Source organism: Bacillus sp. DE0042 (assembly GCF_007680225.1).
In the GTDB taxonomy this organism is placed as follows: Bacteria; Bacillota; Bacilli; order Bacillales; family Bacillaceae_G; genus Bacillus_A; species Bacillus_A wiedmannii.
In genome coordinates, this window is sequence record NZ_VEJP01000003.1 from 111109 (window position 1) to 168779 (window position 57671).

The 57671-nt window shown below is 34.8% G+C and carries 67 protein-coding genes and 4 pseudogenes (1 of these 71 running past the window's edge); 13 read left to right on the top strand and 58 right to left on the bottom strand.

All coding sequences use genetic code 11. The features are described 5' to 3' along the window. The 5 genes from FS802_RS31080 to FS802_RS31545 form a co-directional block, all read left to right on the top strand. Positions 1–276, top strand: a 276-nt coding sequence (locus FS802_RS31080) for an excalibur calcium-binding domain-containing protein (RefSeq protein ID WP_186367214.1), incomplete at its 5' end; no start/stop codon positions are given. Positions 277–1073: 797 nt separating this feature from the next. Next, positions 1074–1349 (top strand): TIGR04197 family type VII secretion effector, encoded by a 276-nt coding sequence (locus FS802_RS14525; RefSeq protein WP_048563294.1) that lies wholly within the window; start codon positions 1074–1076, stop codon positions 1347–1349. 41 nt (positions 1350–1390) lie between these two features. Next, positions 1391–1747, top strand: coding sequence for a DUF3958 family protein (locus FS802_RS14530; RefSeq protein ID WP_048563293.1), 357 nt, complete (start codon positions 1391–1393; stop codon positions 1745–1747). Positions 1748–1750: 3 nt separating this feature from the next. Continuing rightward, complete coding sequence (locus FS802_RS14535) at positions 1751–3418, top strand: EndoU domain-containing protein (protein WP_098707608.1); 1668 nt, start codon at positions 1751–1753, stop codon at positions 3416–3418. Between the two features lie 25 nt (positions 3419–3443). Beyond that, entirely contained in the window at positions 3444–3776 is a 333-nt protein-coding gene (locus tag FS802_RS31545) for a hypothetical protein (protein ID WP_141545924.1), read from the top strand. A gap of 225 nt (positions 3777–4001) precedes the next feature. Here the strand turns inward: FS802_RS31545 and FS802_RS14545 are convergent. Further along, a pseudogene (locus tag FS802_RS14545) lies at positions 4002–4331 on the bottom strand (N-acetylmuramoyl-L-alanine amidase); the annotation flags it as partial. Between the two features lie 365 nt (positions 4332–4696). On the opposite strand from FS802_RS14545, the gene FS802_RS14550 reads away from it, so the two are divergent. Next, positions 4697–5206, top strand: a complete 510-nt coding sequence (locus FS802_RS14550) for a hypothetical protein (RefSeq protein ID WP_098878862.1) — start codon at positions 4697–4699, stop codon at positions 5204–5206. Between the two features lie 151 nt (positions 5207–5357). Here FS802_RS14550 and FS802_RS14555 read toward each other — a convergent pair whose 3' ends face one another. The 33 genes from FS802_RS14555 to FS802_RS14715 all read right to left on the bottom strand — a co-directional run bounded on the left by FS802_RS14555 (position 5358) and on the right by FS802_RS14715 (position 34317). After that, positions 5358–6416 (bottom strand): N-acetylmuramoyl-L-alanine amidase, encoded by a 1059-nt coding sequence (locus tag FS802_RS14555; protein ID WP_098878863.1) that lies wholly within the window; start codon positions 6414–6416, stop codon positions 5358–5360. A gap of 77 nt (positions 6417–6493) precedes the next feature. Continuing rightward, positions 6494–6991, bottom strand: a complete 498-nt coding sequence (locus FS802_RS14560; RefSeq protein WP_098707612.1) for a phage holin family protein — start codon at positions 6989–6991, stop codon at positions 6494–6496. A gap of 68 nt (positions 6992–7059) precedes the next feature. After that, positions 7060–7239, bottom strand: a complete 180-nt coding sequence (locus FS802_RS14565) for a hypothetical protein (RefSeq protein WP_098707613.1) — start codon at positions 7237–7239, stop codon at positions 7060–7062. Positions 7240–7241: 2 nt separating this feature from the next. Next, positions 7242–8186: a hypothetical protein gene (locus tag FS802_RS14570; RefSeq protein ID WP_098707614.1), complete on the bottom strand. Its 945-nt coding sequence runs from the start codon at positions 8184–8186 to the stop codon at positions 7242–7244. Positions 8187–8199: 13 nt separating this feature from the next. Continuing rightward, positions 8200–8580, bottom strand: a complete 381-nt coding sequence (locus FS802_RS14575) for a hypothetical protein (protein WP_098707615.1) — start codon at positions 8578–8580, stop codon at positions 8200–8202. An 11-nt stretch (positions 8581–8591) separates the two neighbouring features. Next, positions 8592–9656 (bottom strand): cell adhesion protein, encoded by a 1065-nt coding sequence (locus FS802_RS14580; RefSeq protein WP_098707616.1) that lies wholly within the window; start codon positions 9654–9656, stop codon positions 8592–8594. Positions 9657–9666: 10 nt separating this feature from the next. Continuing rightward, positions 9667–11901: a hypothetical protein gene (locus FS802_RS14585; RefSeq protein WP_098878865.1), complete on the bottom strand. Its 2235-nt coding sequence runs from the start codon at positions 11899–11901 to the stop codon at positions 9667–9669. 23 nt (positions 11902–11924) lie between these two features. Next, the gene (locus tag FS802_RS14590; RefSeq protein WP_144525120.1) at positions 11925–13652 is read right to left on the bottom strand and encodes a hypothetical protein; all 1728 of its coding nucleotides are present in this window, start codon (positions 13650–13652) and stop codon (positions 11925–11927) included. A gap of 16 nt (positions 13653–13668) precedes the next feature. Further along, a complete protein-coding gene (locus FS802_RS14595) occupies positions 13669–15027 on the bottom strand; it encodes a hypothetical protein (RefSeq protein WP_144525122.1) in 1359 nt (452 codons plus the stop codon). Positions 15028–15040: 13 nt separating this feature from the next. Next, entirely contained in the window at positions 15041–15418 is a 378-nt protein-coding gene (locus tag FS802_RS14600) for a Low copy number virion structural protein (protein ID WP_144525124.1), read from the bottom strand. A 12-nt stretch (positions 15419–15430) separates the two neighbouring features. Further along, positions 15431–15805, bottom strand: a complete 375-nt coding sequence (locus FS802_RS14605) for a Low copy number virion structural protein (RefSeq protein WP_144525126.1) — start codon at positions 15803–15805, stop codon at positions 15431–15433. Between the two features lie 44 nt (positions 15806–15849). Beyond that, entirely contained in the window at positions 15850–16233 is a 384-nt protein-coding gene (locus FS802_RS14610; RefSeq protein WP_144525128.1) for a hypothetical protein, read from the bottom strand. Between the two features lie 10 nt (positions 16234–16243). Then, positions 16244–17788 carry a hypothetical protein gene (locus FS802_RS14615; RefSeq protein WP_144525130.1) on the bottom strand — a complete coding sequence of 515 codons (1545 nt, stop codon included), beginning with the start codon at positions 17786–17788 and terminating at the stop codon, positions 16244–16246. Then, entirely contained in the window at positions 17785–18468 is a 684-nt protein-coding gene (locus FS802_RS14620; RefSeq protein ID WP_144525132.1) for a hypothetical protein, read from the bottom strand. The genes FS802_RS14615 and FS802_RS14620 overlap by 4 nt, the downstream gene beginning before the upstream one ends. Further along, complete coding sequence (locus tag FS802_RS14625) at positions 18465–21488, bottom strand: phage tail tape measure protein (protein WP_144525134.1); 3024 nt, start codon at positions 21486–21488, stop codon at positions 18465–18467. The genes FS802_RS14620 and FS802_RS14625 overlap by 4 nt, the downstream gene beginning before the upstream one ends. Positions 21489–21522: 34 nt before the next feature. Then, positions 21523–21957 carry a hypothetical protein gene (locus tag FS802_RS14630; RefSeq protein ID WP_144525136.1) on the bottom strand — a complete coding sequence of 145 codons (435 nt, stop codon included), beginning with the start codon at positions 21955–21957 and terminating at the stop codon, positions 21523–21525. Beyond that, a complete protein-coding gene (locus FS802_RS14635) occupies positions 21909–22439 on the bottom strand; it encodes a hypothetical protein (RefSeq protein WP_144525138.1) in 531 nt (176 codons plus the stop codon). The genes FS802_RS14630 and FS802_RS14635 overlap by 49 nt, the downstream gene beginning before the upstream one ends. A gap of 57 nt (positions 22440–22496) precedes the next feature. Further along, positions 22497–23099: a hypothetical protein gene (locus FS802_RS14640; RefSeq protein WP_144525140.1), complete on the bottom strand. Its 603-nt coding sequence runs from the start codon at positions 23097–23099 to the stop codon at positions 22497–22499. Positions 23100–23111: 12 nt separating this feature from the next. Then, positions 23112–23534 (bottom strand): hypothetical protein, encoded by a 423-nt coding sequence (locus tag FS802_RS14645; RefSeq protein WP_098707628.1) that lies wholly within the window; start codon positions 23532–23534, stop codon positions 23112–23114. A gap of 4 nt (positions 23535–23538) precedes the next feature. Further along, complete coding sequence (locus FS802_RS14650) at positions 23539–23949, bottom strand: phage virion morphogenesis protein (protein WP_000099343.1); 411 nt, start codon at positions 23947–23949, stop codon at positions 23539–23541. A 6-nt stretch (positions 23950–23955) separates the two neighbouring features. Then, on the bottom strand, positions 23956–24324 hold the full coding sequence (locus FS802_RS14655; protein WP_098251989.1) for a hypothetical protein: 369 nt from the start codon (positions 24322–24324) through the stop codon (positions 23956–23958). Continuing rightward, on the bottom strand, positions 24321–24857 hold the full coding sequence (locus FS802_RS14660; RefSeq protein WP_098707629.1) for a hypothetical protein: 537 nt from the start codon (positions 24855–24857) through the stop codon (positions 24321–24323). The genes FS802_RS14655 and FS802_RS14660 overlap by 4 nt, the downstream gene beginning before the upstream one ends. Next, a complete protein-coding gene (locus FS802_RS14665; protein ID WP_000869887.1) occupies positions 24857–25021 on the bottom strand; it encodes a YqbF domain-containing protein in 165 nt (54 codons plus the stop codon). The genes FS802_RS14660 and FS802_RS14665 overlap by 1 nt, the downstream gene beginning before the upstream one ends. A 167-nt stretch (positions 25022–25188) precedes the next feature. Next, positions 25189–25668, bottom strand: coding sequence for a CPBP family glutamic-type intramembrane protease (locus FS802_RS14670; protein ID WP_098707630.1), 480 nt, complete (start codon positions 25666–25668; stop codon positions 25189–25191). A 577-nt stretch (positions 25669–26245) separates the two neighbouring features. Continuing rightward, complete coding sequence (locus FS802_RS14675) at positions 26246–27235, bottom strand: major capsid protein (RefSeq protein WP_098707631.1); 990 nt, start codon at positions 27233–27235, stop codon at positions 26246–26248. 20 nt (positions 27236–27255) lie between these two features. Then, positions 27256–28467 (bottom strand): XkdF-like putative serine protease domain-containing protein, encoded by a 1212-nt coding sequence (locus FS802_RS14680; protein ID WP_098707632.1) that lies wholly within the window; start codon positions 28465–28467, stop codon positions 27256–27258. A gap of 113 nt (positions 28468–28580) precedes the next feature. Beyond that, on the bottom strand, positions 28581–29099 hold the full coding sequence (locus FS802_RS14685) for a phage head morphogenesis protein (RefSeq protein WP_078186933.1): 519 nt from the start codon (positions 29097–29099) through the stop codon (positions 28581–28583). 113 nt (positions 29100–29212) lie between these two features. After that, entirely contained in the window at positions 29213–30691 is a 1479-nt protein-coding gene (locus FS802_RS14690) for a phage portal protein (RefSeq protein ID WP_098707633.1), read from the bottom strand. Between the two features lie 69 nt (positions 30692–30760). Further along, a complete protein-coding gene (locus FS802_RS14695) occupies positions 30761–32167 on the bottom strand; it encodes a DEAD/DEAH box helicase family protein (protein ID WP_144525142.1) in 1407 nt (468 codons plus the stop codon). Further along, entirely contained in the window at positions 32160–33008 is an 849-nt protein-coding gene (terS, locus tag FS802_RS14700) for a phage terminase small subunit (protein ID WP_098878870.1), read from the bottom strand. Before terS ends, FS802_RS14695 begins: the two co-directional genes overlap by 8 nt. Before the next feature lie 21 nt (positions 33009–33029). Then, on the bottom strand, positions 33030–33209 hold the full coding sequence (locus tag FS802_RS14705; RefSeq protein WP_098521356.1) for a hypothetical protein: 180 nt from the start codon (positions 33207–33209) through the stop codon (positions 33030–33032). 160 nt (positions 33210–33369) lie between these two features. After that, a complete protein-coding gene (locus tag FS802_RS14710; RefSeq protein ID WP_098707472.1) occupies positions 33370–33942 on the bottom strand; it encodes a recombinase family protein in 573 nt (190 codons plus the stop codon). 159 nt (positions 33943–34101) lie between these two features. Next, positions 34102–34317, bottom strand: a complete 216-nt coding sequence (locus FS802_RS14715; protein WP_144525143.1) for a hypothetical protein — start codon at positions 34315–34317, stop codon at positions 34102–34104. Between the two features lie 56 nt (positions 34318–34373). Here FS802_RS14715 and FS802_RS14720 point away from each other — a divergent pair. Next, positions 34374–34475: pseudogene (locus FS802_RS14720) on the top strand (DUF3956 family protein); the annotation flags it as partial. A gap of 395 nt (positions 34476–34870) precedes the next feature. Here FS802_RS14720 and FS802_RS14725 read toward each other — a convergent pair. After that, positions 34871–35155 carry a hypothetical protein gene (locus tag FS802_RS14725; protein WP_098673247.1) on the bottom strand — a complete coding sequence of 95 codons (285 nt, stop codon included), beginning with the start codon at positions 35153–35155 and terminating at the stop codon, positions 34871–34873. Between the two features lie 384 nt (positions 35156–35539). Between FS802_RS14725 and FS802_RS14730 the strand changes: the two genes are divergently transcribed. After that, positions 35540–36013, top strand: coding sequence for a hypothetical protein (locus tag FS802_RS14730; protein WP_098878871.1), 474 nt, complete (start codon positions 35540–35542; stop codon positions 36011–36013). Between the two features lie 305 nt (positions 36014–36318). Here FS802_RS14730 and FS802_RS14735 read toward each other — a convergent pair whose 3' ends face one another. After that, positions 36319–36861, bottom strand: coding sequence for a site-specific integrase (locus tag FS802_RS14735; protein WP_098650345.1), 543 nt, complete (start codon positions 36859–36861; stop codon positions 36319–36321). Then, complete coding sequence (locus FS802_RS14740; protein ID WP_098650346.1) at positions 36861–37340, bottom strand: ArpU family phage packaging/lysis transcriptional regulator; 480 nt, start codon at positions 37338–37340, stop codon at positions 36861–36863. Before FS802_RS14740 ends, FS802_RS14735 begins: the two co-directional genes overlap by 1 nt. A gap of 311 nt (positions 37341–37651) precedes the next feature. Between FS802_RS14740 and FS802_RS31550 the strand changes: the two genes are divergently transcribed. Then, positions 37652–38242 (top strand): excalibur calcium-binding domain-containing protein, encoded by a 591-nt coding sequence (locus FS802_RS31550; RefSeq protein ID WP_255291321.1) that lies wholly within the window; start codon positions 37652–37654, stop codon positions 38240–38242. 705 nt (positions 38243–38947) lie between these two features. Here the strand turns inward: FS802_RS31550 and FS802_RS32060 are convergent. The 12 genes and pseudogenes from FS802_RS32060 to FS802_RS14795 all read right to left on the bottom strand — a co-directional run bounded on the left by FS802_RS32060 (position 38948) and on the right by FS802_RS14795 (position 45282). Continuing rightward, positions 38948–39178, bottom strand: a pseudogene (locus tag FS802_RS32060) (hypothetical protein). 76 nt (positions 39179–39254) lie between these two features. After that, a complete protein-coding gene (locus FS802_RS31085) occupies positions 39255–39416 on the bottom strand; it encodes a hypothetical protein (protein WP_176127034.1) in 162 nt (53 codons plus the stop codon). 36 nt (positions 39417–39452) lie between these two features. Next, positions 39453–39611 carry a hypothetical protein gene (locus FS802_RS31090; protein WP_002084049.1) on the bottom strand — a complete coding sequence of 53 codons (159 nt, stop codon included), beginning with the start codon at positions 39609–39611 and terminating at the stop codon, positions 39453–39455. A gap of 641 nt (positions 39612–40252) precedes the next feature. Beyond that, positions 40253–40444 carry a DUF3954 domain-containing protein gene (locus FS802_RS14755; RefSeq protein WP_098707475.1) on the bottom strand — a complete coding sequence of 64 codons (192 nt, stop codon included), beginning with the start codon at positions 40442–40444 and terminating at the stop codon, positions 40253–40255. 72 nt (positions 40445–40516) lie between these two features. Then, the gene (locus tag FS802_RS14760) at positions 40517–40879 is read right to left on the bottom strand and encodes a cell division protein SepF (protein WP_144525145.1); all 363 of its coding nucleotides are present in this window, start codon (positions 40877–40879) and stop codon (positions 40517–40519) included. A 2-nt stretch (positions 40880–40881) separates the two neighbouring features. After that, positions 40882–42204 carry a replicative DNA helicase gene (gene dnaB / locus FS802_RS14765; protein WP_144525147.1) on the bottom strand — a complete coding sequence of 441 codons (1323 nt, stop codon included), beginning with the start codon at positions 42202–42204 and terminating at the stop codon, positions 40882–40884. Continuing rightward, positions 42201–43151, bottom strand: a complete 951-nt coding sequence (locus FS802_RS14770) for a DnaD domain-containing protein (RefSeq protein ID WP_098707478.1) — start codon at positions 43149–43151, stop codon at positions 42201–42203. The genes dnaB and FS802_RS14770 overlap by 4 nt, the downstream gene beginning before the upstream one ends. Positions 43152–43429: 278 nt before the next feature. After that, complete coding sequence (locus tag FS802_RS14775) at positions 43430–43714, bottom strand: hypothetical protein (RefSeq protein ID WP_098878872.1); 285 nt, start codon at positions 43712–43714, stop codon at positions 43430–43432. Positions 43715–43894: 180 nt separating this feature from the next. After that, positions 43895–44116 (bottom strand): hypothetical protein, encoded by a 222-nt coding sequence (locus FS802_RS14780; RefSeq protein WP_033693368.1) that lies wholly within the window; start codon positions 44114–44116, stop codon positions 43895–43897. A 13-nt stretch (positions 44117–44129) separates the two neighbouring features. After that, positions 44130–44717 (bottom strand): sporulation sigma factor-processing peptidase, encoded by a 588-nt coding sequence (locus tag FS802_RS14785; protein ID WP_098878873.1) that lies wholly within the window; start codon positions 44715–44717, stop codon positions 44130–44132. Positions 44718–44807: 90 nt separating this feature from the next. Beyond that, positions 44808–45056, bottom strand: a complete 249-nt coding sequence (locus FS802_RS14790) for a hypothetical protein (protein WP_144525149.1) — start codon at positions 45054–45056, stop codon at positions 44808–44810. A 34-nt stretch (positions 45057–45090) separates the two neighbouring features. Further along, entirely contained in the window at positions 45091–45282 is a 192-nt protein-coding gene (locus FS802_RS14795; RefSeq protein WP_144525151.1) for a helix-turn-helix transcriptional regulator, read from the bottom strand. Between the two features lie 179 nt (positions 45283–45461). On the opposite strand from FS802_RS14795, the gene FS802_RS14800 reads away from it, so the two are divergent. The 3 genes from FS802_RS14800 to FS802_RS14810 all read left to right on the top strand — a co-directional run bounded on the left by FS802_RS14800 (position 45462) and on the right by FS802_RS14810 (position 48125). After that, positions 45462–45896, top strand: a complete 435-nt coding sequence (locus FS802_RS14800; RefSeq protein WP_098117520.1) for a helix-turn-helix domain-containing protein — start codon at positions 45462–45464, stop codon at positions 45894–45896. Positions 45897–45911: 15 nt separating this feature from the next. Further along, entirely contained in the window at positions 45912–46340 is a 429-nt protein-coding gene (locus FS802_RS14805) for an ImmA/IrrE family metallo-endopeptidase (protein ID WP_144525153.1), read from the top strand. Positions 46341–47126: 786 nt separating this feature from the next. Then, the gene (locus tag FS802_RS14810) at positions 47127–48125 is read left to right on the top strand and encodes a beta family protein (RefSeq protein ID WP_000967623.1); all 999 of its coding nucleotides are present in this window, start codon (positions 47127–47129) and stop codon (positions 48123–48125) included. Here the strand turns inward: FS802_RS14810 and FS802_RS14815 are convergent. Then, positions 48094–48666 (bottom strand): sce7726 family protein, encoded by a 573-nt coding sequence (locus FS802_RS14815; protein WP_000954482.1) that lies wholly within the window; start codon positions 48664–48666, stop codon positions 48094–48096. The genes FS802_RS14810 and FS802_RS14815 overlap by 32 nt on opposite strands. Before the next feature lie 243 nt (positions 48667–48909). Here FS802_RS14815 and FS802_RS14820 point away from each other — a divergent pair, with 243 nt between their 5' ends. Further along, a complete protein-coding gene (locus tag FS802_RS14820; RefSeq protein ID WP_144525155.1) occupies positions 48910–50457 on the top strand; it encodes a recombinase family protein in 1548 nt (515 codons plus the stop codon). 32 nt (positions 50458–50489) lie between these two features. Here the strand turns inward: FS802_RS14820 and dpaB are convergent. From dpaB to ribF, 8 genes and pseudogenes are all read right to left on the bottom strand, one after another. Further along, positions 50490–50915, bottom strand: a pseudogene (gene dpaB / locus FS802_RS14825) (dipicolinate synthase subunit B); the annotation flags it as partial. Continuing rightward, a complete protein-coding gene (gene dpaA / locus FS802_RS14830) occupies positions 50912–51814 on the bottom strand; it encodes a dipicolinic acid synthetase subunit A (RefSeq protein WP_000954740.1) in 903 nt (300 codons plus the stop codon). The gene dpaA and the pseudogene dpaB, both read right to left, overlap by 4 nt. A 274-nt stretch (positions 51815–52088) precedes the next feature. Continuing rightward, entirely contained in the window at positions 52089–52340 is a 252-nt protein-coding gene (locus FS802_RS14835; protein WP_098653385.1) for a YlmC/YmxH family sporulation protein, read from the bottom strand. Positions 52341–52469: 129 nt separating this feature from the next. Then, on the bottom strand, positions 52470–53711 hold the full coding sequence (locus FS802_RS14840; protein WP_000593005.1) for a M16 family metallopeptidase: 1242 nt from the start codon (positions 53709–53711) through the stop codon (positions 52470–52472). An 86-nt stretch (positions 53712–53797) separates the two neighbouring features. Beyond that, positions 53798–54697: a polysaccharide deacetylase family protein gene (locus tag FS802_RS14845; protein WP_098653384.1), complete on the bottom strand. Its 900-nt coding sequence runs from the start codon at positions 54695–54697 to the stop codon at positions 53798–53800. Between the two features lie 153 nt (positions 54698–54850). After that, positions 54851–56989 carry a polyribonucleotide nucleotidyltransferase gene (gene pnp, locus FS802_RS14850; protein ID WP_000076761.1) on the bottom strand — a complete coding sequence of 713 codons (2139 nt, stop codon included), beginning with the start codon at positions 56987–56989 and terminating at the stop codon, positions 54851–54853. 160 nt (positions 56990–57149) lie between these two features. Then, positions 57150–57419, bottom strand: coding sequence for a 30S ribosomal protein S15 (gene rpsO / locus FS802_RS14855; protein WP_001229392.1), 270 nt, complete (start codon positions 57417–57419; stop codon positions 57150–57152). A gap of 100 nt (positions 57420–57519) precedes the next feature. After that, positions 57520–57671, bottom strand: the end of a protein-coding gene (ribF, locus tag FS802_RS14860; protein WP_000766716.1) for a bifunctional riboflavin kinase/FAD synthetase. Its footprint extends 820 nt past the window's final position; only the last 152 of its 972 coding nucleotides appear in the window; its start codon lies beyond the right edge, outside the window; the stop codon is at positions 57520–57522.

Sequence of the window (57671 nt, forward strand, 5' to 3'; positions counted from 1 at the left end):
GAGGAACAACGTAAACTTGCGGAAGCTCAAAAACAAGAGGAACAACGTAAACTTGCGGAAGCTCAAAAACAAGAGGAACAACGTAAACTTGCGGAAGCTCAAAAACAAGAGGAATCAACTAATAAATCTACCATTAATAACAGCGGTGCTAGTGAAAGTTTCTCAAATTGTACAGAATTACGTAAAAAACATCCGGATGGAGTACCATCTTCTCATCCGGCATACAGCGCTAAGTTAGATCGTGATAAAGACGGATTTGCTTGCGAAAAAAAATAATCTAATACTATTATTCTCTATGATAGTTACTGCTATATCCAAAAGGTTTTGTTCGTGAGTTATTATACAATTGCATGGTTACAACAGATAGAGCAATTAAAGTAAGCTGAATCTGATTCTGCAAACAAATTAATCCTAATAAGAACTGGTACTAAATTCTACTGTGAAAATATAACTAGTATATAAAAAGTAGGTATTTAAATTAAAAAGAAATTCTACCTTTATGAAGGTCACTCATTCAATATTTAACGCATTTTGTTTGTGGAGTAAAATCATAAATCCAATATTAAAGGCATTATCTAAAAGTAAATTTAAATCTCATAAAAATAACAATCCCCTTCTGCATATGAATGCAAAAGGGGATCTTTTTCAATTTATTCTATTCGTTCTACAGACAGTACTCATAGATAAATAAGAAACGGTGTATATTTACCCTAACATTTATAAAGATGAAAATCAATATATAATTATCTACATATAAAACCAGATAATAATTTTTATTCATAAAACTATTCTTTTGAAAAATATCATTATAATTTAAAATATTAACATCAATTTATTACTTTCCCCTTAGTGTTTTACCTCTACGTTATACTACATTACCTATTGAAAACTATAACAAACACATATGTTGTAAAATACATTTTTTTGAGGAAACTTTAACCATTTATTGTTATAATTATATCCGCAATATTTTCCCAGGAGAGTTCCTATAAAGAACAATAGGATAATGGACATACATATTAGGCACTCCCCTTCTTTAATACGTTCATAGAAATATAGAAAGGGTTTATACGATGGGACAATTTCAAAGTAATTTTCAATCGGCACAACAAATCGCTACGCAGATGAGAGCAGCGTCGGATACCATCCAAAGTGCAACAAATCGTCCTATAACAAAGGCGACGCGTACAACACTATCTGTTAATTCCAAAGCACAAGAAGCGAATCAACAAATGTTAGATTTTACGAAACAATTTTCCACTGCCTTTCAACAAGCGGTCGATAATATTCATTCGGTAGCTAAAGAGTTTGAGAGAATGGATCACGAACTTCACAACACTTTTCGCTAATGTGACCACCTTCGTAAAAGTAAAACGGTAGGAGGAAAAAGATGAGTCAAGATATTGAAAAACAAATCAATCAATTGAATCAAAAATTACAAAGTGTATTCAAAGAACAGGATTGGAATCAATCTGCAATTCAAACTCAAGAACACGTGGAAGCAGATTTTCACGAATGGAGAAATCGAAGTAATCGTTTATTTAACCGAATTCTAGAAACTTGGCACGGCGATAGAGAATTATCTCATTTTTTTATGAATATGCGTCAAGAAGCACAACACATCGAACGAAAACTTACATTCGAATTGGAAAACCAAAAAGAAACATTGCTTAAAGAAAGACGAGACCTTAGTGATTTAGAAGACGACCTATCCTACCAGCAACAACAATTAGCAAGGGAGGCTTAATGCATGAGTTTAAATATGTATTTGGGAGAAGTACAAAGTCAAACTCAAAGCATGAACGCTGTATGTACCGCTACCATTCAAGGTATGGAACAAGCTATTCAGTCGATTGACGCTTTTGCAATTGATACTGTTCTACAAGGACAAACATATAGCAGTGCAAAATCATTTTTTGTACAAACTTTTCGTCCTTTAGCACAAGGAATCATTTATTTATGTGAAGAATTAATTCGTCAGAATGATGCTTTTCCAAGTCAATTTCAATCAAAGGTAGCTTCAACTGATGTTATCGAACAAGAAATAAGAGAACAAATACAGGAAATCAATCAATCGATTGCAAGTATAGAAGCGGTAGATGTAGCTATGCCAATGCCTGGAATAGACGCAATTGTTGCAGTCTTAGTTGCGATGAGAAAAAAACTTGAAGAAAAACTAGAGCATTTATATGAATTCAATTATACATCCAGTAATAACTACAGCACAGCCCTTCAACTAGCAGCTAGTATTGCTACTGGTCTTGCCGAAGTCCAAAGTGGAAAGGGCTTTAGTCCTGCAAGTGGTACATTTAGTACACAAGGGTTGAATATGGAGTGGACGACTTCTATCCAAGCGATTACAAAAGAAAAAAACCGTCATTCTGAAGAAAGCAGTATTATAAAAGGATCGTTGTTCGATAAATTTAAAGATACTGTTGGAAATAACGTAGAAGCGATGGATCAGTTGTACGAAAAGTTTATTCACCAGATAGAAAACACTCCCCTTATTGGGCAATATTACAACTACAAAAAAGGGCAAAATGAAGCGGTGTTAGATGAACTTAAAGGAATATTAAACACAATTTTACATCCAATAGATAGTGTTGAGGGTGCTGTGTATGCTCTTTCTCACATCGACGAAACATTTGCTGCTGTAGAACAAGCTATTTCTGATTCGTGGAATCAAGATGTTGTAAATGGAGATTGGAATAGCAGAGCTAAATGGTATGGAAATGTAGAGATGCAAGTTAAATTAGCAATCGCTGAATTATTTGTAGGAACAAAAGGTGTAGATAAAGTTTCAACGTTAGGCAAAACCTCAAAACTTAGTGAAAGTGTAAATTTTATACAAGGCACGAAAAACGTAATAACTTTAGATAAGTATAAGCAAAGCGTTGACATGTTGAATAATATTCTAATGCCAAAAAATCAATTTGCTTTTGCCGATACCAATGCACTTAATCTAAGATCATTTGATTACACTACTTTTAATAAAGCCAAAGATACTTTTTTATTCTTCGATAAATTTAAGTCTCACCCCAATTCCATTTATAAAAACAATGGTTCTGTTGAACATATATTTCATGGAAACGTGAATAGAAGAGGAGAAGCTGGTGGATTTCATCATGAAAGTATGCCATCTAAAGGGAAAATTCGCTCGATTACAGAAGAACCAAACGAACATGGGGTATACAAGGCTGAAGTTGAGGTTAATGGAATTCCTAAAGAGTTTGAATCCTCATTTTTTCCAAAAGATTGGAATAGAGTAGAAGTTTTACAGGCAGTTAAAGAAGCTTATAATAATAGGGAATATACGGGACGAGGTAATAGATACATTGGTAGAACGTCACATGGTATAGAAATTATGATGTTCATTGATTCAAGGAATCGCGTTATTTCGGCCTTTCCATTACGTTAACCATTGAAAGGATGATCTTTAATATATGAAATACACATATGAATTTTTTCAAGGACCTTTTAATCTTTTGATGATTAAACTTCCTGAAAATATATCGTTGGTAGGGGAATTTTTAGAAAATGATATTCAAAATAGTGACGGTGTGTTTTGGCTATCTCGTATAAATAAAGTATTGAACTGCGAAGTTGATTCTCTAGAATTAGGTGGAAATAGTTGTGATTTAGAAATACGTAATGACTTCACAAAAATTACCCATCGTTATATAGAAGATGAAAACTACTCTTGCAACATCGAAACCGATGAACTAAAAGAATTAATTTTAATATGGGTTAAAGAAAAAGAAAAACATAAAAAATAAGTTCGAATATTTTTGGGGTAGATGGTCGAAAAGATAAAACTTTCATAGTTAATAAGTATGATGAAGATGAAATCCCTCTTGAAATAGAAACTATTACTTTACGAAATCTAATAGACATTTGGTTAAATGAGCACACAAAATTGACCACCGAAAAAAATAACAAGTAAATAATGTTGCATACAGCACGAAAAAGACCGCCCGTAATAGGCGGCCTTTTTCGTTAAATTAACGCACATTCACATACGTATCACTAGCCGTAATATAGAAAACTTGCCAATGACTATTATGCACTTTATATTGATACGAACCATTTACAATTATCTTCGCATCAATTGTAAATCCTAATCCTCCCCCCACAGAACCAGCCACGTCTTTATCATGCCAAGATGGAGATTCATAGAAACGTAGATTATCAACTTTAGAAACAACACGCTTACCTACAATTGAAAAATCCACATTGCTTTTCTTACTAAACTTTACATATGATGGATTGTTCTTAACCCATTGTTCACCACCAAGATTTAACCAACCATCCTTTTCAACCCATACAGCATAATATAAATTATTAGCATCAATTTATTACTTTCCCATTTGTATTTCACCTCTACGTTATACTACATTACCTATTTAGAACTATAACAAACACATTTGTTGTAAAATACATTTTTTCCAAGGAAACTTTAACCATTTATTGTTATAATTATATCTGCAATATTTTCCCAGGAGGGGCCCTATGAAGAACAGTAAGATAATGGACATACATACTGGGCACTCCCCTTCCTTAATACGTTCATAGAAATAAGAACAAAAGGTATGTATCAAATTGAGGGAAAAGTAGATGGAATAACATATATTGTTGGATTTAAAAATGGCAGAATAGGACAATTATATCCTAAATAGAAATCCGAGGAGACGTTAATATGATTAGTGTAAAATCATATATAAAAAATGATAAAATAATAACTTCATTAGATAATATCGAAAGTAACTTTCTTGAATATTTCATACATTTTGATAACGCGAAATGTTTAGAACTAGTTATTGATTTTGATTATATGGAAGGTGCAATAATAATAAACTATTACGGAAATACTATTTTAGGATTTAAAGAATGGGATATGATTGATCAGTTATGGTCATATTTCATAAATGCAATTGAAGAATTGTTTGAAAATCAAAACGATGTAAGTTTTTATTTTCCAGACCAACCTTTAGAGGTAAAAATGCAGGTTATTTCGCAAGAGCAAATTTTATTATCTATTGCAGGAGAAAAAACATGTTTTAATAAAGATGAATTATTATTAGCTTTATTAAAAGGAGCAGAAAACTTTTTTGATATATTGAAAGAATGTCCTGATGAATATCTTGTAGAACAGAGTAATAATGAATTAAAGAGAATAGAAAAATTATTAAATAAATTGAACATTTAAATGAGAACATATTATTAAATACACTGTTTAAATTTAACACCTATAGTATGGTTAAAGTAGACACTTGAAACACTAAAAGAATCTATAAACAGTAAAGAATAAAGTTGCAATTAACAAAGCCGACTCATATCAATTTGAGTCGGCTTTACTATTACTTCACACTCACATACTTCTCACTAGCAGTAATATAAAATGTCTTCCCTTTAGAATTATGTACACGATATTGTGGAAAAGCATTCACCCTTACTTTTTTATCAATTGCAAATCCTAAGCCTGCATCTAATGTACCAGCAACATCTTTATCCTGCCAAGAAGGAGAATCATAGAAACGTAGGTTGTCCGCTTTAGAAACAACACGTTTACCTAATACAGAACTTGCAGCAGACGTTTGTTCACCTTGATATTTAATATAGGATGGGTTGTTATAAATCCATTGATTTCCACCAAGATTTAGCCACTCACCTTGTTTTCCCCATACTTGATATGATTCATCTTTACTTAATTGACGGATAATACCGTAATTTGTTGATGGCCCACTTCTAAGGTTTACATTATATCCATCGATATAAGCCACTCCTGTTACTCCTATAACGTGTCGAGAAGGTTCTTGTGGTTTTGGTTTAACTGTAACAGTTGCGCCATCATACGCCTTTTGTACGTCCGTTCTGAATTGCGATTCCGATACACCATGACTGCGAAGATAATCAAGCGGATCTTCGTGGTCGGTTCCACCTAATTTGTAAGTAATATCTTTATGTGTCCATAAACCTTTGCTTGGATGAATTCCTCTATCTTTTAAAATCTTAGCTAATAGTTTTACATAACGTTCGTAAGAAGATTTAAATTTCGCTAGATTACTAGTTTCAGAAAGTTCTACGTGAACAAATCGTTTGTTAGCAGCTGGTCCAGCACCATAAGCGATATATTTTGTATCAGCAATTTGGATTGTTTCGTCCCAATCCACTGCATAATGAACAAAAGCAGAACGCCATGTACGAGACTCATACTTTTGAATATTAATTGCTGGCGCTTCTGGTGTTGCAGTACTATGTGCTACAACGCCCTCATAAGCGCCTACACCGTAGCGATATGCTTGTTTCGGTAAGTCTTGGATAATTAGTACTCTATCGGCAAAAGAAGCCGTAGCGAAAGAAAATAAGAGCAATAGAGTCATGAATAATGAACTAAATATTTTCAATGTTTTTTTCATTGTGTATTTTCCCCTTTTGGCCAAACAAAAAGAGCACCGTCTTTTGACAATGCTCTCCTTATGTAAGGCATATAGTTTTATTTGTTTTGCTGTTTTTCTTTTCTTGCATCAGATCTTTGAATCTTTGCTTGAATTTCGGATGCTACACTTTCTAGCAACCATGCAGGAATCCACTTTTCCCAGCCGATTCGTGCACAGTTTGCAGCGAAACTATTAAAAATGTGATAACTCAATCCACCAACTACCATGAAGAAAAAGAAATCCGGTAGTTTAAGAGCAATATCGAATAAATGTGCAAGAGCCGGTAATGATAAAAGCACCATGGTTCTCGTGATGCCCTCAATTCCATATTGTGATGAGTATGTGCCATCTAGTTTTGAAGCTTTACTGCCAGTAATCCAGTCTAACATGATAATCCAGCAGTAGATTCCAATCCAAATTACATTCGCCTTACCATATAGCAAATTAATTAATGTTCCTAGTCCTCCGCTTATAATGCCACCCACTTTAAATTGAGTACTTGTAATTACATCAGATATATTCAATGCCTTGATAAGTTCTTGAATTCGTTCCAAGTTCTCACCTCCTTTCAAATTTTGGCCAAAATAAAAAAGCCTGCTGCTGCACGCTTGGATTCTCTTGTTTACGTATTTAATTTTTTCCATGAATGTTCTAATGGCTCTTGTCTTGGTCGTTTCATGGCATGATTTTGTTGATTATTAGGTGTTTCTATTTTAGGTAAAAATGCTCCCTTCCGTGTATGTGCGTTCCTATTGGCTACAGTTAGATAATTACGTAATATCATTCCTTTAAAAGTAGCCATAATCAAGAAACCCTTATTACAATATCTGATGGTAACGAAAAAGTGTTGGCCACATTACTAACACAGGCTAAATATCTATATTTTTGTATCCCTTCATCGGTTGGAATTTCAATGAAGTCTCCTTGTGATAAATTCGTTGTTCCGCTTAAATAAAATATTCCATCTAATCGTCCTCGGACACCTTCATCCTTAGTCTCTACAAAAATAGGAGACAAAATATATGATTTATCAATTGTCGGGTTCTTCAAAGGCGTAAAATGACTTGTGGTGAATCTATATGGTTTAGTTGAAGAAGGAAATGATTCAGGACCCGCAAACATCCAACCTTGATTTTGCTGCGCCAGAGAATTAGCAGTTACTCCGGAGAAAGCTGTTGATGCTGCATATATTGCCCTTGTAAATGGTTCATGGGATTCTTTTAAATACAGATCATCCGGAACGCCTATATATGAAACAACGTTGTAACCGGATAGATATTCTGGTGCAATTGTAGCAACGATAACACGTTCTTTATCCGCAAAGACGTATAATTCAAAAATTGCATCCTTATCATAAGTTGGTCCTTTTCCCTTTGTAAAACCGGTGTTATATCTTCTGCCAAAAAACCAGCCTAAAGGATTGGAGTCAGTTATATTTATCCGTCTACTTGTGTGTTCATCGTATCCTTCAGAAAAGCGAAAGAATGGATCTGCGTAGTTTGATTTTCTAATATCATAACTAGAGTTTGTTGATGGGGAAGATTCAGAATTTCTTCCATCAAACGGGATAAGTTCAAAGAATATATTTTTCTTATTATCATTACCATCTGAATACATAACGAAAAAGTTATTTTCAGAAGAGTCTCCTTTATTTTTTTGTACCCATCCCACTCGAAGCATCTCATCAATAACTGTTTGGAAGATGTCTTTTCGTGCAACTTCAAAGCGATTAAAAATTTTATTAGTCATATAGTTCTCTCCTTTAAGATAAACTTACTGCTTTTAAATTTAAAGAAAATAAAGCAGCCGAATCTCCTTTGTTTTCAACAAAAACATGAGCGGCTGCAGTATTATCTTTATCTTCAATTGGTATTGCTAATATATCGTATATTTTCTTCTCTTGGAGACTCTTGTATATTTGATCTCCATCTTCTTTTTTATCAAAAATTGTAACGACCGTTTCGGAATCTTTATCATTTATGACTTTAATTGTTCGGATATCATATTTGTTGAATCCAATATTAATCGGTATATATTCTACCTGCCCTTTTTCTATAAAAATTTGTTCTTTTCTTTCAACAAATGTTGGATTTGAATTTGCTGTTTCCCCTTTGAATCTATTAATTTTCATTTTAGTTCCCATATCATCACAACCTAATCATGTGCTAGTTTAATGTTGAAATAAATTGGTTCAAGGCCCATGTAATTATAGTCTTTAACAACTTTAACCCAGAATTCTTTAGAGTTTTGAGGGTCTAACGTACCGATAGAAATTTCTTTTGAAAAATTAATACCATCTAGTGAAACATCTGCCCAGGAAACTCCGACCTTATCCATGTATTGTTGGACAGATATTTTTAAATTGGCCACAGCGGATATATTTTCATTTTGCACAGACATTCGAATAACTTTTTGGCCCTCTACCATATTCCCTAAATGGGTTGGATCTGTATCGTTTAATTCTTTGTCATGCATTAAAATCTTTAAAGGAGAACCCATATTATATATGTCGCCACCATAAAAGATTGTTTTCTTTGTAGCGATTAGCATGTTTTTTTCGTCAAATATTTCTAATTGTCCCTTAAATTCCAGTGATGGTAAAACAATATCTATACCTGTATTGTTTTGCACTACTACACTTTTAAAAACGATGGTTCCACTATCATCTTTTAATACAACTATGCTCCCAGGAAAGAGTTGTCGTAATTTTAATTTATTACCTGCAGTAACAATAATACGATCAACATTTAATGGCTTGTATTGGTTTTCTATGCCTTTTTTTAAGATTATTCCAATCTTATTAGCTTCTAATTTGTCGCTATCAGCATAATCAAAATTAGAATCTGTTTTACTGTAAAAATCCCACTGATTACCTTGTGATACAGCTAACCATTCTGTATGGTCCTTTGAACTAGTTTTTGAATAAGATTCAAGGAATTCAATTTTGTTATCAGCATTCTGGTATATGAGTAGTCCACCATTATCATTTTCTACAGTTGGCTGATAATCTGCAGTTACTTGTATTGCAATGTCACCTGCAGGTTTATCAACTAATAGTAAAACATCTTTGCTGGCATCATGGTTTATTCGTAAAAAACTCTTTTCAGCAGAAATATCAAATGCACTTGCCGGAGACATGATCCACCGAGGATGTATGGAATCAAAATCATCCTTAAATATTTTTCCACTTTCTTTTTCGTATAAAGAAACTAATTCCATTTTCACCATCCTATCTCGTTTTCTTCCAATTTGAGTTCGTCCACCAAGATTGACGACTATGCCGCAACCATAGCTTTGGATCTTCTTTTATAACTTTTTTATTTTCATTGCCTTCAATGATTTCAGCGTTATATATATTATCAACTATGAAATGTTCAAATTTTATACAAGTGGCATCAAATAGCATGTTCACTTTAAAACTATCATTCTCTATAATTGAGCTTTCGATAATTATTTGTCTGTTAAGCTGTTCAGATTCGTTCACAACAGTTTCTATAGTGCTCTCTCTATCAAACGTATCACCTGTTATTTCATCAGCTTCAAATTGACGAGAAGTATCAAATAAATCCTGTTCATGAATTAAAGCTTTCTTTGCAGGTGTATCAGCTGCATCATACTCATAAACAATTTGTGAATCTAGCTCTAAAAGCGGTCTTTCAAATTCTGTTGCACCGGACACATCCGTCATTATTTCTTGTATAGGGCGCACCATATCAACAGTATCAACAACTTTTGATGGGATATTTATTTCTGGTCGGTTCATTGTTTCGGACAAAGCCGTTTCTGTTATGAATTCTCTTTTAATACGTGAAAACATGTCGAAGTCAGGTAAATAGACTGGAATCCCCAAACCTTCGAACAAATCCATTTCTTCTCTCGTTGCATCTATCTGTAGGATGTTTCTATCTGCTAATGAAAAAGTCTCTTCAAAAACAATAGTTTTTGTATCAAAGCGATTGCTTAATTCGTTTTCTGTAATGACAGTGACGATATCTTTCGTAATTTTATTAACTGGATCCGTTTCTATGTAATCTGTAGAAACTGTTGCAATTACTTTATCTGTAGCTACAGTGTTATTAATTACGCTGCAAACGTCTTTGATATTTCTATCTCCATTATCGATTTCAATAATATTACCTGTATTAAATTCACGATTAACATTTAAACTATCTGATATATCAGCCATGTTTACACCGTACTCACGACCTTTGGGGGTTGTTAACTCCATATGTGCAACATCATTTGCGATAAATTCATTAGTCACCCTATTGGCTTCTGATTCATTCATTTTTTCGGTTTCATGATACTTGTTTTTTCTTTCAGCATATTCATGAAAAGCTTCTCTAGCTTTTATCTCGTTAGTCACCCTATTAGATTGATTAAAATCTATTTCAATTAAATCCATTTCTATTTTTTTTCGTAGTAAAGTTTCTGAATCTACAAGTGAACTGCCTATTTCCGATATAGAACGATCTACCAATTCAAATGAAATATCCTCCCCATTAATATGTAAGGCATCTCTATCTCCTGTAGATAATTCAACATAGTTTGCCGATAACTCTCTCTGGATGCGAGCGAACAAATCGTAATCGGGTAAATAAACTGGTATACCTTGACCATTAAATATTTCATATTCTTCATATGAACCAATCATTTCTCTAATAGATCTATCTGCTAATTCCGCGTCACTGATATTGATCGCTTCTAGTTCATTTATTGTGATATTGCTTGTATCAACAGAGATTGTTGCAGCTTTTATTTCCTTTTCTTGTCGTGCTGCTACGATACTTTCATAAAAATTTTCTCCATACAGAACGCGTGCGACGTTAACCCATTCTGGTAATTCATCTACATCTACAGCAAATTCGCGCACTTTTTTATGAAGAACTTCTTCTTTTATTACTAGGTTCATTTCGTGCTCGTTTGTAGCACGGTGCAGCACCTCTTCGTTAGCAATAAGAATTTCATGTGTATTAAAAGGTCGATTAACATGCTCATCCACGATATGATTCATTTTAAAAATCCGCTCATGTTGCAATGCTTCCTCATCAATGTTTATACCAATGGGAAAACATCTGAATTGCTTGGAATCTTGTATATCAGAAACTTCCATATCAAATTCTATCAAACGTTTTGAAATGGAACTGTCTAGAGAAGTCGTACTTGCTTCAATTTCTCTAACTTGCCGACTAGCTTGTTCCACAATATCAGAGAAAACGCCTTTAATTTTAGTTGTTCTTTTTGTAGCAAATATCTCTGCATCATCTTCTGTAACAGCCTTAACTCTTGAACTTGCTGGCATACTTACTGGAAACTCGTGTTCATTTTTTCCAAAAGGGTTTGTGACTGAAAGTGCTACACAATAGCTCTTTTCAAAATTGGATTCTGAAGTAATAGAAACGGTATAGTTTTTTTCTTTTATAAATAAAGAAGGGGTAGCAAGCAAATAAACCTTTTCTTTCATTCTTTGCTTTCCCCCTTTCGTTTTTAAATGTCCTCTTTATAAATCGCTAACCCAATAGGATTAAACGGAGAATTTTTACTTGTGAATGGTGATACCGCAGTTGTGGGCAATGTATAACGATATAATTGCGCCATTTTATAACTTGCTGTAATTTCTCCAAGTGGAAATTCTTTAAATATCACTGTTTTGTCATCTGGATTATAGACATAATCTGTTTTCGGTATTTCTTTACAATTCATAAAAATGTTTAACGTATCACCTTGTGGTTTATGTTCTAAATGAAATATAGTCGTGGCACCATCACCGTTACCAAGCACTTCATTTACTACTGTTTTTTCAATTTCTAATTCATCCGCTTGTTGAATGTTCTTAGGATGTACCGCATAAACATCATCTAATTTCCCTACATAGCCATCGTTTGGATGAACAATATAAAATTGAGATAAATGATATTTATTACTGTACATTGAAGGATTAAAGCGACCTTGACCACTATCAATCTCAGAATTATGAGTAATGAATGCTAGATAATGCTGTTGATACATAGCTCCTGTTAAAGATTGGGCCAACATGGGCGATAAATTACCACCAGAAGTATTTTGGCCATAGTCCATGTTAGTTTCTCCAATTTTCTTCGTGGAATTATTAAATTGTTCTCCTTCACGGCAACCGCCCATGATAAGTAAATTTTTTTGTGGCTTATTATCAAAGGTGTGCATTTTTCCAATATAAAGCGGAACAAATAAAGCTCGGACAGGACTTGGCGTCGGATCTATTCGCATAAACATAACGATACGATCTTTATTTGTGTTTCCATACATATAAACAACCGAATCTCTCTTCCAATCTTTTGTGAATCGTTGTTCTGGCGTGAAACTTAACGATGTATAAGGTGACGCATTAATAAAATTGATAGATTTAAAAATTTCCGTCATAACACTTATTGTGTTTTGAACATCAAATCTGGTTTTTGCTGTAAGAACATCTTCTAATACACCATCTTTATTTGGTTCAAGTAATCTTATTCCGGAAATTTTAATGTTGTCAGAACTTGCAGGCGCGGATTTGAAAATAATACTACCGCCAGTGAATGAGTACTCATTCTCGTTTACAACAGAGTCATTTTTATAAACCGTAAAACGACTTTCATCGAAATCAGCAAATGGTAATGTGAATGTTGTTTTCGTTCCATTTCCATTCCCTAAATTTGCTGCTTCATCTGTAGACTTAATTTCTTTTTCAATGAAATATCGCGTATATGTGAAGAAAATCATATCATTTGATGGTTCATATGCATCGTTGGCAAGACGATATTCTGCTGTTATCTTTCCGCCTTTTGCAATTGGACTATTAAACTTAATATTCCCTGTTTTTCTATCGACTGTATAAGAACTCTTATCTTGCAGAACGCTATTTACATAAACTAATAGTGATGTTGAGATAATTGGGAAAGCAGGAATTTTAAATTCTGTTTTTGCTCCATCTCCAACTCCTAAATTTCCTAATCTGGATTCGGCAGAAATATAACGTGCATCTGCAAAATCCGAATCCGCAGTATCGTATGCTACCGCAAAACCGAATCTGCGTCGTTCTAAATCGCTACCTAACGATTCAAACAATCTCACATCAATATATTTACTAGAATCGCTTCGAATGCGGAATAGTAAATCTCGTTTCCATCCATTTGCGATATACATTTTTTCTAATTCATTCGGTAACGTTTGTAAATTAACTACTTGATCGAACCACATTTAGTTTCTCCCCTTATTACATTGATTTTTCGTATATACCTAAACCAGCTGGACGATATGCAGTTGCTGGCATTTTCGTAATTGGTGATATTGCATCCACTGTAAAGAAACGATAAATATCATGAGAGTCTGGACAAGTATCTTTTCGGACTTTTAATTTGTCGCCATCTAATAATCCTAATGGTGATAGGAGAACGATATAAGGCATGTAGCCGCGGACACCTTCATCTGGATGAACAATATAAGCACGTGAAGTATGTACTCTACCACTATATAAAGATGGGTTAAATTGATATTTATATTCATCATTGTCATGACTTTGCCACGCTGACGGGTATTGTCCACCGTTTTTCCCTTTACGATCTGGTGGCATCATATTACTTGGGACATTCCACGCAATATAGTGGGCTTGATATCTTGCTCCAAATCGAGAGCGTTTTATAATTACATTATCAATACCATTACCAGGACTTTTAGGATATGTTTTTGTTCTTGGCATATATTTTGATACATCTCTAAAAGGTTTCGGGTTTTCAAAATCAAAAGTATGAGAAGAAGATTCGCCACCTTCATCATAGGCACTACCAGCCCATAAAGCATCCGCAATTGTATCATCCGCTGCATAACTTTCTAATCTGCCCATATATACCGGTATTACAGGAACGACGTTATTTTCAAATGCTGGTGTTCTGTCTGCTTGAATTAATAAAACCGCTCTATCTTTATCAACTTGACCTGTAATACGAACTAGTGAATCTGGCCACCAATTTGTATCTACATTTACATTTTGTAATCTTGGATTTCTAAAAGTACACTTTACCCAAGGTGACATCATGAGTTGCGGAGAATCAGAATACTCATAAGAATAAGTGTAATAAATATCACCAGTAGTCGGATTTCTGTTTTCATTTTTTACTTCTATAACCTCAGCTAATTCAACATCCATTATGGATTTAGTTTCATATCCGTCTTGAGCGCCCATAGTGATTAAACTGTTATCTTTATAATTTGGGAGTTGTTCGATCATATATAGATACATACAAGAGCGATCTTTATATCCTGGGTTATTTTCTAGATAAGATTGAAGTTCTGTTTTTCCTTTATCTGTAGATAAATCTATATCCAATTTTATTTTATTCTCCCAAGCCCAGGTCTGAACAATTCCGTACATGCCACCATCCGAATTTTGTAAAACAACATGTTTTGCACACCAATATTTATACAATTTAGTAATGTTATTTTTGCTTCCTTGCTCTTTTTCTTTATGAATGTATTTATAAAAGGTTTTAACTTTTTTCCAACCATTTTCAGTCATTAAATTTATAAGCTCATTTTGAAATTCTGCTTCTGTAACGATTTTTTCAATATATGCCATAGATTTCACGCTCCTAATCCTTTAAAAGTTGATAATTAAGCCATACAGTTTTTTTCTCTGCAGATACATTATGGTATTCGAACTTTAACTCTGCATTGGCAGGTATAGGCTTAACGATGGAGAAATTAAACCCCTCCGGCACATCTTTTACATAAACTTCTTTAAATACTTGTTGGCCATTAATATATAAGTTCCAATAGTCCTTATCACTGTAATGTGAAGCAGCAACAGAAAAAGCAATCATTTCGGTTTCAAATGGTAATGAAAACTTATCTACATGCATTCCATCATAAATACCAACTCTTCGCCCTTGAATAAATGGTTCTGTTTTAGTTGGGAAGTAAGGTGCGTCAAATCTTCCACCAGCCATATAATTAACTGAAAAACTCATGAGTACGCCCCCTTATCTTAAAAAGTGCAATTCAAACCACACTGTTTTATCAAGAATCCCTTGGTTATGGAATCGGAATGTTATTGCGCTTCCTGCTGTGACTGCTTTATAAACCATAAAGTGCATACCTTCGGGAATACGTTTCGTATATATATCCTGGCAAATAGGTTGTCCGTTCACGATTAGATCCCATTTATCATCTAATTCGTACATGGAGGAACTAACACTAATTGCATATACCTCCATATCTGCAGGTAATATATATTTCACTTCATCCGTTTTATATGATGTGGAATCCATAATGAATCCAGGTACGAATGGTTCCGTTTTTGTTGGATGAAAAGGTGGATCTAATCTTCCGCCAGCTAAATAGGTTGTTTCAAACAAGAGCATTCACCCTTTTCCATGTATTAAAAAATTCCCATGCGTCATTACGACACATCGGGAATTGGTAAATCAGATAGCATACCATTGCCTTTATTAAGCAGGCGCGGCTGCACACGCTCTAATTGTTTCTTTGCATTATATATTAATTGTGTTTCCATCATCTTTCCTGTTATTTTGTGGGATAAAATAACCTTATCTAACATACCGTTGTCGCTAAAAACTAAATCGTAATAAAGGTATTTGTCTCCATCAACAGCAGATAAACGAGCGCCATCACGAATAAGGGTATAGCCCTCTGTCATACCTTCTTTAAATACGTTATTTGGGTCATCCCCAGGCATTGGTTTTCCACCGCTGTAAAATTCTCTATCAATTAATCCTTTCATCAAATACATAATCGGATCATATAAGTTCTTTTGCATTATCATCATATCACCCCTAGTTTACCCTTGTGACAGCCCAAGTTTTTGCGGGACGTTGAATATAATATCCATCTGGACCTATGTTTTTACGATCAAATGTTAAATCTGGCAGAGAACCATAATCAAATAGTATATTATTCTGTGTATCTAACACTTGTAGTCTTCCTGTAAGCCACCTTAAAGGATTTCGTACAGCTTCAAATACAATTACATTTACCCCGTATTCGAGTGGAATATCAACATATGTAGGATTGTTTCGGATAAGGTAATTTTCTTCTATTAACCTATCATTGGCGTAAATATTTAATACGTCACCATCTTCATAATCATAATCCCAAAGTTTTAATCGTAAGGTATCTACGTTTACTGTGATTCCGCTTATGTCTGTATAAGGTGTTGGTTCGTATCCATAGTTAACTGTTAAATCTAAAGTTTGATAGAAACCGTCATCTGCTGAAATCATAGTATTAATACCTTTCACGAAATAATTCCATTGTTGGCCAGAATCTCGGTTGTAAACAGAAATTACATCAAACAATTGAATCCTTGGATCACCAACTACCGCTACCGTTAGTGTCCTAAACTTCTGGATTGCTTTTAAATGATAAGCTGCAGCTACTGCTCTTCTTGCAAAGAACGTTGTCGCCCAAGGGACTTCTATCATTTCCTCTCGCAAATCACCCTGCGATACATTTTTTAATAGAAACGAATTAAGAAATCCGTTTGCGTAATCTCCACATTTCACAACAATGCTATTACTGATATCCTGATCTGTTAGCTGCATATCTAATGAAATGAGGTTCTCACCTTCATTAAAGTTAAATTTTGCAGGCTCGTTAATGGCATAGTCCGGCATTTTCATAAACGTACAACTTCCATCCGGTTCATGTTTAATATAGTGGAATGTTGTATCTATAATATCTCGGACAATTTCATCCCATTTTTGAAACCTCTTACCAGTAGCACCTTCAACAAGCCAACTTTGATTGGTACCAGGTATGTTTACGGGACTACCATGTAAGACAACCCCTGCTTTTTGGAAGAAGAATTTCACAACATCATAAACATTTCCAGTTGGTGCGACAATTTCATCCGATCCAGGTGTTGGGATTACTGATTTATGTAGAAGTTTCTTATAAGATGTTGTACAAGTGACTGAAATAGTACCACTTTCGGCATTTACCTTCACATCAGATACCAAACCATGTATATAAGGTAAAACCTCTTCACCGTATCCAATAGACACCTTAAATTCTGTCTGTGGATACAGTTGATTTGTATTTGTTACTTCACTGTTATAAAACCATTCTTGAATAGAAGAAAACTTACCGTACCAATTATCAGGAGCCATTTGACCGTATTCATTTGCGAAGGTAATGGTAAATGTACTTGCGAATTGGTCTGCGTTCTCCTGGACTTCTAAACCCGTTACACAGTGTTGAATTTGGACGTAAGTAGAAGAGTCCCTTTTTTTCATAAAAACAATTAAATTAGGGGAGTTATTTCCTAATTGGAAATGACTCCCCAACATTCTAATTAAAGATACAGAACCTTCCCTCATATGCCATCAACTCCAACTCCTGCTTGTGCTGTAGATATTAATTTACATTTTGCTATTACTAATGTGCCTTTTCGTATTGTATCCACTTCATTAGGTGGTATAATACCCCCGTAGGTACCGTAATCACCAGTGATAATATGAGTACGATATATTTCCCTCATGAAATCACGCCAATATTTCATATCTCTAAATAGCAGAGTGAATTCTACTTCGCATCCTTTATTACCAGCACTTTGAAAACGCGGATACCCATGCATAACATTGTAAGTTTTTAAGCCGTCTAATGACTTTGGCATTTTTGTTTGCTCAATCATTGCAATGTTAGGAACATACCCAAATGCATGATAAGAAGCTTGGCTTACATAGGCTACATCAGAAGCACCATAGCCTATTGTTGTAAATTCAATTGTTTGCGGCCCTGCACCAACAAATATTTCTCGTGCTTCCCAAGCGTAAGGCCCTCTTGCTCTAAACCGTTCAATACCATTTACCCGAACAATAAAGTATTTATTCGGCAGCATGCCATCAGAACCAATAGGAACTTGGGACATAAAATGAAAGTTATATGTCCCTGGCCATCCAAAAGTAATGGTATATTGTATTGTGTTTTTTAATTCTACTATCTCTTCAAAGAGGTAATACGAACCTGCTTTTCTATGCAATGTTTTTAATACACTCATACATTTCGCACCGCCATTCCCATTAGATCATCAGCAACTACGTTTTGTAGCAGCTTTCTCATTTTTACAAAGTCATCTGCAGATTGTAATTTTTCAACAGCGACTCTAAATGTAGCATTTTGAATTGTTACACCCTTATCCGTTTTCTTCTCAACGTGGGTTTGTCCAGCATATGGATGTGCTGTCTTACCAATTAAATCAGCAGAGCGTGCTCCCATTTGTCCGATTTGAGTAGATACATCGGTTACTAGTTTCATTGGTTTAGGTGGAACAACAGCTTTATTTAGTAGTTCAGAAGCTCTATCTACTGCAGGGATCATGTTTTCCATACCTACACCTAGACCTTCTGTAATAAATCCACCAAATTCCATCATTAGGCGTGAAGGACTTCGAATACCAAAGAACTTTTTAACTGCTTTTGGAATTCCGCTAACTACGCCTTTTGCTTTATCAGCTATCCAGCCACCCATTGCAGCCATACCTTCACCAATACCAGCAATGATGTCTTTTCCCCAGCTAACTGCTTCTTTTGCTACATTTTTTACAATAGATCCTACTTTGCTAAATACATCTTTTACGATATCTACAATACCTGTAAAAGCTCCCGTAATAGCTTTCTTAATTGCAGTAAAGCTACTTACTATGAAATCTTTAATAGCTCCAACAACACTAAAAATAGTATTTTTAAGTCTATTAAAATTATCAACTACGAAATTAACAAAGGCTCGAACTGTTGCAATGATTGTATCTTTAATAAAATTCCAGGCTGCTTGAATGAAATTCTTAATCGCAGTCATTACGGTAATGATTATATTTTTAATAAAGTTGAATGCATTTTGAACAGTGGTTTTAATGAAATTCAATACAGTAACAAATACTGTTTTTATAAAATTCCAGGCTGCAGAAATTATAGTTTTTATAACATTCATCGCTGTTGAAATCACATTTTTTATAAATTCGAATGCAGCACGAATAAACGATTTCAAAAAGTTAAGGACAGTTGTAAATATCGTTTTAATGATATTCCACCCAACTCTAAAAATCGTTTGGTATGCTTTTATATAAAATGAGATTACATTTTTAATAACTTCTAAGGCGAATTTAACAACGCTTTTTAAGATATTTAAAGCGGCATTAAAAATGAATTTTATAGCAATCCACCCAAGCTCGAATGCTTTTTTCCAGAAATTAATGTAAAACTTTATAACTGCAGCTATACCGCGCCAGGCTGCTTCGAGCATTTTTCCTATAAATGATACAGAAGCATGGAAGACTTTTTTCGTTCCTTCCCAAAATCCAGAAAAGAATTTAGATAAACCGGACCAAGCGGATTTTGCACCTTTTACGGTTGCGTCCCACCCCTTAGAACATGCGTCACCCATCCATTTAACAGCTTGTTTCGTATATTTAACAACGGAATCCCAATTTTTGTAAATAAAATAAACTAATCCAACAATAGCAAGTATGGCAATTGTCCAGGGATTCATGAGTAGTGTCATTGCAGATCTACCAAGTATAGCGAGCGCTCTACCTATTGCACCAAACATACCAATAAGTTTAGGCCCTACTTTTAAAAGTCCTGCAAATGCAGTGCTACCTAGGAAAGCTACTGCTCTTCCTATCATAGCGAACATACTTATTAATCTTGGCCCGATTTTTAATATACCTGTAAACAGCAGAGGAACCTTTGTTAATACTGGTACAAGAAATCTAAACGAACCGACAAATGCACCTACTCCACTTGTCATAAAGCCCATCATGGCGACTAATGGTCCTAATACTGCAACCATACCTAAAATTGCTACGATACCAATTTGGATTGGTTTTGGAATAGAACTAAACGCCTTTGCAGCTACTTCTACAGCTTTGATAATGGGAGGAAGAGCAACTTCTGCAATATCAAGAATTGCTTGGCCTAGCGGTTCCAAGGATGCCATTGTAGTACGAGTGAGTTTTTGCCAGCGAACACCAAATGCTTCTTGCTGTGTCTTCTGCATTTTCTTCATACTGCCGTCAACATCGCGTAATGCACCATCGGCATTAGTAAGCCCTAATACAGCTTCAGCTCCCATGTCTTCCCATTTAGTACCGAATACAGCAACACCAAGCTGATTGGCTTTGACTTTATCGTCCATTTTGCCTAAATCGCCAAGTACTGCGTTAAATACATCTGCAGCAGTTCCTTTGCCTTTATTAAAATTGTCCCAAACCTTTTGAGTTTCTGGACTCATTTCTGCAAAGGCTTCTGTGACACCTTTTGATCCATCTTGTACACGAATACCGAATTCTTTTACAAGGTCGTTTACGTAATCGAGATTGTATGAACCATCTTGCGTTCCATTTGCCATAATGGTAAACATCTCTTCTGCAGAAAATCCTGCTTGTTTAAATAAAGGCGCGTATTCGGAAATGTTATCAAACATTTCGTTTGAGAAGTTTAAGCCTGCTTGTCCACCAGATGCTAAAAGGTCAAATGTCTCTTGTGCATCTAACCCGAACTGGTTCATAAGCTGTCCGGCCCCTCGTGTAACCTCATTAACATCCGCGTCAAAAGTTTTTGCAAGAGTCATAGCACTTTGTGTAGCACCCTGCATTTCATCGAAAGAAAGATTCTTCATGTTTTGACTTACTTGTATTACAGCTTCATCAACTTCTTGAATACTTTCTCCAAATCCATCTTTCCATGTCTCTTTTGCAACATTACCCAGCTCTTTTGTAGCTTCTTTTGATAAACCAAGTGTAGATTCTAATTTTCTATTAGAAGCATCAAAGTCAGAAGCTACTTTAACAGCTGCAGCACCAATACCAGCTAAAGGTAGTGAAACACCAGCAGTCATGTTAGTACCAACATCTTTCATTTTGTTACCTACATGACTAATGGATTCCCCTGCTTTTTGGAACTTATCATGCATTCCGTTTGCAGTCTTTTGTACTCGATCTTCAAATTGTTGTAAATCTTTATAAGCGCCGTCTGCTTTAATACCAATCGTTCCGAACAGTTGGAACATTTCAGCTAACATTTATGCACCCCCTTTTCTGGGGCCGATAACCATTTTATTCTTCATCGTCGTCTTCCTGGAATTGAGCCATAATTTGCTCAACATGTGCTTCACACTCTTCTTTGCTCCATACTTCACCCATTTCATAAGATGATTCCTTATCATCCTGGTTATCAGTTAGTCCAAAGGCTTTTAGATAATCATCAAAAGTAGTACCCTCTTCAAGTTGACGAGTTTGAAAACCAATGAACGCCATCTTCTTCCACTCGTTTAATTCTTCTTGCTGCTCTTCTTGTGCAATTAAAGAAAATAGGTCCATTAAACGCGAATACGGTATAGATAAGACGTATTCATCTGTCCATCCATACCGCTTTTGGATTTTATCGAAAGCACGTAACATGTTTTGTTCGGCTCCCTCTAAATATTCATCTGAATTTTCGTTTAAGCTAGGTTCGGAGCCGCTGCTGGAATCACTGCTGATTTGCTCCATTTCTCGCTCTGAACTTTCACTAGTCCCTTGACCTGGTTGAAAAAAGTCATTAGGTCTTCACTTTCTAATAATCCCTGTATAACAGCAACCATTGCTTCAGGAGGGAATTGACGAAACTCATCTGCTTTTACTTTTAATAAACTAGCAAAGAACTCTGTAAAATCATCTTCACAAGCAGGAATCATTGTTAAAACACGGAAAGCGAATTCGAATCCTTTTTGCTGCTGCTTCTCTTTAAGTGCAGCTAATTGCGCTTGTTTTTCTTCTTCCGGAAGAGATTCAGCTATTTTAGTTAGTTCATCCATTTCTTGCTTATCCTTACCGAAATCAGCAAAGCTGGCCATTGCGCTGCGTCCAATTTTTGAAATGATTTTAGCGAATCGCCAAATATCCGTTACATCTAATCGTCGCATTGGTACTTTTACACCTGAAATTGTAATTTCTGTACCAGTATTCATCATTTTTTCTAAAATCGAAGCCATTTTACTCTCTCCTCTTAGCATTTAGCTAGTTTTATGTAATAGAAAACCGACTACCATTTATGCGGTAGCCGGTGCTTTAAGTGCTGCTGTTTTCTTTTTCTTTGGTAAATAGATTGAGTACGGTGGCTCTGTTGAAGCAGTTTCACTGTAATGACCAATGAACTTGCATTTCAATCCAACCGTTCCTTTTCCATCTTTCAAATCAACTTCAATACTTGAAACTACCAATGCATTTCGAATAACGAAAATAATTGGCAAGCTGCTTCCTGAAACCATCCCAATCAAAGCAATATCATGATAACTAGAGTCAGGAATTTCATTTGAAGGTTTCATAATATCGTAATCTGGTTCGGTCGTACTATCTACCGTCATCCCAGGTAAAGCTAACTGCAGGTTTTCTTTTGTAAACTCTACTAATGTAAGTTCTACATGCGGTTCATCTTTTAATAACCACTTACCGCGCACCATCTTACCTAATACACCATCAATATCTGCATCATAGTACTCACGATCAAAACCTACTTTGGTTCCACCTGTAGTTGCTCCGACCATTTCTCCTAAATCTTTTATGCTTTTAAAGTCCTTATACATGACACCAGGGCCGATTACAAAATTATCAGTTGTTCCTTCGCGGACACCGTTAATTAATTTCCAGCTCATTTGTTCTACCCCCTAATACAAGTCCGTTCGAATTGTTCGGACAAGAAATTTTGCATTTATATGAATGATAGATGGGTCTTCATCTGGTATCGGCAGCTTACCTGCACGATGTATAGAAAGTATCCCATCATCTTTTAAGCTAACTACTCTATCTAGTAACTTCTCAATACGTGTAGCAATTAACTTCGCCTTATCATAATCCCCGTTGTCACAATACACATCGAAATTCAGAATCATACGATCTAGAATTTCAACATCATCCGGATTATCTGCTTCAATCCTCATAATTGCATAAGGCATTTCCATATCATCCTGTGCAGTTTGGAATGAAAGAGCAGGGCCTTTGTCCTCGTCTTCACCATATTCTGATAGATTAGCTATTATTATTTCATCGCTCTCTACAAGTGTTCTAATAGCTGCGATAGCATTAGTCATACAATTACCCTCCCATTTGCCTTTTCAGTTCTCTTCGCTCTTTCTCGAACGTTTTTACTAGAAATGGACGGGCTTCTATATTACTCGTACCAGTTTCAAGCCATATTGCTTTTTTTAAGTCACTTCCTACAGCACCCAACACCTCTGATTGCGACCTTTTAATGTTGTACTTAATAGAATTTAATAAATCACCAGTACGAACAGCAGGAGCTTCACCTGGTTTAGAAGCAGTATACTTACGACTGGTATGAGGTATCTTGTATTGTTTACCGCTACGGCTACCTGTGAGATTCTTTTTAACTTGATTTTGCAAATGAATAGTTGCTGCTGTTACTTTTTCAACACACATAGCGTTAATATGCGTCTTTACTTGCTCCATATTGCTTGAGAACTCAACTTCTACTGAACTAGACATATAGAATCACACCTTTTCACAATAAATCTCAATGTGATGATTCATAAACGCAGGATTACGTGGTTCTCCTTTTACTTCAAATGTATAATCAACGCCTAAATCATCATCTTTGAAAAAGATACGATCATTCGGCTTAATCTTGTAAGAAGCAGGTGCATATATCTTAAAGGTTGTATCGAAATTTTGTTTATCACGTTTAAATCTCTCATTATCAGCAGCAGAATTAGTAGTTACACGGCAAATCATATTCTCGTAAATTTCCCCTTCTATTTCTGCATAATTACCAGAGGATTGTTTCTTTCTCTCTTTTCGTTTTACAACTACTTCATGAATATATAAATCATCCATATCACCATCGTCAAAGTACATGCTCATGTGGCCATCACTGGCTTAACTCTTGCTCTAAACGCTTTTAAACCATTAAGTATCTTATTATTTGTAGCAGGTTCGTCTAGCACTTCTGGGCTAATCTGGTACGAATAATCCCCTATACTTTCGGATGTCTTCATACCTTTCCGTTGTAATTTAGCACGACCTACTGCAGAAACAACCAAATCGATAATACATTTCTTCATAAGTACCTGCAGATCATCATAATCTTGTATCCTATATTCGATTTCATACAATTGATTTTCGGATAAACCATAAACAATACGCCCATTTACTGTAATAGAATCGGACATATCTTGTTTTGAACTAACATGTGTTACTTTTGCTATAGATTCAGCAGGAAAAGAAAGCCAAGCTAGTTTGCTTGTTTGGATGATTTCTATCATTGGATTCTCCGGCTTGACCCTTAAATACTTTTTAGTAATAACCGTATAGTAATCTATTAGTTCTTGAATAACTGTATCAGGCATTTTCTGCACATTTACGCGTTCTTTAATGTCCTGTATGGTAATATCCATTATGTTTCTTTCTCCTTCTTATCGACTTCTTTTACAAGTTCAAAATGTCCAGTACTTACAAGGTAATCAGCTTTATCATTTGCAACTGTTTCTTCTTGGCCATTCTTAAACTTTTGTCCATAAGCGGTGTAAGTGCCACCGTATCGCAGCGTAACTACTTTCATAATTAACACCCCTTTCACGAATGTAAACTAATCATTATAAATTCACATAAAAAAAGAAGTATAGAAAAAGATTCTTTTCTATACTTCTTACCCATAAATAATTTAATTATCTTTAAATCATTGACTTAGAATCCATTACTAATAGAATTAAGTATCCTTTAAACCATTTATAACTGTGATGCTATTAAAACAATAGAGTTATGTAGTGAGTGAATCAAAAAAACAACCCAAAAAGCAGATATTGTAACTTCAACTTTTTCATTCTTTTTTTGATATACCCAATAAGCATAGTTATATAATACTCCAATTATTGCTGTAGCGACTATATAAGTAATACCATCTGAATGGCTTAATCCAAATATAATTGATGCTATTAAAATGATAAGATAATCACGATCTTTAATAAGAGGAATACAACTTAATACCCAAAATAAAAACACTTGAAAAATAACTGTTTCGTATAAAGGTGCTGCAAAAACACCTAAAAAAATCTGTAAAACAACGGGTGCTTCTTTTATTGGATGCGTTTTAACTTCTGGCAGGAACAAATCTAATGGGATAACAAATAAAAAAGTTCCTAGTAATATAAGTAATACAAACCAAATTACAGGTAAAGCAAACATAAATTTATTCAATTTTTCCAGCATATATCCTTCTCCTATCGCTCGTTACATTAATAAAATTATATATTAAAATTATATTAACGCAATAAATAATAGGATTAAATTAACACAAATAGGGATACAGCCAACGTAATAACATAAAACCCACGCTAAGGAAAATAAAGCTTAATATAAAAGGGTTTCTAGCGTAACAAAAAGGATTACGATAAATAATGTTACGAATTATTTTTGATACAGTATTTTGTTACAGCTAAATTGGCTAAATAAAGGCTAACGCTTCTTGAAACCATTGTTGTAACAAAAACGCTCATTTTAGTTACAATCCTTAGCGTACAAAAATTAAGGTTTTCACTTCCAAAAAATGTCTTAACGTGGGTTTTATGTCATTTGGTTGGCGGGACCCCAAATAGTACTAAATAGTAAATTCTCTATCTTCTTCCCCATCCCACTAATGTAAAATTTTCAATGAAAGTTTACATTAGTATTATTGGTTTTATTGGTTCTATCTCGTTTTCTATTAAAAACAAGAAAATGATAAAAAAGTTTACATTCAAAAACCTAATAACAAAGGGTTTATTTCCATAAAAAATACGCCTGGATATTATGCTCCAAACGTATCAGGAATATTTGTAAGGATAGCAACTGCATCCATTTCTTGAATAACAGCATCATCATCAAAGTGAATTACATAGAATCGTTTATCTTCCATTACTGCAGATTTACCTTCTGTTGTTTTACGAATGCGAGTTTCATATGTGTTAACAGCAATAAAGTTACGTGGATCTGCAAGAATAATTACATCATCCGTTAAAGAAGGAACCGTAACAATTCCGTATCCCATCGGTCTATTAACTTGATCCCCTGCTCCAAGTAATGCAGCGTCACCAGCACCTGTAGGGCGATTTGTTAAATACTCAATCCATTTTTCTCTACGATTTGGCGACATGATCCAACGTAGATTACTATTCTTATATTTGTTTGGCATAACACCAGATAACGCAAAGATTGAACCTTTACCAAATCCATTTACTTTTGCTTCTTCTCCTGTACCAGCCACTAGTTTAGCGTGGTCAATAATATGCGATTCTTTCGATTTTAAGATTTTCTTTAACCAACCATCGTTAATTGATAAGAATGGATCCGATGATTCAATATCACCATTCCAGTGTAAATCCTCTAAATCAACCCCCGTTTGAGATGACATAAGAGTCATTACTGTATCTTCAAAACCTTCACCTTCAATATTTTCACGAAGAGTTTCTTCTGTAATTTCCCAAGGTAGGCGGAGTGCTTTTGTATTGTATGGAATAGTTGATGTAGTAACACCTACACGGTAATCCTCATCTTTATTCTCTGTTTTCTTACGTAGAATACGGCCGCCAATACCAACTTTATCAAGTACACCTTGTTTTGCTTTACGCATTTCTTTTCGATGTAATTGAGAGAATGGGGTTGCGTCAAATGCCATTCTAAAGAATTCTTTACTTTGCTCTGGGTTTAATAAACCAGAAGAAACTGAACCTGTTGTGATTGTCTTTTCAATTCTAGATACACGTTTTAATAAATCTTGATTGTTGTACGTTGTTCCCATATTAATATTTCCCCCTTATATTACAGGTTAATTCCTGCCCATACAGATTTTTTAATTGGTTGTTGCCCTGGTGTGAATTCTTCGTCTGGATCTAAGCCTTTACGAATAGTTGCAGCATTTTCAATATTCTCAAGACGTTCAGCAAATGGTTCTAATGCTTTCTGGATAACCGCTGCAACCTTCTCTTCTTCTGTTTGCTCTTCTGGTGTAGGATTATCGCCAGGTACTTCCTCACCGTTTACTTGTTTTGCGATTTTTTCTACCTGCTCGGCAAATGGTTGTATAGCTTGTTTTACGATTTCTGCAATTTCATCTGCTTTCATTTCATCTTCCTCCTGTGGTGCAGCAGCTTCTTTTATTTCACTAATTAAAGCTAATGCTTCATCTAATTTTGCATGATTCTTTTGGGATAATACTTTCCCGGCTTTTTTAATACTTTCTAATACAATGCTTTCTGCTTGTACACTATCTTCTGATTTCGCAATGGTATAACCGCCTTTAATAGAAGAAAGGATTTCCTTCATGTCATCAAGAGCAGTCAACATTCGGTCAATATCGGGATTATTCTCCCAAATCTCCCAATAGAACACATCTTCGAACAAATTAAAAACAGCACGTAAATCACGATTTTGTCTTTCGTCTACAAAACGATCTTTTACTTCGCCCTTTTTAATTTCGTGTTTCTCACCTTTGAAGAAACCGACCATTTTGCGAATAATACCTTTCTCTTCATGAGTAAGATCATCTGCTTTCGCGATTTCTACACGTTCGCCAAATCCCCCCATTGAAAATCCAGTAACTTCACCTTTTTTAATTTCTTCCCAGGTGTCTGTATCATCAACACGAACAGTCATAAGCCATGTTCCTACTTTTACTTCTTGTTCACCTACTGCCATATCACTTTTAGCAATCCAGTTTTCAACAACTGTCCCTTTACCAGCAATTTCATCGTGTTGTTTATCGATGTGTTGGTAATTTTCCATAAAGGTATATGCAGCCTTTTCAATTTCCTCTGCAGACATTGTATCTCCGTGTGTATCTTCTACATCTGGTTCATATACCACACCGGTAACAAGCTGCTTCTCTTCCTCTGTTTTAAGGATTGGAACTTGCTTTGATATATTTGGTTGTTTAGCGGTCGCGCTCTTCATAATGGCAAATTGACGACCGTTAGCGCCCTTTGTAACCAATGAAACATAACTAATATTGGCGTTTTTTAGTTCGTAACCCATCGTTTTACCTCCTTCCCTATAAATATTGGGGTTCCACTGTCAAAACGCATAGCAGCCAATTTAAAGCCGTATACGTTTTGACGATGAAACCCCAATCAAATAGGTGTATTTTATTACTCTTCTGAAATCATAGTGCAGCGGCAATGTGGATGAGCTGGCGGGCACATCTTTCCATTACTAAATAGATCATCAATATCTACCGTTTCCCCATGTAAACCACCGCACTCTTTACAAACACGCTCATCGTTTCCTGTAAGCCATGTTTTCTTGTTTCTATTTGCACCCTTATAAGCAATTAAATTACCGTAATTCATGGCATATGTTGTTTCTGTACGTGCAATCATCATTGCTCTATAATTACTTGCTTCTGACATTACATCTGCAATAGAAACACTTAATGCATCGACACCCATTCCCTCACTAAGATTCTTTAACATCGTTTCTCTTAATCTATCTTTAGTAGTTTCATGGATTCCCTTTGCTAATTCAAAGGCATAAGCAGCAACCCATTTTGCAGCAACGTCACCAATTGGATCTAATACCATCCAAGTCAAACCGTTTGATGCAATGGTACTTTGTACAAACTCTGTTACATCATCCTGCAGCGTGTCTGTAACTTCATCGACAAACATTTGTCTTTCTTCATCCCAATCAACATTATCAATAAATTCATCAACTTCTGCTTCTGCAAATACAAGATCAATCTCTTCCTCTGCTTTATTAATACGAATTACGGGAAGCAGGTTTAAGAGCCGTTTTCCCTGCTCGGAAAAAAATCCGCTACCTTCTTTTGCATAGCTTTTTCTATTTCTTCATGCTTTTCCCTAAATGCATTAATAGCAATTATGTTCTCTTGCTCATCATCTGCAGCTTTTGCAATAGGTTCTAATTGAGAAGAAGCTGTTACACCTTCAAAGAATGTATCCCCATCCGCTACAGGTTCATAGCCTACTACTTTACGGGATTCATTACGTGTTAATATACGTTTTTCGTAACCATCAGCTGCATATTGCATATCAGCTTCACGATCATCCGTATCAATCTCATTAAGTTTGAAATGCCAATCTAAGCCGCCTAGTATTTCAGCAAATACACGGAACAATTGATTGTTTAATCGATGCTCTAAGATTTCTTGACCGGGTTCGATAATAGAACGTTTGTACATTTCATTCATTTCTTTAGCAGTTGTTTGTCCTAATGAACCTGTCATAGCCCAACCGATACGATAAGGTGGTACACGATGGGCCACACATATCTCCATTGCGCTATCCTGCTTATACAAACGGAAACTACCTTCTTTTACATCAGGGCTGATTTTTTCCAATCTAGCTTTTGCTCCTGGTGGAACAGGAACTACGGCCAACTTATGATGTTCACCTTTAGTTTCAACAGAAAAGAATGCCTGTAATTCTTCTTCTACTGATTCTTCTACTTCGTCTACTCCCTCAAGAAATAGCAGAGCATCTGGAATAGTCTTACCTGTAAAAAAGTTTATATTGTAATCTCTCACTGCTTGAGAGCCAACTATTGAGCCAATAGAACTAACGTAATTAGGTATCCCATAATAAGAAGAACGAGAACCGAATTTGCGAATAACAATTACTTCTCCGGCTTTTTCTGTTCCGTTTTCTGCAATGTCTTCTGCTCCTAAAGGTTGACCATCAACAAGACGAAACTCATCAGGATAACCGAACTTTTTAAACCATCGTTCTTTGTTACTTACGATTTGAGCAAAGCGAATTTTATCTTTATGAGCACGAACTGTATGAGCTGGAATGTGGTATAGTTCTGACGGTTCACCTTTGTTATTACGAACAACTTCAATAATTCCCCAGCCAACTGTCTCATAATCATCCCATACGGCTCTTATGATTTCTGAGCTTGTCATTTCTGGATTACAATTACGCATGAATTCTTTTAATCTTTTATACTGCTCCTGGCTCGCTGCTTCTTTTACTTCTTCAAAAGGGGCAAAGTCAAAACCAACACCAGCAATATCATCGACTTTTGCGCTAATACAAGCAGAATGAATAGGATTACTTTCCTTTATATCCAGTAGCACTGACATTTCATATGGAGGTTTAATTAATCCTTTATCACTATATGATTGAGCGAATGGATCAACTGCCATTTGCTTGCTGTTGTCTTCCTTATTCTTTGGATCATCTGCAGCTTTATTAATACCAAATACTTTTACATTCTTAATTGTCTTCTTATCGCTCATATCGTTTGTATGTCCTCCTTTCTTCTATTAATAAAGAGCAAAAGAAATAGCCGAACAATTAATGTCCGACTACACTCTTTTAACTTTCCCACCCATAACTACTTTCGGTTTATAGAAGGCTAGAACTATAGCATCTGCTCTATCGGGTGATTGCAATCCGCGTTTCTTCATTTCTTCTTTTCGCTCTAATGCAATCTTACCTCTACTTGTTATTCTGTATTTACGGCTAGAAAATTGAGAAATCATTTTTTCATCATTTGGAATCTCCATTGTAGGTTCTTCCCCCTGTATAAATGCTTTCATATTCTCTTCAAGTAAATCTCTTACAACGGCCCAACCTTCTGCACCTGCATTATCATAATGCTCATCATCAAGCGGCTTCCCGTTATTCACAACCGGATATACTTTGAATGGTAATCGTTCAGATTTAATAACTTCTTTCAATCTGTCCGTAACACCACCACCAACACCACTATCATCGACTTTTATATCAACTCTTTTTAACTGCTTGTACTTTGCCATGTATTCCTTAGCTAATTTCAATACGTGACCAGCAGTTTCCATAGTATCTTGTTTATAGTGGTTTAATAATTTAAAGACTTTATTTCCTATCCTTGGAGCAATTACAGTTTCATCATCACCAAATCGGGCAACGTCAACACCTAAGTCAAGTGTTTCACCAGTCGGTTCTACTTTACAAGATGCTCCTTGTTCTACAATTTCTAGTGGAATAAAAGCGTCTGCTTCTGCTTTAGGAAATTCACCAAGTACACGTACACGCCAAACGTCTGAACCCTCGCCGTATTTCTTTTTCAATACTTCTATATTGTCTTTACTGGTTCGAGGGCTATCTAAGCTAGATACTTTATGTATTTTATATAAATCTCTGTCACGATTATGAGAATCATAAAATACACCACTTGTTCTTGTTGGGTTTCCGCATAAAAACAATTTATTTTCTGCACCAGATAAAGTACCAAGTATGGCTTCCATAATAGGATCTGCTATACCAGAAGCTTCATCACATACAAATAACATATAGTCTTCGTGAAATCCTTGCATGTTCTCCGGCTTCGTTGCCGTTCTAGCAGTAGCAAACCAACGTTCCTCACTGCCAATCATGTATACTCGTGTTTTAGTCCATTTAAGTAGATTTTTAACTGCACTGCCTTCTAACCATTTCGCTATTTCAGCCCAAAGTACAGTAAATAACTGTTCCTTTGTAGGAGCTGTACAAATAACTTTTGGATTCGGCCTACAGCAGAGGAACCAGATAACAACAACTGACTCAAGACCTGTTTTACCCACACCTTGGCCAGAACGTACGGAAACCTTTGGACTTTGTGCCAAATCCATAAGAACTTTTCTCTGCCATTCATCCGGATAAAAACCAAGCATATCCTCGGCAAACGCAACTGGATCATCCCAATAAACATCGATAATCTCCATAAATTCACTAAAAGCCGTATTACTCATTAGCTTCAGCTTCCCTTTGTTTACGTCTGCGTTCTGCTATCTTCATAAGAGACTCTTTCCAGTCCTCTGTATTCTGGTTAGTATCACCATCAACTTTAATAGCAGCGATTTCTTTCTTGAGTTTCTCAATTCGTAGTTTTTGTTCCTCTGTATTAGCTAACCTATCGTATTTTTCAATAAGAGATACTAGCGTTGACATTGCTTTCGATTGAGCATTTAAAAAACTAGCTTGTTTATCCCAAGCGAATTGAATCTCCCACTCTTCTTCGAAACCACTTTCGGTAAGTTTATTTTTCCGCAGCTCTTTGGTCATGTCTTCATTGTCTCTAACGAACATAATACGTTGAGCATGAATGATTTGAGTGTACTGCAGCATAATACTTTCCCATATGATTGCTAAAGGATCATTATTAATTGCTTCTATTAATTCTTCTTTTAAATCAAATATTTCTTGCGGCAAATACTTTCTATACAAACCATGTGTAGCAGCATTACCATTACGTAGTGGAGCAGCACCACCGGAATTACCGACAGCATTTTTATTACCCTTTTTAGCTCCCCCACGATTGTTTACAGCATTCTTATTACCTTTGGGTGCTCCTGGTTTCTTTTTGGAGTACTCCGTATCTTTCTTTGGAGTACTCCGTTCATTTTTATGGAGTACTCCATTTAATTTGTCTATCCATTCATCTTTGGATTTCCATCCGCCAACCGTTTTTTCACTTACAGTTTTTTCGGATGTAGACAACAATTCGGCGATTTTACGATTCGTAATATCACCATTATGTTCTTTAAATATTTCATACGCTTTGTTACGGTCTGGACTTCGTTGTCTGGCCATAATTACATAACACCTGCCCCCTTATCCTATTGCTTGCACTTCCTTCTCTAAACACTCAATGCATATATGAGCATTATCCGTATGTACTTCACGAATATATGTTTTATCAAAATGAGTAATAGTTAATGGCATTTTTAATGTCCACATGCAAGGCTCATTACAAACAGAGCATGTAGGAACGTTTATATTTTCCTCTTCCATTTACACCACCTCACGGTAAACCATAATTAATTATTGTAATTCCTAATATTAAGATGTAAAATAAAATTATCTTATATGCGCTTAAGATAGATCGGAATAAGAAAAGGAATCCTTTTGGGGGTTCCTTTTTTCTATACAAAATAAAAAAGCAGCGGATTCGCTACTTTAAATTTTTCATATTTTTCTCTTCTTCATTTATGTATCTATATAAAGTCGCCCTTGAAACGTTAAACATCTTACAGATATCAACTTTAGGCAACCCTTGTTCAACCATTTTTAGCATACCCTCTATCTGTTCCGGGGTATGAGCACGTTTGCGACCACCTTGTTTTCCTCGTTCTTTTGCAGCAGCTACACCACTAACAACACGCTCATTAATTACCTCGCGCTCCATTTCAGCCATTGCACCAAATATATGAAATAAAAATCTTCCCATCGTTGTAGATGTATCAATACCATCTTTAATAGAAACAAAGTGGATTTCTTTATCATTAAACTCTTGCAATAAATTAACTAGCTGGTGCATGGTTCTTCCTAAACGATCTAACTTGTAAACAACCAACGTATCACCTTTGCGAAGTTTACCAAGTAATAATTGAAGCTCTTTTCTATCCTTTTTAGCTCCACTTTCTTTTTCTGTAACTATTTCTTCACAACCATAACGGTTTAATTCATCCAATTGCATATCTAAATTTTGTTTTTTAGTAGAAACCCTAGCATATCCGAATATCATGCACCATCATCCCTTGTTATTTGATATAAAAAGTGTATCAAATTCCTGTATCAAAATCAATTATTAATTGAGACATAGTTTTGAGACATTTCTTGTACCATTTTTATAGGTTTTAAGGCCCATACATTGAGTGTCTCATAATGTTTTGTTTTTGAGACACTAGTTTTCAGATAAATGCAGTTGCAAACCACTTAACATACCTTTAATTAGTTCAGTTTCTTTTTCATTGGATTGAGTTGGTAATTTATCGATATCCTTCTGATCAGAATAAGCTAATAAAAATGAAGATATATAAGCTAATGCATTTACATATCCTGTAGCATCTTTACTATCATTATTTGCATGAGCAGTATATTGTACATTTGGCAATACCATAACCCCTTACAATATTTGGGTTGTGTTGAGTTTGTTTTGTTTGTAAATAGCCCACCTTTTTAGTTCTTACAGTAGCTGGTATCGAAATTGCTAGATTAGAGATTTCTCTTCAAGTAGCATTAGCTCTAAGAGTACTTGGAATACCGATTTGTGATTAATTAGCATATCAAAAGAAAAAGCACCTGAATGGATGCTCTGATATCAATTATTTATTTGTATTTCAATTACGGTAAATGAAATTTTCTCCTTCATCCAATCACCTAATATTGCTGCATCAATTTGTTTGTACATTATTAAGTAACTGGAAGAAGAGCAAAAGCTCTTCCCTGTTTACACAACAGATTTTGACTTTGGAATTGTAAACAAGAAACAACATCTCATTCAACCATCACCCATAGCCTAACGATCCATTTGAATTATAAAGGAACGTAAAAAATGTTTTCCGCCACTTCTCACAATACAAATATATCACGTTGATTTCAAAACAACCGGCACATTTCCTGCCAAAAAGCGGTCACGACTCTGCCACTTATTTTATTCCCGTTATCTTTACTTACAATAGTCCGATTCCACTTAATTGAATATAGTTACTATTAACCTGTACTTTTTTAACTTCAGCAATGCCTTTAATGTCAGTTGCATAAATGGTAGAGAATGTAAACTCCACTTCTCTACCATAATATGCTGCCATTATAAAAAAATCTTTTGGACCTGAATATTCAATGTCCATTGTCCATTTACAATCCTTGTCACCATGTATCTTAAAATAAACTTGATTACAATTAACTTCCTCTTCTAGCCCTTCTATAAATAGCTTTTTCACACTATAGGTCCTCATCTTCTCAACTCCTTACTATTTTAATTCTAACAAATAGCATCAAACTTTTAACAGCATTTAGTTACCCATATCTTATATTGTGTGTAACTGAATCTATCACTGAATCCCTTGGTATCATTGATTTCATTTAACTTTCTCTTTTGAGTTACACAGTACGAAATTTATGAGTAACTGTATAGGGATACCACCAACATTTTGCAAAACAACCTACGCTATGCGGAAAAATAAAATAAGCTGCCCATGTGGACAGCTTATTTACATAATTATCGTTATCAGAAGTTAATTCTAATTTTTTTGCATTTAGATTTAATCTCTTGGTACATATTGTATTTTATTTTAGGAAATAGTAACTGAGATAAAATATTGTATTTTGGAGGTCACAATATGCGAAAAATAACCTTTGTTCTCTTTTATGTGATGTGTTTTATATTTTGTAGCAATATATCAGCAAAAGCATCCTCACTTGGTCCGTTACCTATATCAAAATCCTCTGAACGTTGGCAATTAAAAATTGGGAAAATGGACAATAATCCACGTTTTTCAAAACCAAAATCAGGTGTAGTTAATATGTATAGTTTAGATGTGAAGAACCTGGGAAAGGATGTTTATAATTTAGATGTAGATATATATAGTAACTATAGTGGTTCTAAGACTTTGCGGGCAAATATCGATGCAGATGTGAGGGAGAATATAGTTCCTAATAATAAGATGCATTTTTCTAACTTTCCTGTATCAGTAAAAGCAAAGAGGATTACAGTTATTATCACATGGCAAGAAGAACTACCTAAGACGTTTAAGGATGGTCAAAAACTACAAGCAAGAAAATATAAAGAAATATTTGTGTTTGATCAAAAATAATTGATAAAAGATTCTCTTCCAAAGTTAGAGAGTCTTTTGTGTGTTTAGGTATGAATACCATATTCATGTAAGGTTTACATAACGTCTCATTATCGGTAGCAAAGAAAAGGGAGGAAACTGTACACTCACCAAGGCACCTTCTTTTTTTGTTTTATGGATCTATGCATCTTTTTATACATTCCTATCCTAACGCGGTTTTAGGGTTCTTGTTTATTACTGGAACTGTATAAAATCTTGCATACTCTTAGCGTGAGTTTTCTTCAAAATGCTACAATACCACTAGATTTAAAAAGAAAAAGCAATGATTAGATTTTAAACCTAGTCATTGCTTTATCCATTGCATCTTGGTTTACACCTATATAACGTAACGTGACCTTCTCTGATGAGTGATTGAATATCTCCATGAGTAATGCTATGTTTTTCGTTTGCATGTACATGTGATACCCGTATGTTTTTCTTAACGTATGTGTTCCTATTTCATCTAACCCGAACTCTGCAGCTGCTCCGCTTAATATCTTATATGCCATGCTACGACCAATTGGACGATTCTTACCTTGTCTGCTTTGCAATAAATACTCATTGTCTTCTCTTTCTATAATAAACCATTTAAGTTCTCTTTTCAGTGCTGCAGTAATTTGTATTCGTTTCTGTTTCCCTGTTTTCTTTTCCCGCATAGATATATGACTGCCTTTAACATCCTCTACTTTCAATTTCAAAATATCTGAGATTCTGAGGCCTGTATTAATACCCATAATGAAGAGAATGTAATTACGTAAGCTCTTTTCCTTAAAATACTCTTTTAACTGCTGTATTTGCTCTGGATCACGTATTGGTTGAACAAAATTCATTATTCATTACCTCCAGTTTCTTCTGCCTCATATACTTCTAATCTAAGAGCAAAAGCTAAATTATAAAACGCTCTAGACTTCCAACGGCGATAAGTACGTTCAGCCATTCCAATTTCGTTATAAATCATATAATCACATATGTCTTCTTCTTCTAAATAACGCTTATTAATGATATCCCTCTGAATCTTTCCCGCACGCCCGTTTCCTAAACGACTTAAAAACTGATCAATGCGGAATGACATATTTTTAAGATATTGTTCACGTTCACTACGCTTTATATTTTCTAAAGCTACATCTTCTAATGGATTTCCCACTGTATTTGTAGGACCATGATATCTCACTTCATAAGAAGGAGTGACTTTCATTTCTTCTCGAACCATTCCGAACTGTTTGTAAATACGCACTTCTTCAAGAAGACCCTCTAATTTCTCCTGTGTTACTGCGCGATCAATTTTAGATAAGAAAGTTAATTGATTCATATATACGCTCCTTGTCTGTTTGGCTAATAACATACAAAAAGCGGACACCAAACTACAGAGCAATATCCCTAGTGCTCTTTGTAGTTCAGTGTCCGCTGGTTCTTCCAGTAGGACTAAATATTTAATTGCTATTATTATATCATTTTCTTATTTATTTTTAACTTTTTAAAGGTGTTTATTTAATAACTTGCAAACCATATTTAAATTCCATAATATTACTTTTTATGGGATATTTTTCTGATTTACTTATTGAATGCTTACAAATAAAATTGATTAGTACTAATTGATTGAATTATTAATGGGGGAACAAAATGAAAGAAAAGGAATTTAAGGATTTTATAAAAGTACTAAAATTATTGCTTATAGTGGGCTGTATTTATGCGTTCATGCTTATATTAGAATGCATTGTGAGTTCAATTTGGAACCTCTTACTATTTCTTGCAATCATTCTCGTAATATTATGGTGCTATTATAGAAAGAAAAAAGAAAAAACATATGCCAAAGGAATCCTTATACTAATAATACTAATTTTATTGGCAATTTGGTCTATTGGCCCCTGTGTTTACCAACGACACATTGCTCAAATGGAAAAAACAGAGTTAGAAGAAAAACAAAGAGAAATTGAAAGTAACCAGTACATAAAAAAAATGGAAGAAGATGCGAATAAAGCTCAAGATAAAGCGAAGGAAGAATCTGCAAAAAGAAAAGTGGAAGAAGACAAATCTAAGAGCAGTGAAAAAGTGAAAGACTCATCTACTCCAAATTACAATTTCAAAGAAGATAGAGATTGTTCCGATTTTAGTAGTTCTACTGAAGCAACAGAATTCATGAAAAAATCAAAAGCAGCTGGATTCGGAGACCATCGTTTGGATAGAAATGGAGACGGCATTGCTTGTAACTAAGTGATAGTAACAGTTCTATTAACACTTTTATTTTCAATGCTTTTAACACTAACTTTGATTGTTGGCTATGCATTAAGTTAAACGTATTTTTTTACGAATAAAACTCAATATTCCATCAATAATATAGACAACCTATTTCTGAACCACATTCCATGATTGGAGCAGTTAGCTTTTGCTAGCTGCTTTTTTATATTAAATCCATAATAAAATTTTGTCCTTATTTCTTTTTCACATCATACATTTCTAATCTAGCCGTTCCATTCAGAGAGTTACCTCCTATCTTAAAGAGCACTGATGCATGGTGCTCTTTTTTAGTTTCCTTATTTCTACAAGATGAAATTTTTATTGCTTTAATCCCCGTATAACATTTCCAGTCCTGCTAACACTATAACTGTAACTTTAAGTTACACATCTTAACTTGTAGGGCCTAATTTTCTTTTGTACAACAAGCAGTTAGCTAATTAAGCTGATTGCTTTGTTGTGTTAAATAGAATTTTTATTTCATTTTCTTTCATGCATAATATTTTGATATTTATTTATACTATAGTTGTAACTTTTGTTACAACATATATCTGTATCCAGCGAACTTCTAAAATTGTACAACCGAGCAGTTAGCTACTTCGGCTAGCTGCTTTGTTGTGTAAAATAGCGTTTTTGTTTAAATATTACTCTGATTCAATTCCCTCATGGTATAATCTGTATAATTCATTTTTCGGGAAAGGATAACAAAATGAGAGAATACTTTGGTTTTATTTCAATGTTTTTAATTTCAATCGTGTTTTTTGCTTCATTATCTGGGCATACAAACAATTACTTAATTTATTTAATACCTATCTCAATCGTTTTAGCTATTCTTGCTCCGAAAGGGGATACAGCGAAAAAAATTACTTTTGCTATGTTAATTATTTTAGGTATTTTAATTGCTTGCGCATTAATTATTGGTGCTATTATTGGCGCTGGAATGGCTGAAACACATTTGAATAATTACAATTCTCCCAAATAACGATTTTGTTTAGTTTTCAATGATTAGATTAATAGCTCCCGCTATCTCTAAATTTATTAATAATTGCTCTGCTACTTTCTTTGTGATCGTATTAGTGGCAAAAGCAATTTGCTTGCCATCCACAGTAATTCTGGCTTTATTTTCGATGTATTCGATTTTCACATCTTTCATATTTCACAACTCCTTTTTTAAAATAAGAATTTTGTCTTAATCTCTTGCGTATATAGAAATGACTTCTTCCAAGTCAATCTCTAGTTCGTAATCACATTCCAATAAGTCGCACTCTAAATTGATTGTTTCTCCGTGATCATACTTCCATAACTTATTCCCACACTGCGGGCATTCTAAATTTGTTATACCGCTCATCTTTCTTCACTTCTATTACTATATACAAATATTAAGTTGCACATTTAATTATCCTAGTGTTATAATGCGAGAGATCGATTGTTATATTCACTAATCAAACTCATGTAATTTTTCTCAGAGTTCGTTAATCACAGCCCCTAGACGCGCACCGTTAGGGGCTGAACTCTTTTCAAATAACTATTTTGTTTAAATTCACCTTAATTCGCATCTGGTTTTCTTAACATTCAAATTAATAACTGTATAATATAGTTAAATTATTTGTATGAGAGGTGATTATTATGAACTGGAAACAAAAATACAATCCAAAGTATCTCTTTTACCGCATGTATAGTTATATTTATAAAGCCCTTGATGATATATCATGGTCCTTAAAATAATTTAGATTGTTATGAGTACACATTTTCTGTGTGCTCTTTTCACATTTCTATAAAATAACGCTTTTATATGAAAATCATACACAGTTCTGACACATCAACCATCATAATTTATTAAAAATTCGTGATAATATTAAATCGTCGAATACGCCAAATTTCGACATTGTACGACAACAATATCTCTCCTATAAAATCCCTGCCCAGCAGGGATTTTCTCTTTTCTTTTTGTTATACTAAATCCCCATCCTGAATAAAATTCAAGTCTGATTAAAGCAACTGTGTTTTTCGTTCTTCCATACGGATTACTTTTCCACTTTGATATACAAATGACTGTTCACCAAATCCACTGTGAGGTGGCTCTATTAGTTGGACCCGACCATTTTTAACAACATATATTCCGTTTATTTTCAAATCTATTTCAGCTGTCATTTCAACAAGATTTTCTTTTCTAATTCCCACCAAGATCACTCCCATATGTTATAATTACTTTGTCGAAGGAAGTTGAGAGTTATCTCAGCTTTTTTTATTTGTCTATAGATATTGCACAACATTTTCTGGTACAAATGATTGTTCCAGTGATAGATTGAGCCGTATTGGAATCGGCTTTTTCTCATCCCTTGCTCGCTTACATATCTCTTCTGCTTCTTCCCAAGCAAATTGTTTATCCTCCGCTCGTTTGTAACGCCAAATTCCAATTGTGTAATCTTCAAATAACTCATAACGTTCATCAGGTGCTGTCGTCGGTTTTAATTCATCAATCGCTTTTGCTTGGCGTGGTATTTGTACAACTACATCTGCATACCGTAGTTTTGAATTCAAACGATGGACCTGAGCTTTATTGAGATCAAATGATACAACTGGTTCTACATCAAAAATTGTTAGTTGTTTGGGCATCATTACGCCTCCTGTTGTCTATCAAACTTTCGTTCTAAGCCCACAAACTTACTAAATTCTTTAATGAATGCTAGTTCAACAACTCCAACTGGACCATTTCTCTGTTTCGCTAAAATAATTTCCGTTATGTTTTTATTTTCTGTCTCGCGGTCATAGTAATCTTCACGGTATAAGAATGCGATTAAATCCGCATCCTGTTCAATTTGACCATTCTCACGTAAATCTGATAACAAAGGTCTCTTATCTTGCCTACTCTCAACAGCACGACTTAACTGCGATAATGCCACTACACATACATTTAATTCTCTTGCCATAAGCTTTAGCTTACGACTAATCTCACCGATTTCTTGCATGCGGTTCCCTCGATGCTTTGGATCGCCCACAATAAGCTGCAAATAATCGATTGCGATTAACACCTTTTTATCAGGGTACTTACGCTTTAATTTCCTAGCCTTTGCGTAAATCTCTTGCATTGTTACATTTGCTTTATCGTAAATTTCTAATGGCAAATCATTAATTAATCCCATCGCTTGACTAATCTTTTCCCAATCCTTTAAATTACATAGCTTCTTAGGATTCTTTAATTTTGTAGCATCTATATTTCCAGTACTTGAAATCATCCTCTTAAGTAGCTGTTCCTCCCCCATCTCGAGCGAGAAGATTCCTGTTGCTGTATGAGCACTTGCTGCATGAAAAGCAACGTTTAATACAAATGCTGTTTTCCCCATTGAAGGTCGGGCCCCAACAATAATTAAATCACCTTCTTGTAACCCTGCAGTCATTCTATTCAAGTCGTCATAACCAGTTGGAATACCGGTTAAATCTCCTACATCAATTTGCATGTTCTTATACAAATCAACAAGCGTTTCTTTCAAGTTAAATTCATCTGAGTAACCCGTTTCTTCAATAGCGCTTAATTCATCAATTGATGTACTAATAGCACTCATATCCCTATCTTGCTGAAGGCGGTTATATAAATTACCAGCAACCTCTTGAGCATGTCTCATTTTCCAAGATTCAATAATCAACCCTTCGTGATATGAGAAATTTTTAGTGGTCGTAACAACTTCTGTTAAGTTTACAAAGAATTCGATTCCGCCAATTTGATGCATAAAGCTTTCATCGAATTTTCCAATGAGAGCAACAAGATCTATTGGAACTTCAGCATCTTCTAATTCTCTCATTGCCTTAAAAATCACTTGGTGCGTTGGTAAAGAAAACTGTTCTACCTTTAGCTGACAATCTTTAATTAAATCGCCTTCTTGGATTAAGCTACCTAAAACACTTTGTTCAGCTTCTACATTACGAATCATATCGTTACTCATTTGGCCAACCACGCATTCTGTTGGTTAAGTACTGCAAGTTCTTCTTCTGTTGGAATGTTCTGCTCCCATGCTTGTTGCTGCTGTATTACGTTTTTAGTAGATTCCGATAATCCTTTTTGTTGATAAGGCGCTTGTGTCTGTTGTTGTGCTTTTGTTAATCGCTGAGTACGAAATGCCTTATCAGCTGCTTCAACGTCCGTTATTGTTTTCAATCCCTTAAGATGCCAATCTCTTAAAATCGTATTTACGTAATTCATGTTTCTTGTATTTTTCTCTAAAGCGATTTCCATAGCTTTTACAACAAGCTCTGCATTTAAATCATCTACCCATGCATGAATACCATCTGCAATAAAAGGTGTAATGAATCCGAAGTTTTGCTCATAAAAAGAAATTGGATTAATCTCAACAACTTCATCCGCGCCTGCGCGTTCTTCTTGTTGTTGTTCTTTTTCTTCTTCTTTTTCTTTTTCTTCTTCCTTGCTAGGGTCTTGGAAGCCCCTTATAAGCCCCTCCAAACGGACTGATAAATACTCCTTAATACGAGGAATTTTAAAATCTTGCTCTTTTTCTAATTGCAAACAAGTTTCATAGAAATCAACTAAAAAATCGTTGTCCTTCACAAATTGAATTTCTTTTAAAACACACTTTTCAATATTTACATTTTTAATCGGGTTGAATTTCAACCAATTGATTAAGAACAACTCTTTTGTTTTTTGGTTGTAATTAATTTTTCCATACTCAGCAAAACGTTCTAATAGCTTCATAACAGTTTCACGGTTATATCCTGTATCAGTTTCAATGATACGAAGTGGAAGCTCATAAATTCCTGATTGAGATGTCTTACTGTTTGTCATCAAATATAAGTAGAAATACTTCTCCTCCGGTGTAAGATCTAAAACAAATGAATCCTGCCAAAATGAAACGTGTACTGGTCTATAAACTGCCATATTATTCATCCTCCCGTTTACATATCGCGAATCCGTCCTCTACACGTAATAAGCGATAATTCTTGTATCCTATTTTGAGATATTGTTTTGCTAAGTAAATTAGGTGGTGCTCTGAGGTCGCTTGTTGAAACACTTTAGGATTCAGCAACACTCTATGTAATGACTTGTCTAAAAGCATGCAATACACCCCGTTGTTATACGAATGCTAATTTGATATAATTAATCCTAAGATCTTTGCAAGACCATTTATCTATCACTCTGCCAAGTGATAGATCTTTTTATTTTCTACGTGTTACTAACGAAGCGTTAACTCCTCTTGCTCTTAAATCTTTAATTACTACACGATAACTCATCGATGCCTCATGCTCTTCTTTTGTATCACGAAGCATTTTAAATTCCCTTATACATCGCTCCAGCTCTTCTTCCCAGTGATTTGATTCTTCGGTTGATTCTGCATTAAACATGTTATAAATACATGCACTCATACAGTTACGAAGTTTATTCGCAAATGAAAAATCCCCAGGAAGAACTAGATCATGAAGACGATTGTTTTTATCGTTCATGAATTACATCTCCTTTCTATTTAAATTAATGCTGTACGCATCGTTACAACCAGAAAGGAACATTGTAGAGGTATGGGAGGAAAAAGCCCTTTCTGGTCATAACGACAAGCACAGTGGCTTGTCCAAATGATTTATATAATGTTATAATTGCTTTACGATATTTTTCAGAGCTACTGTTGTCTAGGCGGTAGCTTTTTTATTTACCCATTTATGCTTCAAAATAAATGATGCTTCTATAATTTTGATTCGAATCCCCAACAATTTCTTCTCTTGCTTTAACTCAACTGTTTTTGAATCCTCATTAAGTAACTCTGCTATTTTAATTTCACCAGTTAGTTTTGCATCATATCGAATTAATTCCTTATATTCTTTTAAACTAGGTTTCTTATAATCTACTGTCATTTTTCTTCCTCCTTTACAGCATCTTCGTTAAAGTCATTAAGCTATCCACCGATTGAATAATAACGTTTTCCGCCATAGCCTTTTGCAACCAACTTCTTTGTATTTGTTCCATAATGCCAAAATGAACTTGCTCAAGAGCTTGTACTACACATTGAGTAGCTTGGATTGTATCGAAGATTTCTTTTGCATGAACTGCGTATTCATGTTTCTGTTTTTCATCATGCTTCCATGCCCTTGTTGTAACTTGTAAGTTCATGATTTCCTTTGCTGCCGCAATCCCCTCTTCGGCCTGTTTAATGTAGTTCATCAATTGTAGATTTACATCTTGAGTTAAGCGTGGATCTGTAGGCGGTAATCCAACACCATAAATATGTTTAATTGCTTGTTGATTCAACTTTGCTCCTGTTGCATGGCACCAATCCATCGCAAGTTCAAATTCTGGTTTAGAAAGTCCAGATTCAATACGAGTTAATCTTTCATGCGTAATACCAAGGTACTTAGATAACCCTTTCTTCGTTTTCAGCTGAACATTGTCACAACATTCTCTAGCATTCTGTAATAATTCCCCTATTGCTGAATTGCAGTATATGCTTGTTCCCATATCTGTTCGCCTCCATATTTAGTTTTCAAATGGTTACAATGAATTTAGTACATGTGTAACTTGTCTATTATTCATGTAAAAAGAGAGGAACTATTCCTCAATGTTTTCTTTCACTTGTATTTCTTTGATGATGGCCCAACCAGCCTTGTAATATGCTTGACGGATTTTATCAATATCCTTTTGTGATTTTGGCTCAGGAGCCACAACATGGACTTTCGTTTTTCCAAATTCATAAGTCGCCGCATATTCTTCTTGTTGGCTCATGGTGTCACCTCTTGAAGTGCTTTTTATATGTTTATGCGACGGTTCTGTTGGTACTGCCATGTTAGTTGTTGGCATTTTCTCACCCCCAAAGAAACGTTTCGTTTCCTTTTTAATTAAAAAAAAGATAATCAATTGTAGTTTTATAAAAATCAGCTATTCTTTTGGCTAATTCTAATGAAGGTGTCCTATCACCACGCTCGATTGCTCCTAGCATTTGAGGAGTGATTTCTAGCTTCCTTGCTACGACTAACCTTGATTGACCACTTCTAAACTCAATCAATTTATTTCTTTTTTTATCCACTATTTCACCCCCTAAAGAAACATTTTGTTTCCTTATACTCCATAATATAAAGAAACAAATCGTTTCTGTCAATATTTATTAGAAACTTTTTGTTTCTTTTATGGATTTAGAAACTAAACGTTTCTATAATTAAGAAAAAAGCACCTATTCTTATTTAGTAAAGAAAGAAGGAAGAATTTATGCTTGGAAAAAAGATTTCGGAACTTAGGAAAAAGCAAAAATTAAGTCAATATGAACTTGCTGATCGTTTGGGCTTTTCAAGAGGAAAATTAGCTAATTATGAGCAAGGTCAGCGTGAACCTGACTATGATACTTTAAAGAAAATCGCAGACTTTTTTGAAGTATCAACAGATTATTTGCTAGATAGAACACAAACAAAAGAAATGGTATCTAATAATCCATCTGATTTATCAATTAAAGAAGAACGCGATATTGCACGTGACTTAGAAAAGACTTTAGAGGATTTAGAAAACAGTGAGGATGCCCTTATGTTCGATGGTGAACCTATCGATGAACATACAAAGGAAATGATTCGTATCTCTCTTGAAAATTCTATGCGCATGGCAAAACAACTTGCCAAGCAAAAATTCACTCCAGACAAGTATAAGAAATAATGAATGGAGCGAGAAATGGACATTAAAGAATACGCACACAAAATTGTAGAAAAGCACACAACAACAAATCCATTTGAAATTGCAAAACGAAAAAATATTATAGTGTTGTTTGAAGACCTTGGGAATACTCTTGGTTTTTACAACACATATAAACGCATTAAATTCATACATATCAATAATAGAATAGATGAAATTACTCAACGCTTTGTTTGTGCTCATGAACTAGGGCACGCTTTATTACATCCTAAAGCAAATACTCCATTTTTAAGAAATAAAACTCTGTTTTCTGTAGATCGACTAGAAATTGAAGCAAATACTTTTGCAGTAGAGTTATTACTTACTGATGAAATGATTTCTGCTTATGAAGATACTCATTTATCTCTTCAAGAAGTTGCGGAGATTTATGGGGTTCCTGGTGGATTTGCTTGTCTAAAAACATATTAGTTTGTAAACAAGAATTTATTATCATAAAGGAGAACCACTAAATATGAAGGACATACAAACTCTACTTAACGAATTGCCTATTCCGTATATTACAATAATAATTTCCACTTCCTTAATTATACTTAAAGGGATTAATCTACTATTCACCTCAAATGTAGAGAAGATATATTTTTCTATGGAAAAAAATATCCTTATACGTTTCTCTCATATAACAATCATATCAATTTTACTAGTTTTTCCATTATCACCGATTCTTAGACCTCTTTTTATTTTACCTGAGACAATTAATTTGGAAGTTTTAGCTGGATTTCTTATCGCCTGTTTTCCTTTCTCATTTTTTATTACTTACATAATCTATCATTTCCTCCTTCCAGACTATCTCGGAAATTATGCTTATTTTATTAAACATGAAACACATGGGAAATTATATATTATCAAAAGCATAAATCGAAAAGAAATACTATTATACAGTCACCCCCGACTCACTGAAGGTGAAAATACGCCCGAACTTAATTTTTCTATAATTCTACTAAAGGAAGATGTAAAAAAAAGGGTCATATATCGTGAGAATTATAACGCGATTTTCAAAACGTTAAGCATACTTTGGAACACCATGGTTTCTTTAAAACAAAGATAATCCAATTTCAGTTAGAATTTCTATGTAACCTGAAGGGTGGTGATGTTATAAAACAAGTACGAGATTATTAAACTATACATAGGAAAATCGTACAAAATATTCTTTTAACGGCTCAATAACAAACTTAATAATGAGGGGAGTAACTTTAAATGCTATATGTTCCTATTTTGAAATGTAAGCAAGGAGAAAAAGATGCACTGTTCATGTTAGAAAACGAGGTTAAAGATAACATTGTACCACTTCTTGAATTAACACCTGATGTAATTGGAAGAGGAAATTTTTCAGGAATTAGTGATTTTTGGAAAGATCGTCCTTTTATGTTTGATGTCTCATTTGAGCATGACGATTTGTTAGATGATGATTATTTTAAATTGCTTGCAAAATGCGATAATCATCAGGTGATACCAGTTATCAAACTCTCGGACAGTAATGAAAAAATCAGTAAAATTTTCTCAACATGTAAAAATGGAATCGCATTACGTCTATACATTGAGGAAATATTAGATGATGATTTTGAAAGTAACTACCAAGACCTTTTAGAGAAGGTGGAACTTTCACGAACTTCATTAATTATTGATGTTCAACATGTGGAATCTTCAAAAATCAACGAAGTATCTTTCTTAATTAATGGGGCAATTAACTTAATTAGTAATATCAGTGAATTCCAACATGTTATATTTGCAAGTAATTCGTTTCCCGATTCATTGCAGAAAGTTGACAGATACGAAATCACAATACTTAACAGATTAGAAAATAAACTTTTCCAAAAAATTAAACCCCATTTCAATAATAACGGGGTTAATGTAATTTATTCTGATTATGCAGTTAATCATTGGACCTACTTTGAATACAAACCAGGAATCCAGCCATCTTTTAATATTAGGTATACAACCGAAGATTATTATGTAATTTATAAAGGGGATACTAATAAAAAAGGTGGATTAAAGATTGAGAAGATACAAGATGCTTGTCAGCAACTTATCTCTTCTCAATACTATATGGGAAGAGATTACTCTTGGGGAGATAATGAAATATACGAAAAGGCTCACAGTATATCCAACAAACCTGGTAATTTTACTACTTGGAGAGCAATTGCTACGAATCATCATATAACATTCATAGCAGATCTTCTCTCCAACCAGTCCTAGTTTTTAAAGTTTCTCTGGTATAATCCTTTAAAACCTTAAAGGGAATGAAATTCATTGTTAACTCTTTTAGACCTGCCTTGTCTTTATTAGAATATCCACGTACTTTATTATCTTTCAAAAAAGATTTAATTTCTGGATTCCAAAGTAGGTCTAAAAGGGTATCTCCCATTACATTTTTATTAATTCTACTTGTTCTAATTCTTTTAATTGAAATATTTCCAAATCTATTGATGTAAGCTACTTCAATTCCCCAGTGGTCTGGTACATATTCCTGAATTCTGTCAGCAAACTTTTCTCCCACAATTATTGTACATTTGTCAAACGTCTTATCGTAACAATCTACTTGGTTAGGTAAACGCTCTAGTGTATCATGGTCACTTTTAATTTCATATCCAGCCAGGGTTCCATTTGCAACAACTACATCAGCTCGCGCTACACCATCACAAATACTAAGTTCTTCTATAATACGGTATTCTTTATTAGAATTATCTTTGTGAAGTCTTTCTATTAACTTTGTTCTAATATCAAAATCCGTAAGCATATTAAATCACTCCATTACTAGTGTTCCTTTTCAATTCTAACATATGTTCATTCAGTAAGACATTATACGATTATATAATTAATCTTAATCAAAAAAAACATTTTCCCTGCATTATTTCACATAAAAAACAATAATAAGTTTTCTTGAGGGACACATAAAAGAAAACTTATTATTATTATTATGAAACTTCTCTTACTATTATTATAATTTTATATAATACATGATATGAAAGGGGTTATATTTATGAAAACAGCAATCTACCTAAGAAAATCCCGCGCTGATCTTGAAGCTGAAGCCCGAGGCGAAGGAGAAACATTAGCAAAACATCGAACTACCCTGCTGAAAATTGCCAAGGAAATGAACTTAAATGTTTTATCTGTCCGTGAGGAAATTGTTTCTGGTGAGAGCTTAGTGAAACGCCCTGAGATGTTAGCACTACTTGAAGAAATTGAAGACAATAAATATGATGTTGTTCTTTGTATGGATATGGACCGTTTAGGTCGTGGTGGTATGAAAGAGCAAGGAATCATTTTAGAGACGTTTAAACGCTCGAATACAAAGATTATGACGCCTAGGAAGACTTATGACCTTAATGATGAATGGGACGAAGAATACAGCGAATTTGAAGCTTTTATGGCTCGTAAGGAGTTAAAGATTATTACACGACGTATGCAACGAGGTCGCGTCGCCAGTGTAGAGGCTGGGAATTACCTTGGTACACATGCACCATTCGGATATGATATCCATCGCTTAAATAAGCGAGAACGTACTTTAACGATTAATCCAGAAGAAGCTTCAGTTGTAAGAATGATATTTGATTGGTATGCAAATGAGGATATGGGGGCTAACGCAATCCGAAGCAAGTTAAATGATCTTGGCTACAAAAGTAAGTTAGGTAATGAATGGAACCCCTACAGCATCTTAGATATGTTAAAGAACAATGTGTACATCGGAAAAGTGACGTGGCAAAAACGAAAAGAAGTAAAACGTCCTGACGCTATAAAAAGAAGTTGTGCCCGTCAAGATAAATCAGATTGGATTATTGCTGATGGAAAACATGAGCCAATCATACCTGAAAGCTTGTTTGAACAAGTGCAAGAAAAATTAAACTCAAGATATCACGTTCCTTACAATACGAACGGCATTAAAAACCCTCTAGCTGGTATTATTAAATGCGCTAAATGTGGTTATAGTATGGTCCAACGTTATCCTAAGAACCGAAAAGAAACTATGGATTGTAAACACCGTGGCTGTGAAAACAAATCAAGCTACACTGAATTAATCGAGAAGCGTTTACTCGAGGCTTTAAAAGAATGGTATATCAATTATAAAGCTGATTTTGAAAAACATAAGCAAGATGACAAATTAAAAGAGACACAAGTTATTCAAATGAATGAAGCTGCATTACGCAAGCTTGATAAAGAATTGGTGGATGTCCAAAAACAAAAAAATAATTTACATGATTTATTAGAACGTGGTGTTTACACAGTCGATATGTTTTTAGAACGTTCGAATGTAATTTCTGATCGCATTACTGAAATTACTTCCACGATGGAAAACTTAAAGAAAGAAATTAAAACAGAAATTAAGAAGGAAAAAGTGAAGAAAGATACAATACCTCAAGTGGAGCATGTTCTAGATCTATACTCTAAAACAGATGATCCCAAAAAGAAAAACAGCCTCCTAAAGTCGGTTTTAGAAAAGGCTGTTTATAAAAAGGAAAAGTGGCAAAGGCTCGATGATTTCGAACTTGTTCTTTACCCTAAGCTCCCTCAAGATGGCGACATATAAGCGTTTATGCTTTGTCATCACCTTGTTGGTGTAATTAGATTTACTCCATTCAGCCCTAAAGCATCATTCGTCGAAACAGCCAATACGACAGGCTTGCCATTTCTTAACGTCGCTTTCGCTGCCATTAGTACTGGAGAGTCTGTCATTGCATTTGCAAATTTACTCATAGAATTTCCTGTTAGTGGTGCAATTACCATACAATCTAGTGGAATTTTAGGTCCTAGTGGTTCTGCGCCAACGATTGAATTAATTGCTTTAAATCCTGTTACTTCTTCAATCTTTTTAATCCACTCTGCTCCTTCTCCAAATCTCGTATTTGTTGATTGAACAGTATAAGAAACAACGGGGCGTACTTCTGCTCCCTCAGCAATTAATTTTTCTAAATGAGGCATTACTTCTTCGTACGTACAATGTGAACCAGTAAAACCAAACCCTATTCTTTTCCCTTTTAAATTCATTCCCCATTCTCCTTTCTTGCTATTACGTCTTCTGCTAGTAACTGAGAAAGAACGTTCGCTAAAATTTGTCCTGCTGTTTTTGGAGCAACAATACCTGGTAATCCAGGTGCTAACAGCGCTTTGACTCCTCTTTTTTCCGCATATCTAAAGTCGGTACCGCCTGGTTTAGAAGCTAAATCAATTACTAACGTATGAGCCGGCATTTTCGAAATAACATTCGCTGTCACGACGAGATGCGGAATTGTATTAATGACAATATCGATATTTCCTACTTCTTTCTCAATATTTTGCATATGAAAAGGAGAAAACATCATTTCTGTAATACGTGCAATATGTTCCGATCGTCTTGCTCCAACTTTGACATGGGCTCCTAATGATTGAAATGCTCTGGCAACACTCATCCCTGTTCTACCAAATCCTAAAACCATTACATTGGAACCATGAATTGTATAGTCGGTATGTTGAATTACCATCATTAATGTACCTTCTACAGTTGGAATAGAATTGTAGATTGCCACATCATCACGATCAAATAATTTAACAAGTTTGCGGTTTGTAGTAGATACGAGATTTTCCAAGTAAGGCGTACCAATACCTGAATATATAGTAAAATGTTCTGGTGTATTTTCAATTTGTTCTTTCGTTATAGAAACTTTTTCGTTTGAAAAAATAGTATCTACTTCTCCCTTGGCATTTGTACCTGCAACTGGCAAAATAATTGCATCTACAGAAGTGAAATCTAAATTTTGTATACTTTCTTTTGCTGCCCCTGTGAAGCCATGATCTAACTGATCAAACCCTATCAATGAAAGTTTCGCATCCAATTCAACTAGCTTGCGAATTACTTCTAGCTGTCTTGCATCTCCTCCTATGACAGCAATATGCATCTCAGTCAACATTCCCTAATTCACCTTCTTTTTCTGTCATTTATAAGAAAAGTGCCTACTTTTTCTTTTTCCTCCACATCATATGTAATGTACGAGTTTTAGGTGATTGAAAAACGAAAGCACGTATGATTTATCCCGCTATTTGTATGCAGTTAGGCCTCCATCTCAACATTCGACATATGAGAGGACATTATACGGGAAATTGATTTCCGGTAAACGCTCGATTCATGTGAGCTTTTACTCAGAAGAGAATGAACAAAAAAAAGATGACCAAAATGGCCACCTTTCACTCCGAATTTGAATGATCCGTAATATCACAAAGGATCATATCGTGCCCTACTTTCTTAATTTGGCTCCACTTGACTCTTACTTCTTGTGGTTCCTTTTTAAAACCTCCCCATTTCCCAGCCGGTATGATAAGAGCCTGTATTTGGCCATCCTTCTCATCAATCTCTAAATCCACATAACCTAAAACTCCCATTTTTTCGGCTCTTTCTAAATTTACAATCTCTTTGCCACTTAATTCACTTAATCGCATACACTCTCCCCCTACCGAATTATGAATTTAAGTTATCCATAATTAGTACCTATTCTGTATATCAAAAAAAAATAACCGTATCTCTTTTAAAAGAGATACGGTTATTTTTACATACTTCATATAAAGCAATTATAGTTTTATTCCTTTTGGAAGTTTTCCATCTGGACTAATTAATGCTGCAGAGAATTCATCTGTAAACATGTTACGAATTAACTCATCAACATTTTCTTTTGTTACAGTGTTTACACTTTCAATAATCTCATCAAGTGAACGATGCTTACGAAGTAGCAATTCATTTTTACCATTACGGCTCATACGGCTATTCGTACTTTCTAAACTTAACATTAAGTTTCCTTTTAATTGCTCTTTACTATTAATAAGCTCTTTTTCTGTAATACCTGTATTTTTCAATGTGTCTAATGTTTCTTGCATTGTTTCATACAGTGTATCTAATTGTTGGCTACCTGTTCCACCATACAGCGTTAACATACCTGTATCTTCATAAGAAGAATGGTAAGAAAATACTGAGTAGGCTAACCCGCGTTGCTCACGTACTTCTTGGAATAAACGGCTACTCATACTACCACCTAAAACGTTATTTAATACAATTAAGTTATAAATATCTTCGTGTCCCATTTGTAAGCCTTTATATCCTAAACATAAATGAGCTTGTTCTGTTTCCTTTTTACGTGCTACCTTATTAAAATGGAAAATTGGGCTATGTACTTGTTCACGGTTTGTTGTTCCTTCATAACTACCGAAATATTGCTCTACCGTTTGTAAAAAGGCTTCATCAATATTTCCTGCAACTGAAACAACGACATTTTCAGGTGTGTAATGATCCTTAATATATTGGCGTAGCGTATCACCTGTAAACGTATCAAGCGTTTCTTCAGTTCCTAAAATAGGATATCCAAGCGGATGCGTTTCATATGTTGCTTTCGTTAACATATCATGCACAATATCATCTGGAGCATCTTCGTACATTTTAATTTCTTCACATACGACATTCTTCTCTTTTTTCAGTTCTTCCTCATCAAATGTTGAATTAAAGAACATATCTGCTAATACATCTAAAGCATATTTAGCATGCTCATCTAGCACTTTTGCATAGTAACAAGTGTATTCTTTTGAAGTAAAAGCATTCACTTGCCCACCAATGCTATCAAATGATTCTGCAATTTCGCGTGCACTACGTGTTTCTGTCCCTTTAAAGAACATATGCTCTAAAAAGTGAGAAACCCCATTATTTTTTTCATTTTCATTTCTTGATCCCGCATGGATCCAAATACCAATCGCAACCGATCTTACGGTTGGTATATTCTCCATAACGATTCTTACACCATTTTTACAAGTATATTTTTTAATCAAAAACTTTCCTCCTACTGCCAGTTTCTCTAAATAAGTGCTATTATTTAATGATAACAAGTTTAAGGATGAATGTCATGCAAATGTATTTAATCCACACGTTTTTCATCCAGTAATTCTGTTATATTCCCTACTTTATATCCTTGTTCCTTCAATTTTGTAATCATTGTATCTAATGCTTCTGCTGTAGATGAAGTTGGATGCATTAATACGATAGCACCTGGATGTATTTTTCTCATCACTCTCTGCAATAGTACATCTGGATCCGGTCGCTTCCAATCAATTGTATCTACAGTCCACATAATCGTTCCCATTTGGAAATCATCTGCAATTTTCACGACTTCATCCCGAAAACTTCCACTCGGCGGAGCAAACCATCTTACCTTTTGATTCGTAGCTGCTTCGATCATTCGATTTGTTTTTTGTAACTGATCTCGTATTTCATCAGAAGATAGCGTTTTCATATTAGGATGTGTGTAAGAATGATTTCCAACTTCTTGATTTGCATCGACAATCATTTTTGCAAATCTTAAATTTTCTTTCACCCAACGTCCTTCTAAAAAGAAAGTCGCTTTCACATCATGTTTTTTCAATATTTCTAATATACGAGGCAAATACTCGTTTCCCCACGCCACATTTATTGTTAATCCCACCATATTTTTATTTGGATGTCCCCTATAAATTGGGGCTGGTGATAAATCTTCTAAGTGGACACCCGGTGATACTTCCCTAAATTCCAGATATTTTTGATCAAATTTCTTTAGCTTCTTCATATTATTATAGGATGCTTCGATATCAACTTTTCTTCCATTATATCCTGGTGTTGCTTTCCATATTTTATCAATCATCGCATTTTGAGGTGCAATCTCATATTGTTTTGCATGTTTTTGAATTTCTTCATACAAATTATCCTGTGCAAAAACGGAATAAGAGCCTACACTGACATATAAAAAGAATATACATATGTATGCCAATATACGAGCTTTCATATAAACCCTCCCATTAACTATATAAAAACCTTTTTTCTTCTTATCTTTGTTAATTTGAGCGTTATAATGAAAACTATACCTATACTGACATAAAAATATATATAAACCATATTTTTTACATAACAAAAAAAAGCCAGTTTAACTGGCTTTTACTTATTGCTGCTCTTGTTTGTTTTCTTCTTTAGCAGCTTCTTTTTCTTGCTCTTCTTTTAGCAATACTTTTCTAGATAGATTCACGCGACCTTGCTTGTCAATCTCGATAACTTTAACTGTAATTACATCACCGATTTTCACAACGTCTTCTACTTTACCTACACGCTCAAGTGCAAGTTCAGAAATGTGTACTAATCCGTCTTTACCGCTGAATAATTCAACGAAAGCACCGAATTTCTCAACACGTTTCACTTTTCCTTCGTAGATTTCACCTACTTGTACTTCGCGAACGATATCTTCGATAATTTTCTTAGCTTTGTCATTCATTTCTTGATTTATTGAAGAAATGAATACTGTACCATCTTGCTCGATGTCAATTTTAACGCCAGTTTCTTCAATAATTTTATTGATTTGTTTACCGCTCGGCCCAATAACGTCACGGATTTTATCTGGGTTAATTGTCATTGTAATGATCTTTGGAGCATAAGCTGATAATTCAGTACGTGGCTCTGCAATAACAGATAACATATGATTTAGAATGTGCACACGACCAACTTTCGCCTGTTGTAATGCCTCTTCTAAAATTTCACGAGATAGACCATCGATTTTAATGTCCATTTGCAGTGCAGTTACACCTTTTGCTGTACCTGCTACTTTAAAGTCCATATCACCTAAATGATCTTCCATACCTTGAATATCAGATAAAATTGTGTAATGCTCACCAGTTTTAACTAGACCCATTGCAATACCTGCAACTGGAGCTTTAAGCGGAACACCAGCATCCATCATTGCTAAAGTACTACCACAAATACTTGCTTGTGAAGTAGAACCATTTGATTCTAAAACTTCAGATACAAGACGTACTGTATATGGGAAATCTTTTTCAGATGGAATTACAGGCTCAAGAGCACGTTCTCCTAGTGCACCGTGACCAATTTCACGACGACCTGGTCCACGCATCGGTCTTGTTTCACCAACACTAAATGATGGGAAATTGTAATGGTGCATAAAGCGTTTTGATTCTTCTACACCAAGACCATCTAAAATTTGCACATCGCCTAATGCACCTAATGTACAAATACTTAATGCTTGTGTTTGTCCACGTGTGAATAAACCAGAACCGTGTGTACGAGATAAAATACCAACCTCTGATGCTAATGGACGGATTTCGTCACCTTTACGGCCATCTGGGCGGATTTTTTCAACTGTAATAAGACGACGTACTTCTTCTTTTACAATTTTATATAAAATCTCACTTACTTGTCCTAATGTATCAGCGTCAGCTTCCTGCGCTTCGTAATGCTCAATTACACGCTTTTTCACTTCGTTAATTGCATCTTCACGTGCATGTTTCTCATGTACTTGAATTGCAGAATGCATATCCTTCTCAGACATTTCACGTACAGCTTGATTAAGATCAGCGTCAACTTCATAAAGTTTCACTTCTGTTTTCTCTTTACCTACAGCTTGTACAATCTCTTCTTGGAATGCAATTAGACGTTTAATTTCGTCATGTCCAAACATAATTGCTTCTAACATTGTTTCTTCAGGCACTTGATCTGCTCCTGCTTCAACCATGTTAATTGCATCTTTCGTACCAGCCACAACAAGGTGAATATCACTTTGTTCTTGCTGTTCTACTGTTGGATTAATAACGAATTCGCCGTTAATACGACCAACTGTTGCACCCGCGATTGGGCCTTCAAATGGAATATCTGAAATCGATAACGCTAATGAAGAACCAAGCATAGCTGCCATTTCAGAAGAACAATCTTGATCAACACTCATTACAATGCTGACAACTTGTACTTCGTTACGGAAACCATCTGCGAAAAGTGGACGAATTGGACGGTCGATTAAACGACTTGCCAAAATTGCTTTTTCACTCGGACGACCTTCACGTTTAATGAAACCGCCAGGAATTTTTCCGACTGCATATAAACGCTCTTCATAGTTTACTGTAAGTGGGAAGAAATCTACATTTTTTGGTTCTTTTGATGCAGTTGCTGTAGATAGAACCGCTGTATCGCCATATCTTACTAATACTGCTCCGTTCGCTTGCTTCGCAAGCTGACTTGTTTCAACTGTTAGCTGGCGACCAGCTAAATCTATCGAGAAGACTTGCTTTTCTTGACTCATTTAAGTACCCCTCTCAATTTAAAGTATTCAATTCTTCTATGTAAATGGATAGCATATCACAATATTCTACCTCTAGTATTACCGAAAATGAAGTAAGCTATAAAGGGTAGAAGATATATTTTTACCTAACAAAAAAGCGGGAATATTCCCGCTTCTTTGACTATCGACGTAAGCCAAGCTTTGTGATTAATTCACGGTAACGTGTGATATCGCTATTACGAAGGTAAGTTAGTAAGTTACGACGTTTACCAACCATCTTTAATAGACCACGACGTGAATGATGATCTTTCTTGTGAGTACGTAAGTGCTCGTTTAGAGTGTTAATTTGCTCCGTTAGGACAGCAATTTGAACCTCTGGAGAACCAGTATCAGTCTCATGAGTTCTAAATTGTGCAATGATTTCATTTTTACGCTCTTGTGTTAAAGCCATCCTATTTCACCTCCTATTAATTAAACCCCCAATTACCTAGCAAGCGTCGGTGAGTCGCAATGCCAAGCAATGGTTGTCATAAAGTACATAACATAGAATACTACTTTTCATTTGAAAAAGCAAGTATATTCTTTTCGTTCGCAAAATATTCTTGTGCTGTTTTCTTATCTTTTGCAATTTGTTCAACTAATTCATCGATGCCATTGAATTTCTTCTCTTCTCTTATACGCATATGCCACTCTACTGTAACAT

What these genes read in the sequence shown, in the direction of transcription:
- FS802_RS14525 (WP_048563294.1), top strand. Translation starts at nt 1,074, where the DNA reads ATGGGACAATTTCAAAGTAATTTTCAATCGGCACAACAAATCGCTACG.
- FS802_RS14530 (WP_048563293.1), top strand. Translation starts at nt 1,391, where the DNA reads ATGAGTCAAGATATTGAAAAACAAATCAATCAATTGAATCAAAAATTA.
- FS802_RS14535 (WP_098707608.1), top strand. Translation starts at nt 1,751, where the DNA reads ATGAGTTTAAATATGTATTTGGGAGAAGTACAAAGTCAAACTCAAAGC.
- FS802_RS31545 (WP_141545924.1), top strand. Translation starts at nt 3,444, where the DNA reads ATGAAATACACATATGAATTTTTTCAAGGACCTTTTAATCTTTTGATG.
- FS802_RS14550 (WP_098878862.1), top strand. Translation starts at nt 4,697, where the DNA reads ATGATTAGTGTAAAATCATATATAAAAAATGATAAAATAATAACTTCA.
- FS802_RS14555 (WP_098878863.1), bottom strand. Translation starts at nt 6,416, where the DNA reads ATGAAAAAAACATTGAAAATATTTAGTTCATTATTCATGACTCTATTG.
- FS802_RS14565 (WP_098707613.1), bottom strand. Translation starts at nt 7,239, where the DNA reads ATGGCTACTTTTAAAGGAATGATATTACGTAATTATCTAACTGTAGCC.
- FS802_RS14570 (WP_098707614.1), bottom strand. Translation starts at nt 8,186, where the DNA reads ATGACTAATAAAATTTTTAATCGCTTTGAAGTTGCACGAAAAGACATC.
- FS802_RS14575 (WP_098707615.1), bottom strand. Translation starts at nt 8,580, where the DNA reads ATGGGAACTAAAATGAAAATTAATAGATTCAAAGGGGAAACAGCAAAT.
- FS802_RS14580 (WP_098707616.1), bottom strand. Translation starts at nt 9,656, where the DNA reads ATGGAATTAGTTTCTTTATACGAAAAAGAAAGTGGAAAAATATTTAAG.
- FS802_RS14585 (WP_098878865.1), bottom strand. Translation starts at nt 11,901, where the DNA reads ATGAAAGAAAAGGTTTATTTGCTTGCTACCCCTTCTTTATTTATAAAA.
- FS802_RS14590 (WP_144525120.1), bottom strand. Translation starts at nt 13,652, where the DNA reads ATGTGGTTCGATCAAGTAGTTAATTTACAAACGTTACCGAATGAATTA.
- FS802_RS14595 (WP_144525122.1), bottom strand. Translation starts at nt 15,027, where the DNA reads ATGGCATATATTGAAAAAATCGTTACAGAAGCAGAATTTCAAAATGAG.
- FS802_RS14600 (WP_144525124.1), bottom strand. Translation starts at nt 15,418, where the DNA reads ATGAGTTTTTCAGTTAATTATATGGCTGGTGGAAGATTTGACGCACCT.
- FS802_RS14610 (WP_144525128.1), bottom strand. Translation starts at nt 16,233, where the DNA reads ATGATAATGCAAAAGAACTTATATGATCCGATTATGTATTTGATGAAA.
- FS802_RS14615 (WP_144525130.1), bottom strand. Translation starts at nt 17,788, where the DNA reads ATGAGGGAAGGTTCTGTATCTTTAATTAGAATGTTGGGGAGTCATTTC.
- FS802_RS14620 (WP_144525132.1), bottom strand. Translation starts at nt 18,468, where the DNA reads ATGAGTGTATTAAAAACATTGCATAGAAAAGCAGGTTCGTATTACCTC.
- FS802_RS14625 (WP_144525134.1), bottom strand. Translation starts at nt 21,488, where the DNA reads ATGTTAGCTGAAATGTTCCAACTGTTCGGAACGATTGGTATTAAAGCA.
- FS802_RS14630 (WP_144525136.1), bottom strand. Translation starts at nt 21,957, where the DNA reads ATGGAGCAAATCAGCAGTGATTCCAGCAGCGGCTCCGAACCTAGCTTA.
- FS802_RS14635 (WP_144525138.1), bottom strand. Translation starts at nt 22,439, where the DNA reads ATGGCTTCGATTTTAGAAAAAATGATGAATACTGGTACAGAAATTACA.
- FS802_RS14640 (WP_144525140.1), bottom strand. Translation starts at nt 23,099, where the DNA reads ATGAGCTGGAAATTAATTAACGGTGTCCGCGAAGGAACAACTGATAAT.
- FS802_RS14645 (WP_098707628.1), bottom strand. Translation starts at nt 23,534, where the DNA reads ATGACTAATGCTATCGCAGCTATTAGAACACTTGTAGAGAGCGATGAA.
- FS802_RS14650 (WP_000099343.1), bottom strand. Translation starts at nt 23,949, where the DNA reads ATGTCTAGTTCAGTAGAAGTTGAGTTCTCAAGCAATATGGAGCAAGTA.
- FS802_RS14655 (WP_098251989.1), bottom strand. Translation starts at nt 24,324, where the DNA reads ATGAGCATGTACTTTGACGATGGTGATATGGATGATTTATATATTCAT.
- FS802_RS14660 (WP_098707629.1), bottom strand. Translation starts at nt 24,857, where the DNA reads ATGGATATTACCATACAGGACATTAAAGAACGCGTAAATGTGCAGAAA.
- FS802_RS14665 (WP_000869887.1), bottom strand. Translation starts at nt 25,021, where the DNA reads ATGAAAGTAGTTACGCTGCGATACGGTGGCACTTACACCGCTTATGGA.
- FS802_RS14670 (WP_098707630.1), bottom strand. Translation starts at nt 25,668, where the DNA reads ATGCTGGAAAAATTGAATAAATTTATGTTTGCTTTACCTGTAATTTGG.
- FS802_RS14675 (WP_098707631.1), bottom strand. Translation starts at nt 27,235, where the DNA reads ATGGGAACAACGTACAACAATCAAGATTTATTAAAACGTGTATCTAGA.
- FS802_RS14680 (WP_098707632.1), bottom strand. Translation starts at nt 28,467, where the DNA reads ATGGGTTACGAACTAAAAAACGCCAATATTAGTTATGTTTCATTGGTT.
- FS802_RS14685 (WP_078186933.1), bottom strand. Translation starts at nt 29,099, where the DNA reads ATGTTTGTCGATGAAGTTACAGACACGCTGCAGGATGATGTAACAGAG.
- FS802_RS14690 (WP_098707633.1), bottom strand. Translation starts at nt 30,691, where the DNA reads ATGAGCGATAAGAAGACAATTAAGAATGTAAAAGTATTTGGTATTAAT.
- FS802_RS14695 (WP_144525142.1), bottom strand. Translation starts at nt 32,167, where the DNA reads ATGAGTAATACGGCTTTTAGTGAATTTATGGAGATTATCGATGTTTAT.
- terS (WP_098878870.1), bottom strand. Translation starts at nt 33,008, where the DNA reads ATGGCCAGACAACGAAGTCCAGACCGTAACAAAGCGTATGAAATATTT.
- FS802_RS14705 (WP_098521356.1), bottom strand. Translation starts at nt 33,209, where the DNA reads ATGGAAGAGGAAAATATAAACGTTCCTACATGCTCTGTTTGTAATGAG.
- FS802_RS14710 (WP_098707472.1), bottom strand. Translation starts at nt 33,942, where the DNA reads ATGATATTCGGATATGCTAGGGTTTCTACTAAAAAACAAAATTTAGAT.
- FS802_RS14715 (WP_144525143.1), bottom strand. Translation starts at nt 34,317, where the DNA reads ATGGTATTGCCAAATGTACAATATACTGCTCATGCAAATAATGATAGT.
- FS802_RS14725 (WP_098673247.1), bottom strand. Translation starts at nt 35,155, where the DNA reads ATGAGGACCTATAGTGTGAAAAAGCTATTTATAGAAGGGCTAGAAGAG.
- FS802_RS14730 (WP_098878871.1), top strand. Translation starts at nt 35,540, where the DNA reads ATGCGAAAAATAACCTTTGTTCTCTTTTATGTGATGTGTTTTATATTT.
- FS802_RS14735 (WP_098650345.1), bottom strand. Translation starts at nt 36,861, where the DNA reads ATGAATTTTGTTCAACCAATACGTGATCCAGAGCAAATACAGCAGTTA.
- FS802_RS14740 (WP_098650346.1), bottom strand. Translation starts at nt 37,340, where the DNA reads ATGAATCAATTAACTTTCTTATCTAAAATTGATCGCGCAGTAACACAG.
- FS802_RS31550 (WP_255291321.1), top strand. Translation starts at nt 37,652, where the DNA reads ATGAAAGAAAAGGAATTTAAGGATTTTATAAAAGTACTAAAATTATTG.
- FS802_RS31085 (WP_176127034.1), bottom strand. Translation starts at nt 39,416, where the DNA reads ATGAAAGATGTGAAAATCGAATACATCGAAAATAAAGCCAGAATTACT.
- FS802_RS31090 (WP_002084049.1), bottom strand. Translation starts at nt 39,611, where the DNA reads ATGAGCGGTATAACAAATTTAGAATGCCCGCAGTGTGGGAATAAGTTA.
- FS802_RS14760 (WP_144525145.1), bottom strand. Translation starts at nt 40,879, where the DNA reads ATGCCCAAACAACTAACAATTTTTGATGTAGAACCAGTTGTATCATTT.
- dnaB (WP_144525147.1), bottom strand. Translation starts at nt 42,204, where the DNA reads ATGAGTAACGATATGATTCGTAATGTAGAAGCTGAACAAAGTGTTTTA.
- FS802_RS14770 (WP_098707478.1), bottom strand. Translation starts at nt 43,151, where the DNA reads ATGGCAGTTTATAGACCAGTACACGTTTCATTTTGGCAGGATTCATTT.
- FS802_RS14775 (WP_098878872.1), bottom strand. Translation starts at nt 43,714, where the DNA reads ATGAACGATAAAAACAATCGTCTTCATGATCTAGTTCTTCCTGGGGAT.
- FS802_RS14780 (WP_033693368.1), bottom strand. Translation starts at nt 44,116, where the DNA reads ATGACAGTAGATTATAAGAAACCTAGTTTAAAAGAATATAAGGAATTA.
- FS802_RS14785 (WP_098878873.1), bottom strand. Translation starts at nt 44,717, where the DNA reads ATGGGAACAAGCATATACTGCAATTCAGCAATAGGGGAATTATTACAG.
- FS802_RS14790 (WP_144525149.1), bottom strand. Translation starts at nt 45,056, where the DNA reads ATGCCAACAACTAACATGGCAGTACCAACAGAACCGTCGCATAAACAT.
- FS802_RS14800 (WP_098117520.1), top strand. Translation starts at nt 45,462, where the DNA reads ATGCTTGGAAAAAAGATTTCGGAACTTAGGAAAAAGCAAAAATTAAGT.
- FS802_RS14805 (WP_144525153.1), top strand. Translation starts at nt 45,912, where the DNA reads ATGGACATTAAAGAATACGCACACAAAATTGTAGAAAAGCACACAACA.
- FS802_RS14810 (WP_000967623.1), top strand. Translation starts at nt 47,127, where the DNA reads ATGCTATATGTTCCTATTTTGAAATGTAAGCAAGGAGAAAAAGATGCA.
- FS802_RS14815 (WP_000954482.1), bottom strand. Translation starts at nt 48,666, where the DNA reads ATGCTTACGGATTTTGATATTAGAACAAAGTTAATAGAAAGACTTCAC.
- FS802_RS14820 (WP_144525155.1), top strand. Translation starts at nt 48,910, where the DNA reads ATGAAAACAGCAATCTACCTAAGAAAATCCCGCGCTGATCTTGAAGCT.
- dpaA (WP_000954740.1), bottom strand. Translation starts at nt 51,814, where the DNA reads ATGTTGACTGAGATGCATATTGCTGTCATAGGAGGAGATGCAAGACAG.
- FS802_RS14835 (WP_098653385.1), bottom strand. Translation starts at nt 52,340, where the DNA reads ATGCGATTAAGTGAATTAAGTGGCAAAGAGATTGTAAATTTAGAAAGA.
- FS802_RS14845 (WP_098653384.1), bottom strand. Translation starts at nt 54,697, where the DNA reads ATGAAAGCTCGTATATTGGCATACATATGTATATTCTTTTTATATGTC.
- pnp (WP_000076761.1), bottom strand. Translation starts at nt 56,989, where the DNA reads ATGAGTCAAGAAAAGCAAGTCTTCTCGATAGATTTAGCTGGTCGCCAG.
- rpsO (WP_001229392.1), bottom strand. Translation starts at nt 57,419, where the DNA reads ATGGCTTTAACACAAGAGCGTAAAAATGAAATCATTGCACAATTTAGA.